We start from the raw sequence: 41,112 nt of genomic DNA on the forward strand, positions 1-41,112 counted from the left end.
GACCAGTTCGAGGTTGGGGTCGATCATGCGCATCGCGCGGGCCGTCTCGGCGGCGAGGCGGCCGTACTCGGCGGCGGTCTTGTGGCCGGTCTGCCAGGGGCCGTCCATCTCGTTGCCGAGGCACCACGAGTGCGTCGCCGTCGCGCAGGGACGGACCGAAGCCCAGGACGGTGTCGGGAGCGCAGCTGCCCTGGAGGCGGTCGGCCTCGAAGGAGCCGAGTACGGCCAGGTACACGCGCAGTCCCTGCCGGATGCCGGTGACCCGGACGGTCTCCCCGGCCCGCACGGACACCGGTTCCCACTGCGGGCCGGCCACTCCCCCGACGGTCAGGTCGGCGGGGGCGCCGGTGACGGCGACGAGGATGTCGGCGGAGGGGACACAGGCGAAATCGAGTGCGGTGATCTCCAGCAGCGGGGCGTGGTCGTCGTTGCCGCACAGGACGTTGGCGACGCGCGCCGAGTGCTGGTCGACGGCCCCGTTCGCGGGCAGACCGTAGCGGGCACGGCCGATCCGTCCGAGGTCCTGCACGGTGGTGATGCCCGCGGTGCGGATCGTGAGGGTGTCAGCCATGGCAGGCCGCCAGGGGGGTGCCGGCGTGGTCGTCCCACTCGTCGGGGGTGATGGGGACGTAGCGGAAGGTGTCTCCGGGCCGGTAGGCGGTGATCGGGTCGCGGTGGAGGTCCAGGACGCGGACCGGGGTGCGGCCGAGGAGGGGCCAGCCGCCGGGCGAGGGCATGGGGCAGATCACGGCCTGCCGGCCGGCGACGGCCACCGACCCCGGGTCGACCCGGGTGCGGGGCGAGGCGAGGCGCGGCACCGGCCGCGGGAAGGGCGGGCCGTCCGTCATCGGTGCTCCGGCGGGCGCTCCGAGGCAGCGTACGGTGAGGTCGCAACCGGAGTGCAGGGCGATGACCTCGCTCTCGCTGAGGTCCAACTGACGGGCCACGTCGGGCAGGTCGGGGCCGTACGCGCCGCCGTAGACGACAGGGACGACGAAGCGTCGCGGGGCGGCGGCCGGTGCGGGGCTCGGCCCGAGGCGGGCGGCCTCGCGCGACACCACGCGCCGGACGGTGGCGTGGTCGATGACGGTGCTGTCGAACTCCACGAGCAGGGCGTCGTAGGTGGGCACCACGTCGTGGACGCCGGTGAGCCGGACGGCGTCCAGGGCGTCGGCCAGGGCGTGGACGAGCCGCCAGGCGTCCTCGGTGGGCAGGTCCACGGTCCGGGCGAGCAGGGCGCTGTCGCCGCAGTCCGTGAGGGTGAGGTCGCCGTCCATGTCACGCTTCCTTGCCGCTGAGCACCTTGTCGAGCGAGGTGATCTCGACACCGGCACTCAGCAGTTGTTCGCGGATGCGGCCGGCCAGCGCGATCGCACCGGGGCTGTCTCCGTGCAGCAGGACGGTGTCGCAGGCGACCGGGAGGTCCGTGCCGGAGACGCTGCGCACGACGCCCTCCGTGACCATGCGCAGTGTCCGCCGGGCGACCTCGTCGGGGTCGTGGATCACCGCTCCGGGCTCGGAGCGGGGGACGAGGGTGCCGTCGTCGCGGTAGGCGCGGTCGGCGATGCCGACGATACCGACGCGCAGCCCGCGGGCCCGCGCCGCGTCGGCCAGCTCACCGTCCTGCGCGAGGACGATCAGCGACTCGTCCAGGGCGGCGACGGCGTCCACAACGGCACCGGCGTAGTCGGCGCGTACGGCAACCAGGTTGCCCAGGCGTCCGTGCGGGGCGACGTGCCGTACCCGGGTGCCGTGCGCGACGGCGAATGCCTGCAGGGCACCGACCTGGTACAGCACGTCTGTGCGGACCTCCTCCGGGGTGAGGTCCATGGCGCGGCGCCCGAAGCCGACCAGGTCGGGAAAGCTGGGGTGCGCGCCCACGGCCACCTGCCTTGCCACACAGCTTCGGACGGTGGCGTCCATGATGCGCGGATCACCGGCGTGGAATCCGCAGGCCACATTGGCGGAGGTCAGCAGGTCCAGGAGGGCTTCGTCGTCGCCCATCGTGTAGGCGCCGAATCCCTCGCCGAGATCGGCGACGAGATCAACCATGGGGGTCATGACGTCCTCCGGAGGGAATGCGGGACCGAAAAGGATGCGAAAGGGGGCGGGCAATTGACGGCCGAAATGACCGGCCATACGCGGCGGGAATTCCCGGGAACCGGTTCACGTCGTATTCGTCGGGCGGTTCCGGCCTCGATGTTCCGCTCAACTTAATCCCGGAGCCACATGACCGCCAATATGCGTTCAGTCTGGCGTTATCGCGAACGGCTATGACGCGGCTCACATCTGGGCGCGCACCCGGGGCTGCGCTCCCGTCGGCCCTCTCCCTACGATGAGGCTCCGCTCCCGTGGAAGGCGCCGCATGGACACCAGACGGCTGTACTCGTTCATAAAGATCGTCGACGCGGGGAGCATCACGCGGGCGGCCGACATCCTGCACATCGCACAGCCCGCACTCAGCCAGCAACTGTCCGCCCTTGAGGCGCAGTTCGGGCAGCAACTGCTGATCCGCAGCAAGCGCGGGGTCGCTCCGACCGAGGCCGGCCGGGCACTGTACCGGCACGCCCAGCTGATCCTCCGGCAGGTCGACCTCGCTCACGCCGCCGTCGAGGTCTCCGGCCGGGCTCCGGCCGGCAGCGTGTCGGTGGGCCTCGCGCCGTACAGCCTGGGCGCGGCGCTCGCGCTGCCGCTGCTGAAGTGTGTGCGTGAGCGCTACCCGGACATCCTGCTGCACATCAACGAGAACTTCGGCGGTGTCATCAGCGAGGCCATCATGACCGGCCGCATGGACATGGCGTTCATCTACGGTGCCGGCCCGCTGCGGGGCGTGCAGTTCGAGCCCGTGCGCACGGAGGACCTGTTCCTGATCGGCGCGTCCGGCGCCACGGTCCCGTCGGGGCAGGGCGAGGTGCGCATGCAGGAACTCACGAGCGTGCCCCTGCTGCTGCCCAGCCGTATCCACACGATCCGGCAGGTCGTGGACACCGCCTTCCAGCAGGCGTCACTGCGGCCGAACCTGGTGGGCGAGGTCGAGTCCGCGCTGACGCTCGTCAACGCCGTGGAGGCGGATCTCGGCGCCACGATCCTTCCCTGGTCGGCGGCGCGCGCCATCCTCGACGTCCGCTCCCTGTCCGTGCGCCGCATCGTGGATCCCGTCATCCAGGTCAAGCTGTCGCTGGTGACCGCCGACGGCCAGCCCCTTTCGGAACCCGCCCTGGCGGTGCACGACCTGTTCCTCGAACTGGTCACCACCTTTGACGGCTTCCCCGACGGGGATAAGGATCGCCGATAACGTCACACCTATCCGCTATTTGTTTCCGGTGACCTCCCCGACTAACTTTTCCGGGAACCACCTTCTTTTCGACACCTTCCAGCGGTCCGAAAAGGCACGGCTCGTCACCGGAGACAAGATGAAAAAGCGTGTCCTCAGCACCCGTGGAATCCTGCCCGGCCGGGGCCTGGACCGCCTGTCCGAGGCGGTTGAGGTGGTGGCCTGTCCCGGGACCGGGAAGCCCGCGGCCGCGGACCTCGCCGCGCTCGCGTCTGGGGTCAGCGGGGTGCTGGCGCTGGGCAACGATCTGGCGGACGCCGCGCTGATGGACGCCGCGGGCTCCTCGCTGCGGGTCGTCTCACTGGCGAGCATGGGCTACGACAACGTCGACCGGTCCGCCGCGGCCGAACGCGGCATCGTCGTCACCCACACGCCCGGCGTGCTCGCGGAGACCACCGCCGACCTCACCTTCGCCCTGATCCTCGCCGCACGCCGTCGCCTCGGCGCCGCCGCGGCGAGCCTCGCCTCCGGCTCCTGGGAGGTGTTCCGGATGCACGACCACCTCGGTCTGGACGTCCACGGAGCGACCCTCGGTCTGATCGGCTACGGCCAGATCGGCCGCGCGGTGGCCCGCCGGGCCCACGGCTTCGGCATGCGCGTGATCCACCACGACCCCTATGCACCCGACGACGACCTGTCGGCCCCGGTGGATCTGGCCACGCTCCTGGCCGAGTCCGACATCGTGTCGCTGCACGTGCCGCTCACCGAGGACACCCGGCATCTGATCTCGGCCGGCGAACTGGCCGCGATGAAGCCCACGGCCACGCTGGTCAGCACCTCCCGCGGCGGGGTCGTCGACGAGACGGCGCTGCTGCACGCCGTCCGCGAGGGCCGTTTGCACTCCGCCGGACTCGACGTCTTCGAACGCGAGCCGATGGGAGCGGAGTTGTCGCCCCTGGTGTCGGAGCCGCACGTGGTCACCCTGCCGCACATCGGGTCGGCCACCGAGGCCACCCGGGCCGCCATGGTGGACCTGGCGGTGGACAACATCCTCGACGTCCTCGCCGAGCGCCCCGCCCGGACCCCGCTCCCCGGCGGGCCGGCGGTGCCGCGGGCCCGTACCACCACCGAAGCACGGGCATGAGCCATCCGCTGTTCGACATCGCCGGCAGGACGGCCCTGGTCACCGGCTGCAGCCGTCGCATCGGCAGGGCACTGGCCAAAGGACTGTTGGAGGCCGGCTGCACGGTCGTCCTCAACGGACGTGACGCCGGCGCCCTGGAGTCCGCCGCAACGGAACTCGCCGCCTCCTTCGGGAACGGGGTCCGCAGCGGCGCCTTCGACGTGACGGATTCGGCGGCCGTCACCGCGGCCGTCGACACTGACCTGCGCGGTGCCCGAAGACAACCCACGCCAACTTGCGAGCGAGGCGCCGTTCTCAGATCGGGGCGGGCGGGTCAGCTGGGCTGCGGGTGGCCGAAGAGCAGGTCGTAGCCTGTCGGGAGCTGGAGCAGGACCTGGTCCATGAGGTCGTGGCCGGCGGCGTCGGCGACGGTGCTGAGGACGGCGCTGACGTCCCAGGCCGCGGTCTGCTCGGTGGCTCCCTCGATCCAGGCTGCCGTCGCCCGCACGAACCTCTCCGGCGTCAGCGGCTCGGCGCTCTGCAGGGGGTTGAGGAGGATCAGGGCGAATTCCTCTGGCAGGCGTGCCGCCAGCTGGGCGCGCACCTCGCCGACCAGGTGGGCACCCAGCAGGGCGAGGACCACGCGCGCGGCCCGCTCGGCTTCGTGTTCCGTTTCGTACTCGCCGCGTTCCTTCACCTGCTCGAGGAACGCTTCGCGTCTCAGGGTCACGTGGCAACCCACCCTTCTTCGGGCTCGTGCTGGCGGGTTCTGCGGGGCTTGGCGCGCCCGGCGATCGGAATACACGGACATCCTGGCCGAGCGGACCGGTGGTGGTCTGAACGCCGGCGGCGTGGCCGTACTCGGGGCGCCCCCTGGGGCTTCTGGTGTCAGCTGGCCAGATCGGCTTTGCCGAACAGGACGGCGTAGCCGGAGGGGAGCTGACTGATGATCTGGTTCAGCTCGCCGCCGGAGACGGCGCCGGCCAAGGTGGTCAGGACCGCGCTGGCGTCCCATTGTGCGGTGCGCGGCCGGGCGCCGGTGCGCTCCGCGACCCTGCGGTAGAACTCCTCGATGCCGAAGCTTTCGGCCTGCGCCTGTTTGGCCCGGGCCAGTGCCTGTCCGAGCGGTGCGGGCAGCTGGGATGCAAGATCGTCGACCTCGCCGGGGCTGATGCGCTGGGCGAGCACGCTCAGCACCGCGTCGGTGACCTTCGCGGCTTCGTCCTGGCTGGCGTATTCGCCGAGCTCGCGTACGCGAGCGAGGAACTCGTGGTGCTGCATGGTTTGTCACCTCCGCTTGCCAGTGATCTCAGGGCATCGAAGTCGATGCCCTCCTCCCCGGTACCCAGGTAGGGGCAAGCCTGTCAGCCCCGCACGACAGGCAACGGCGGCTTGTCCGGGCGAGCGGATGGTCCCCGTCCGCCGCACTGCGCTGCCGGTGCGCTGCTCGCGGGCGGGGCCGGTCCGGTGACCTCCACGGTCGCCGGACGCAGCAGGTTCTCGCCCAGCCGGTAGCCGGGACGCAGGACCGCCGAGCACACCAAGCCGTCCGCGGCGGCGCTGACATGGTGGGTGAGGGCCTCGTGGCAGGCGGGATCGAACGGATCGCCCACCTCACCGAACGACGTGACACCCAGCGAGCCGATCTGCTCCTTGAGGCTGCCGGCGATGTCTTTGAGCCCGGGCGTGAGCGGTTCGTTGGCGCACGCCCGGTCGACGGCGTCCAGCACGGGAAGCAGCGCCCGGACCACGTTGGCCGCGGCGATCTCGCGCACGGCCAGGCGGTCCCGCCGCACCCGCTTGCGGTAGTTGTCGTACTCGGCCTTGACCCGCTGCAGGTCGGCGGTCCGCTCCTGAACCAGGCGCCGCAGCTGCTGAAGTTCGGTGCTCTGCGGACCGCTCCTGGTCATCGTCAGCCAGCCTCCGGCTTGTCGTCATCAACGATCTCGGCATCCACCACGTCATCCTCGGCCGAACCACCACTCCTATCATCGCCCGCGGAGGCACTGGCCGGCTGCTCGGCCTGGGACTGCTGATACAGGGCGGTGCCGATCTTCTGCGCGGCCTGGGCGGTGCGGTCGATCGCCTGCCGGATCGCGGCGGTGTCCTCGCCCTTCAGCCTCTCCTTCAGCTCGGCCAGCGCCGACTCGGTCTCGCTCTTCGCATCAGCCGGGATGTTGTCGGGGTTGTCCTGCAGGAGCTTCTCGGTGGAGTAGACCAGCTGTTCACCCTGGTTGCGCGTCTCGGCAGCCTCACGGCGCTTGCGGTCCTCCTCGGCGTGCTGCTCCGCTTCGCGGACCATGCGGTCGATGTCGTCCTTGGGCAGCGCCGAGCCGCCGGTGACGGTCATCTTCTGCTCCTTGCCGGTGCCCAGGTCCTTGGCGGAGACATGCATGATGCCGTTGGCGTCGATGTCGAAGGACACCTCGATCTGCGGCACCCCGCGCGGCGCCGGGGGCAGGCCGGTCAGCTCGAACATGCCGAGCTTCTTGTTGTAGGCGGCGATCTCCCGTTCGCCCTGGTAGACCTGCACGGTCACCGACGGCTGGTTGTCATCGGCCGTGGTGAAGATCTCCGAGCGCTTCGTGGGGATGGTGGTGTTGCGCTCGATGAGCTTGGTCATGATGCCGCCCTTGGTCTCGATGCCGAGGGACAGCGGGGTGACGTCGAGCAGCAGAACGTCCTTGACCTCGCCCTTGAGGACACCGGCCTGCAGGCTCGCGCCGACGGCGACGACCTCGTCGGGGTTGACGCCCTTGTGCGGGTCCTTGCCGGTCAGCTCCTTGACCAGCTCGGTCACGGCCGGCATACGGGTCGAGCCGCCCACCAGGACCACGTGGTCGATGTCGGACACCTTGATCCCGGCGTCCTTGATCGCGTTGTGGAAGGGCGCCTTGCACCGCTCCAGCAGATCGGCCGTCAGCTGCTGGAACTGGGCGCGGGTGAGCTTCTCGTCCAGGTGCAGCGGGCCCTCGGCCGAGGCGGTGATGTAGGGCAGGTTGATGGTCGTCTCGGTGGACGACGACAGCTCGACCTTCGCCTTCTCCGCCGCCTCCCTCAGGCGCTGCACGGCCATCTTGTCCTTGGACAGATCCACGCCGTAGTGGTTCTTGAACTGCGTGACGAGGTGGTCGACGATCCGCTGGTCCCAGTCGTCACCGCCCAGGCGGGTGTCGCCGTTGGTGGCCTTGACCTCGATGACGCCCTCACCCATCTCCAGCAGCGACACGTCGAAGGTGCCGCCGCCCAGGTCGAAGACGAGGACCGTCTGGTCGTTCTCCTTGTCCAGCCCGTAGGCCAGCGCGGCCGCCGTCGGTTCGTTGATGATCCGCAGCACGTTCAGACCCGCGATCTCGCCGGCCTCCTTGGTCGCCTGCCGCTGGCTGTCGTCGAAGTACGCGGGCACCGTGATCACCGCGTCGGTGACGTCCTCACCCAGATAGGACTCCGCGTCCCGCTTCAGCTTCTGCAACACGCGCGCGGAGATCTCCTGCGCGGTGTACCGCTTGCCGTCGATGTCCCCGTGCTCGGGGAACCGCCAGCCATGGTCGCCCATGTGCCGCTTGACCGAGCGTGCGGTGCGCTCCACGTTCGTCACGGCCTGCCGCTTGGCCACCTCGCCGACGAGTACCTCGCCGCTCTTGGAGAACGCCACCACCGACGGGGTCGTCCGCGCGCCCTCGGTGTTGGTGATGACAGTGGGATCGCCGCCCTCCAGCACCGAGACCACCGAGTTCGTCGTACCCAGGTCGATACCAACCGCACGTGCCATCTGAGCTCTCCCTTCTCGTCCTCACCTCGTTCTTCGTCTCACCGCCCGGGGATCCACCGGACCGGCCCCACGCGCAGCGGCGGGTCCCGCCGGACGTCTCCGAGCACCACGGCGTACCGTCGTGCGGGCCGCACGGGCTCGGTGGGGGCAGCACCTCGGTCAGGCGCAGGCAGCATGCGTTCGAGGCGCTGGTCGTAGGCCGCCCGCAGGACGGGATCGCGCAGCGTCTCGTACGCCGCCCGCACTTCACCGAAACGTGCGGTGATGTCCGCGTCGAGGCGGGTGTCTGGGCGCAGTTCCCGCACTCGGGCGCGGAAGGCCGAGGTGATCTTCTCGGCCGTCGCCGAGGGCTGCACTCCCAGCACCGCGTACAGGTCAGATTCCGGCTCCGGCGCCTGCACGTCGGGCCACCTCCCTTGCCCATGCTGAGCTGCGACTTCCTCCTTCTTGCCTACCTTCTGGGATAAAACTTGAGTCTTGCCTTGTCAAGTCAGGGCGAGGTATAGGGGAGGTCGACACGGCTTTGTCGACACCCCGGGCCGTGCCCGCACACCGGATGGGAGGTGCAGTGCAGTGATCACCGAACTCGCTGTCGAACGTGTGGAGTTCACCTGCGGCTCGTGCTGGCACCGCTGGAGCGTCGACTACGACGTCCAGCGCTATCGCGACGCTCTCGACGCCGAGTGGGAGGTCTTCTACCGCGACAACACCGCCGTTTCCTCCCCCTACACCCCGCAGGGCGCCCCGCCGTGCGCGCACTGCAGCCGCCGCTGGGTCGGGCGCCTGGTGGCGCGCCGGCCCGTGCCGCTGCCCGGTGACGACGAGGCGCCCCGCAGCCGCGTCCTGGCCGGGGGCGGCCATCGTCCCGAGCGGCATACCGCACCGATGCTGCACGCAGCCGGCCACCCGCAGCCGCAACCCGACGCACGAGCAGGGCAGGCACCCACGGAGCCGTCCGGGTGATCCGGACAACGCGCGCCCGCCCCGTGACGGCGGGCGCGCACTGGTCTGTCAGGGACTTCGCACGCCTCCCAGGCCCTGCGGCTGCCCTTGAAGGGGCGGCACGAGGGGCACGCACGTGTGAGCTGCGGCATTGCCGGTGAACGCGGCCGGCCGCCACGATGACCGGATCAGACGAGCTAAAGGAGGGCAGCTCCTCATGGGTGATCATGTGCACGTGCGGCTCAGCCAGGGGCTGAGCGTGTCGGCCGATGGAGAACTGATCGAGCACTCCCGCTGCCGGTGCGGGGCCACCTTCACCAAGGTGTTCGATGCGGACAGCGGGAAGCCGGAGGGGCCGGCCCCATCCTGATGAGCTCCCAGAGCCTCACGCGAGAAGCCGGAAAGGGTTCTGTCGGCCTGCCGGTCCGCCGCTGACCGTCGCGTGTGTCGTCCGCCCTCCATGCGGGCCCGCAGGCAACCGTGCGGGAGACCGGCGCTTCGCTCGGGATGACGGTGGCACTGGCGCCGCGGCGGGCAGGGGTCCTGGCGGATCCCGGACTGCCGAGCACGGCGGCCGCCCTTACGCTCCCCCTTCCGCGCAATCCGCCGGGGCACCCGGCGGCCGGCTGTCCCTCGGGCTCATCGGCCCGTGCCACGGCCTTCTGCCCCTACGGGCCCTTCGGTACTGCCACTGATGGCCAAGGCGAAAGGGCAGCCCGCCCACCCGTCTCTGCGCAGCGTGCACCCACCTGTCGGACAGGCCTGGGACTGTGCGCCGCCCCTGTCCTGGGCAGCCGTGTCGGGTCTTGTCAGCAGCAGCCACGCCGCCGGCCCTGAACACCAGTTCACGGGCGCGCTCGGAGATCAGGCTCCCGCTGTTCGCCTCGGGCGCCGCAGTCACCTCATGGCGTTGCAGCCGCGTACCCCGCCCACAGCTCCCCTCCCCCCTCGGCGCCGGGCCACGGGGCCGCCGCTGGGCTTCGGCGCCGCCCCGGGTCTGTCACCTGCCGGCGCCCCCGGTCGCAGATGTGTGAAGGGGCAAAGACGGCGTCAGGGCCCCGGGCTGGCGCCCGAGGCCCTTGAAGAGAGGAGTTGCTGTGGCGTCAGCCACCCAGTTCCTTGCGGTCGCTGCCGCCGGTGATGGCGATCTTGCGGGGCTTGGCCTGCTCGGCGACCGGGATCCGCAGCCTCAGCACACCGGCCTCGTACGAGGCCTCGATCTTCTCGGTGTCGAGGGTTTCGCCGAGGAACAGCTGCCGGCTGAACGTCCCCGCGGGCCGCTCGGTGACCACCGTGTCGGTGTTCTCGCCGTACGCCGGCTTGCGTTCGGCCTTCACCGTCAGGACGTTGCGCTCGACATCGAGATCGATCGACTCCGCGTCCACACCCGGCAGGTCCAGCTCCACGAAGAACGTGTCACCCTCACGCCAGGCGTCCAGCGGCATCCCCGCCGGGTGCGCGGCCGTGCCCCAGACCCGCTCGACGAGCCGGTCAAGCTCGCGGAAGGGATCCGTACGCATCAGCATCCTGTCATCCCTCCTTCACGTCGTTCCTGCGTCCAATCAGCTCTACTTCTCATATACCACTACGCCGGAAAGTTGACAACCATCGGCTCAACTTTCTGCGGGGCTTGTGACGGCTGTCCCCGTAGCCAGGCTGCGTCGGACTCCGGATCGGCGGTGGACACTGCCAGGCGGGCGTAAGGGGCGTCGTGGCCGAAGGTCGTCACCACGAGCACCGGGCCCCGGGCGTGCAGGGCGGCGGAGTCCCGGCCTCGGGTGTGCTGCAGTTCGCCCACGCACCAGCGTCCCGGGCGGAAGCGGTAGCGGGGCCCGGGGTGCGGGCGCACCGCGCGCCACCAGTGCGGCTCCACGCGGACCTCGTCCACGCTCCTCAGCGGGAGGCGCACGCTGCGGCGCCGCGCCGCCAGCGCCCAACGCCACGGCAGACGCACCACTAGATCGCCGCCGTCGATGTGCAGCCGCGTCACGATGCTCACCTGCCTTCTAGGCATCCGAGGCGCCCCGCACGTTCCTGCGGACCCGCGATGCGCAGCGCCCTGCGGTCCTTTGATGACCAGGTCAGTGGGCCATACGGGCGCCGGAGGCGGGCCCGAGCCAAGACCGCGTACCGCGTCCGGTGCGGGTGCGGTACTCCCGCCAGGCGGCAGCGAGCCACAGGCTGCCCGCGATCAGTGCGTACGCGCCCAGGACCAGTGCGATGGCCACCGCACCGGCGTCCGGGCGCAGCCACAGCAGCGCACCCGCCGCCACCGACACGACAGCCGAGGCCCGCCACCACCAGGCGTGCCGCAGCCGATGCCGCAAACGGGTGGCGACCCACAGCTCCAGGCATCCCGTCACGATGGCCCAGGCGCCCGCCACGATCAGCAGCGCCAGGGCCGTCAGTCCCGGCCACAAAGCCGTGACCAGTCCGGCCACCACTCCCAGCGTGCCGGCCGCCGCACACGCCACAGCGGGCCGGCGCTCATGCCGGTACTGCCGCCACGCCGTGCTCAGCAGCATCACACCGTCCACCAGGGCGTACGCGCCGAACACCCGGGCCAGGGCCAACACCGTCAGCTGCGGCCAGAGCAACGTCAGCACGCCGAAAACCACTGCCGCCATCCCGCGGGCTCCCAGCAGCCAGACCGTCTTCATCCTTTCCGTCACCAGCGGCCTCCCTTCCGGCACTTTCATGCGCCGACCGCCCGGACCGCCGCGGTGGCGGCCACGGCGTCGGCGCGACCGAACACTCACAGGACGTGATAGGAGATTGAGTCGCCTGTCGTCAACTTCATGCAGTGGGCTCTTGTCAGAGAATCTCCTGCCGGGTTATAGGAATAGGCGTTACTCGATCGTCGGCCGCAGGCCCTGCGGCCCGCCTTCAGGAAGAGAGGTTGGACATGCTGGCGCGTACGGGTGTTCTGGGCGATCTCGACCGGCTCACGGATCAGCTCGAGAACGGCGCCTCCTCGGCCGGCACCGTCATTCCGGCGGATGCCTGGCGCGACGACGAAGCGCTCTACCTGCAGTTCGATCTGCCCGGCATGGACCAATCCACCATCGAGCTGACCACAGAACATCAGACGCTGACCTTGACCGCCGAGCGGCCCTCCCCGATACCGGCCGACGCCCGTCCCGTGCTCACCGAGCGGCCCACCGGCCGCTTCACCCGTCGCCTGGCCCTGTCCGACGCCCTGGACACCGCGGCCGCCTCGGCCGCCTACGACAACGGCGTCCTCACCCTACGCATCCCGCTGGCCGCACACGCCAAGCCGCGCAAGATCGCCATCTCCGGCGGCACACCCAAGCAGCTGACCGCCTGAGCTGCACAGCCCGTCCGTCCCAACACATCGAAGGAGGTTCACGCCATGGGCGCCCTGCTGTGGCTGCTCATCCCCCTCTTCGCCGGTCTCGCCGCCAGCGCCTGGGCCTGGGGCATCGGCCGCCCTAACCTCAGCCTGCCCGACCACGACACCTGGGAAGACCTCGACCGCTACCAACGACTGCGGAGCGTCCTGAGCACCGGCGAACACGCCACCATTTGATGAGTTGGGCGAGAGCGAGGCTGCCGGATACACCCTCAGCAGGGTGAGGTTGCCGGGTGCCACCTCGGTGAGGCCGCACCCGGCGGGATAACAAGTCATTTCATTCGGCGAGCCTGCGGTAGCAGAGGAGGGTGCAGGCGATGCTCGTGCGCGGGGCATCACCGTGGCTTCTCGTACGCACGCCCTCTGCTCCCCTCCCACGCGTGGGGCGCCCGGTCGCCGAGGTGTGTCAGGGAACGTTGCAGCCGGTGGCGCCGCCAGGGCAGGTGACGCTGTCGTTGGACACCGCGCAGCCGAAACAGCTCCCGCAACTCATCCGGCGGTCTGTTATCGGCCGTGCGTGATCGCCCGGTTCACTGGGCCGGTGAACTCCCGCCGCAAGCGGCGACAGGGGACCCCTGCCGGTCAGCCTTCAGCGGTGTCCTCTCCTCGCCCCTCGGCGAACTCCCACCAGGCGAGGGGGAGCCAGTCTCCATTGACGAAACCGTCGACTGCCGACCCTCGGCCGTTGATCGACACGGCGGTTCCGGCGGGGTACGTGGTGCCGGACAGTCCGGACACGGGGACGAGGAGGGTCCCGAAGCGTGGCGTCACTGTGGGCTATCTCTTTCCCGGGGCTTGGTATGCGGGCTCGCGTGATCCGCAAGTGCGTGATGACAGTAGCCAATTTGGCTTAAGGCGCACAACGGACGGAACATGAGATAGAGCACAAATGCCCGAGGTCTGATAGCAGCAGTGCCGAGCGGAGGTGCACAGGCATGAAGGCTGTCGTCTATAAGGGACCGTTCGAAGTAGCGGTCGAGCAAGTGGAGAAGCCCGGGCTCCAACACCCGAACGACGTGATCGTCCGCGTGACGTCCACGGCAATCTGCGGTTCCGACCTGCACATGTACGAGGGCCGTACCGCCGCCGAGCCCGGCATCGTCTTCGGCCACGAGAACCTGGGGATCATCGAGGAGACCGGGGACGGCGTCTCGTCGCTCAAGGCGGGCGACCGGGTGGTCATGCCCTTCAACGTCGCTTGCGGATTCTGCAAGAACTGTACGGCCGGCTTCACGGGCTTCTGCGTCACCGTGAACCCCGGGTTCGCCGGTGGTGCGTACGGCTACGTCGCGATGGGTCCGTTCAGCGGAGGCCAAGCCGAGTACGTACGGGTGCCGTACGCCGACTTCAACTGCTTGAAGCTGCCGGAGGGTGATGCCAACGAGAGCGACTTCGTCCTGCTCGCCGACATCTTCCCGACTGGTTACCACGGCAACGAACTGGCCGACGTCCGTCCGGGCGAGAGCGTCGCGGTGTACGGCGGCGGTCCGGTGGGCCTGATGGCTGCCTACTCGGCCATGTTGCGCGGAGCCAGGAAGGTGTTCGTCGTCGACCGGGTCGCCGAGCGGCTGCAGAAGGCCGAGGAGATCGGCGCGATCCCCATCAACTTCGGCGAGGGCAATCCAGTAGAACAGATCAAGGACCAGACGGAGGGAGAAGGCACCGACAAGGGCATCGACGCGGTCGGCTACCAGGCCCAGGCACGGGGCGAGGAACGCGAGGAGCCGGCGACCGTCCTGAACTCGCTCGTCGAGACGGTGCGCCCGACCGGAGCGCTCGGCATTCCGGGCCTCTACGTTCCCTCCGACCCCGGCGGCCCCGACGAGCAGGCCAAGCAGGGCTTGCTGCTGGTGGCGGTCGGCAGGCTTTTCGAGAAGGGGCTGCGGCTGGGTACGGGTCAGTGCAACGTCAAGCGGTACAACCGGCAACTGCGCGACATGATCATCGAGGGGCGCGCGCGGCCCAGCTTCGTCGTCTCGCACGAGCTGCCGCTCGACGAGGCGCCGTCGGCGTACGAAAAGTTCGACAAGCGCGTCGAGGGTTACACCAAGGTCGTCCTGCACCCGAACCGGTGACCTGACCCGGGGCACCGGCCGCAGGACGCGGGGCTGTGCGTCGCCCCAACTGCCGGCGGCCGGTGCCACCCGGGCGGCAGGGTTCTGAGACCCCCTTGCCACAGATAGCAGGACTTCCGGAGACCGTTTCTCCCATCGCTCGTCCATCTCCATGGCGATGAACTTGTGCTGAAAGGGGGCCTCCTCGGGGGTGGTGCCGATCGTGCGAACAGCGGCGCGGGACCGCTCAGCGGAAGGCCGCGTGGCCGGTGAGCGCCTGGCCGACGACCAGCGTGTGCATCTCGCTCGTGCCTTCGTAGGTCAGCACGGATTCCAGGTTGTTGGCGTGGCGCAGCGGTGAGTACTCCAGCGAGATGCCGTTGGCGCCGAGGATGGTGCGGCATTCGCGGGCGACGGCGATCGCCTCCCGGACATTGTTGAGCTTGCCGACGCTGATCTGTTCGGGGCGGATGCGACCCTGGTCCTTCAGGCGGCCCAGGTGCAGGGCGAGCAGGGCGGCGCCCCCCAGTGACACGCTCATGTCGGCGAGCTTCCTCTGCGTGAGCTGGAAGGCGCTGATCGGCTTGCCGAACTGCACGCGCGAGTCGGCGTACCCGATGGCCGCCTGGAGCGAGTCGCGGGCCGCACCGACCGCGCCGAACAGGATGCCGAAGCGGGCCTCGTTCAGGCAGGACAGCGGCCCGCGCAGCCCCTGCGCGTGCGGCAGCCGCGCCGAGTCGGGCAGCCGTACGTTGTCGAAGTACAGCTCGGAGGTGATCGAGGCGCGCAGGGACATCTTCTGCTTGATGTCCTGGGTGGTGAAGCCGGGGGTGCCGCGTGGTACGAGGAATCCGCGCACTCCTTCCTCCGTCTGCGCCCAGACGGTGGCCACGTCGGCGATGCCGCCGTTGGTGATCCACATCTTGGAGCCGTTGAGGATCCAGTCGCCCCCGTCCCGTACGGCCTTCGTTCGCATCCCCGACGGGTTGCTGCCGAAGTCGGGCTCGGTCAGCCCGAAGCAGCCGATCGCCTCGCCCGCGGCGAGCCTGGGCAGCCACTGAAGCTTCTGTTCCTCCGAGCCCCACTTCCAGATCGAGTACATCGACAGCGAGCCCTGCACCGAGACGAAGCTGCGGAAGCCCGAGTCGGCGGCCTCCAGTTCCAGACAGGCCAGGCCGTAGGAGACGGCGTTGGTGCCGGCACACCCGTAGCCCTCCAGATGCATGCCGAGCACGCCCAGCTTGCCCAGCTCCGGTGCGAGTTCGCGGGCGAAGTGGGCGTTCTCGAACCATTCCCCGATGTACGGGCGGACCCGGTCGGCGAGGAATTTGGCGACGGTGGCCTGGATCTCGCGCTCCTCCTCGGTGAGGACAGAGGCGAGGTCGATCAGGTCGAGGGGGTCCTTCATCGGCTTGGCGCCGCTCATCGTGTGCTCCATGGGTGAGTCGGGGATCAGGAGTCCAGCCACTCCGCGAGCTCGCCGGTGTGCTCGCCCAACCGGGGCGGGCGACGGGCGTAGCGGGGCGGAGTGCGGGACAGGGAGATCGGATTGGCGACGAGGTCCATGGGGGATCCGTCGTCGGCGTGGACCACGGCACGCGGCGCTAGGCCGAGGCGTTCGGCGAGGTCGAACGCCTGGCCGAGGTCGCTGACCGGGCCGCAGGGCACGCCCAGCGGGGTGAGGTGCTCAAACCATTCAGCCGCTGTGCGGGTGGCCAGCAACTCCCCCAGTTTCCGGGTGAGTTCGTCGACATGGGCGACCCTGTCGGGGTTCGTGGCGAAGCGCGGGTCGGCGGCGAGGTCCGGCGCGTCGAGCCCCTGGCACAGAGCGGCGAACTGGCGGTCGTTGCCGACGGCGATGACCAGCGCCCGGTCCTTGGCCCGGTAGACCTCGTAGGGCGCGATGGAGGGGTGGCGGTTGCCGAGGATGCCCGGTACCTGGCCCGCGAGGGTGTACCCGGCGGCCTGGTTGACCAGGCTCGACAGCAGGGTGGAGAGCAGGTTGACCTCGATGTGCTGTCCCTCGCCCGTGGCGTCGCGATGGCGCAGTGCCGCGAGCACGCCGATGCCGGCGTGCAGGCCGGTAAGGACGTCGACGAGAGCCACGCCGGTCTTCACCGGCCGCCCGGGGGCGGGGCCGGTGACGCTCATCAGACCGCCGACGGCCTGGATCAGCAGGTCGTAGCCGGGAAGACCCGCCCCGGGTCCCGCCCCGAAGCCGGTGATCGAGCAGTAGACGAGGCCCGGATTGCCGGGGCGGACCTGGTCGTAGCCGAGCCCGTGTCTGTGCATGGTGCCGGGCCGGAAGTTCTCGAAGAGCACGTCGGCGCGGCGCGCCAGTTCGCTCGCGCGGCGGCGGTCCCGCTCGTCCCGCAGGTCGAGGGCGAGGGAGCGTTTGTTGCGGTTGACGGAGAGGTAGTAGGTAGCCTCGCCGTGGGCGTGGGGCGGACCCCAGGCGCGTGTGTCGTCACCGGTGGTGGGGTGCTCGACCTTGATGACGTCGGCGCCGAGGTCGGCGAGGAGCATGGTGGCGTAGGGCGCGGCGAGGACGCGGCCGAAGTCGGCGACGAGTACGCCGCTCAACGGCAGCGCCGAGGGGGTGGTCACAGCGTGGGCCCTCCGGAACTGCGCAGGTACACCGTCTTGGTGCGGGTGAAGAACTCGCGCGCCGCGCGGCCCTGCTCCTTGGGCCCGTACGCGCTGTGCTTGACGCCTCCGAAGGGCACGTGGGGATCGGCGCCCGCCGTCTCCGAGTTGATGTGCAGGACGCCGACGTCCATCTGGTCCATGGCAGCGGTGACGGCCCGCAGGTCGTCGGTGAAGAGGGCGGCGGACAGGCCGAAGTCGCTGTCGTCGGCCAGGGCGAGTGCTTCTGCGATGTCAACGGCGCGGCGTACGGCGAGGACGGGGCCGAAGAGTTCCTCACGCCAGAGCGGGTCCTCGCCGGTCAGCTCGACGACGGTGGGCTGGACGAAGGCTCCGCCCATGCGGTCGTCGTCGTAGTGTCGGCCGCCGGTGAGGATGCCGACACCGGGGCGGGCGGCCGCCGCGTCCACGGCGCGCTGGATGGCGTCCCGGGCCTGGACCGAGACGACGGGCCCCATGTCCGTGGTCTCGTCCAGAGGGTCGCCCACGTTCAGAGCGGCAGCACGCTTGGTGAGCCGGTCGAGAAACTCGTCGGCGACGTGCTCCTGCACGATGAGCCGGGAGGTCGCGGTGCACTTCTGCCCCGTGGACCGGAAGGCACCGGCCAGCACCTCGCCCACGGCCAGGTCGAGGTCGGCGTCCGCGAGCACCACGGCCGCGTTCTTGCCGCCCATCTCGGTCTGGACGGGGCGGGCCAGCCGCCCACAGGCCGCGATCAGACCGCGTCCCACCGAGGTCGAGCCGGTGAAGGTGACCGCGTCCACACCGGGGTGCTCGACCAGCCGCCCGCCGAGGTCCCCGTCTCCGATCAGCATGGACAGGACACCGTCCGGCAGACCGGCCTCCACCAAGGCCTCCGCCAGGCGCATGGCGAGCAGCGGCACCAGCCCGGCGGGCTTCCACACGACGGTGTTGCCGTAGGCGAGCGCAGGGGCGATCTTCCAGGCGGGAATGGCGATGGGGAAGTTGAACGGTGTCACGACCGCCACGACACCGACGGGGCGGTGGATCACGTGGATCTGCTCGCCGGGGCGGGGCGAGGCGAAGACCTCGCCGACCGGGCGGGAGCCCTCACCGGCGTAATAGTGAAAGATCTCCGCGGCCCGGCGTACCTCACCGATCCCCTCGGCTCGGGTCTTGCCCTCCTCCCAGGCCAGTTCCTCGCCCCATTGCTCGGCGTGCGCGTCGATGACCTCGGCGGCGCGGTCGAGGACGCGGCCGCGGGCATGGGGCGGGGTGGCGGCCCAGCGGGGGGAGGCGTCCCGGGCGGCAGCTACGGCCTCGTCGAGGTCGGGGTCCGTGGCCAGCCGTCCCGTGGCCACGGTTTCCCGGGGCCGTGCCGGGTTGAGGTCGACGACGTCGTCGCCGCCGCCGTTCCGCCACTTCCCCGCGACGAGGTGGCGCAGGGTCCGGGCCTGCCGAACCGTTCCGGCCCGCCCTGTGCTGTTGCCTGCGGTGGATCGCATCGGCACTCCTTCCGGGGGTCCCGGCACGCCTCTGGGTCTCCTGGGCGCGGCGGCTTGGTGAGGCCGTCATTCTGTGGGCGGCGGCGGCGTCGGCGCACTGGACGAAATGGCGCGTCCAGGGCTGTCCCGCCATGCCGATCCGTCCATGGTGCCGCTTCCGTCGCGGTGACCGGCTCGCCGTCCCGGGGCGCCGCACGCTAGCCGTGTCGATCCGGAGGATCCGGTCGCGCTGATGCTCGCCGGCGCGGCGGGCGCTGCAAGACCGCCCGCCGTTGTCCCTTGCTCCTCATGGGGCCGGGGTGCCCACGGTGGTACGCGGATCCCGCTGTCCATGGCGGCGGGGCAGGCCGGGCCCGAGCTCCGGGCGCCGTCACCGGCACCCCGCTGGCCGGGTCGATCGGTGTCACCCTGCCGAACCGCGCCTTCGGTGTCCGTCGGCTGCATGGCACTGGCCGAGATGTCCCGTCCCGCGGGCCCGGCACGCGCCCTTCCGTCGATGGCCTCGGCCGCGCCGCCCGTGTTTGGCTCGGCGCTCCCAGCCCCCGCACATCCGGAGGACGTCTCATGCCCGTTGTCTCGCAGCCGGTCGGCGGCCCCGACCTCGCCCAGGTCCGGCGGATCGTGAGCGAGATTCCCGGCCCGCGTTCACGTGAACTGCTGGCCCGTCAGCGCACCTCGGTACCGGCGGGCGTCGGCGCCGTCCTGCCCGTGTTCGTGGAGGCCGCGGGAGGCGGCGTGATCGTGGACGTGGACGGCAACTCCTTCATCGACTTCGGCAGCGGCATCGCCGTGACCACGGTCGGCAACTCCGCACCCGCGGTGGCCGGTCGTGCGGCCGCGCAGCTGCGCCGGTTCACCCACACCTGCTTCCTGGTCAACCCGTACGAGTCCTATCTGGACGTGTGCGAGAAACTCAACGAACTGGCCCCCGTCCCGGGCGAGAAGCGCACGATCCTGGTGAACTCCGGCGCCGAGGCCGTGGAGAACGCCGTCAAGATCGCGCGTGCCGCGACCGGCCGCCCCGGCATCGTCGTCTTCGACCATGCCTTTCACGGCCGCACGCTGCTCACGATGAGCCTCACTGCCAAGAACAAGCCCTACAAGCAGGGCTTCGGTCCCTTCGCGCCGGAGGTCCACCGGGCTCCCATGGCGTACCCCTACCGCTGGCCGACGGGTCCCGTCCGGTGCGCCGAGGAGGCGGCGTACGCGCTCGCGGATCTGCTCGACCGTCAGGTGGGTGCGGAGAACGTGGCCGCAGTCCTGGTCGAGCCGATCCAGGGTGAGGGGGGCTTCGTCGTCCCGGCTCCCGGATTCCTGAGCAGCGTCGCCAATATCTGCCGGGCCCGGGGCATCCTGCTGATCGTCGACGAGATCCAGGCCGGGATCGCCCGCACCGGGCGCATGTTCGCCTGCGAACACGAGGGCATCCAGCCCGATCTGATCACGACTGCCAAGGGACTCGCCGGCGGACTGCCGCTGGGTGCGGTGACCGGCCGGGCCGAGCTGATGGACGCCGTTGCGGCGGGAGGTCTCGGCGGTACGTTCAGCGGCAACCCGGTGGCCTGCGAGGCGGCGCTCGGTGTCTTCGAGGAGATCGAGGCCCACGGCCTGATGGAACGGGCCCGGGAGATCGGCGAGACCATGCTGGAACACCTGGGCGAACTCGCCGACGCGTATTCGGTGATCGGTGACGTCAGGGGCCGGGGCGCCATGATCGCCGTCGAGCTGGTGGAGCCCGAGGGCGACAGGGTGCCCGCCCCCGACCTCGCCGCCCGGGTGGCCAGGCGATGCCACGCGGAGGGGCTGCTGGTCCTGACGGCGGGCAGCTACGGCAACGTGCTGCGGTTCCTGCCTGCCCTGTCCATCTCCGACGCCCTGCTGAAGGAGGGGTTGACCGTCCTGGGAGAGGCCATCGCCCAGGAGCTGGACTGATCGCGTGATCTCCGGTCAGCCTGCTCGGTCGCTGCATCCGGGCTCCTGCCAGGCGGACAACGCCAGCAGGAGCTCGGCGCGCACGTGCGCCGAGTCGAGGTCCGCCGCGCCGAGCAGGCCGCGCACCCGCTCCATGCGGCTGCGCAGGGTGTGCCGGTGCACGCCGAGAGCCGCCGAGGCCGCCTCCCACTGACCGTTGTGTTCCAGGAAGGCGCGCAGCGAGACGAGCAGGTCGGTGCCGTGGGCGGTGTCGTGCGCGGCGAGCGGAGCCAGCTGCGTCTCAGCCAGAGTCACGAGGATCTTCCTCGTCTCCGGCGTCGCGGCGAGGAGGTGGCCGGCCAGGGACTCGAAGGGCACCACTGCCAGGCTGCCGCGGGCCTCGGCGACCGATGCGGCGTTCAGGGCTTCGCTCAGCGCGGCCGCTCCGTCATCCAGGTCGTGGACGGCGCTCAGGCCGGCCCAGGCGCGCGACCTCAGTCGAGCCCGCGCGCCGTCGGTGACCGTCTGTGCCGTGACCGCGTGAGCGGCCGGCAGCAGCACCACCGCGCATCCGCCGTGTCCGCGGCCGAACAGGGGCAGGCCACGCTCGGCCAGCTCCGTTCCCACCGCATCCAGGGCCAGGCGGGGGCTGCCGCCGCGCAGGGCGAGGACGCGGATGCCATCACGGACGGGAAAGCCCGCGTCGGTCAGGTGGTCGAGCGCGGTGGACGCGGTGATGGAGCCGTCCAGCAGCATCCGCAGGAACAGCGCGTTGACGCGGTTCTGTTCGTCGCGCAGCCGCAGCGGCTTCTCGGCCTCGAGAGCGACCAGCGAGGCGGCGTGCCCGAGCAGGAGGTGGTCGACCGGCGTGAGGGTCCGGCCGGCGGCCAGGACCAGGCGACCGTGGACGCGCGGTCCCACCCTGACCTGCTGGACCGCCATCACGCCGTCCTGACCGGCGCTCACGGCGGCCGCCGCATGTTCCGGGGAGGGCAGACCGGTGATCAGCGCCGCCTCGGGTGCCGCGGCGTCGGGCGGATGAGCCGCGCGCACCCTGCCGTCCCGGTCCAGGAGGACGACGGAGGTGCCGGTGGAGACGGCCAGCTCCCGCACCACGGCCTGGGCCCCGCCGTGCAGCGCGGCCCGGGTCATCCGCGGCTGGATGCGGGAGGCGCGTACGACACCCTCGTACTGCTGTTCCGCCAGACGTTCCATGACCGCCTTGACGACGGCCGCGAACGGTGTGGGAAGCGGGACCTCCAGCAGCGGCAGCCCGGCCGCCTCGGCCGCGGCGACCAGTGCCTCCGGCACGCGCTCGTGCGACAGACCGACCCCGAAGCCGACGGCGGCCACTTCGGCTTTCACCAGAGCGCGGACGTACTCCTCGCAGGCACCCAGGTCCGTGGACAGGCGGAGACCGGTGGTGAGCAGCAGCTCACCACCGGTCAGCCAGGGTGCGGGGTCGGCCAGTTCGATGCTGTGCGCCCAGGCCACGTCCCGGTCCAGGCCACCGCTGCCCGTCAGCACCCGCAGACGCAGATCCTGACGCCGTACCAGCCAGGCAAGCGGCACACCCACCGCACTCACCGCCCATGACATACAGAAATAGAGGTAAAGCGTCGCCTGAGCCGGGAGGTCAACGCTCCACCGCGAACGTGAAGTCGTAGGCGCTTCCCTTGGCGTCGCGGGCGTGCAGGTGCATCTGCCCGCGGGCCGTGCGCCACTTGCCCGTTCCGCCGGTGATCGCGAGCGTGGAGTCCGCCGCGTCGTAGAAGGGGCCCTGGACGACGATCGAGCCACCATGGAGGGTGGTGGTCCAGCTGCACTCCCATGCTGTGCCGACCTTGGTGCGGATACAGGAGCCCTGGTCGCTGCCGACCTTGTGTCCGGCCGTGTCGAACACGGGGTTTCCGAAGGCCAGTTGGTCGCCGAGGCTGTCTCCGTGCGGGCCGAGGTCGACGACCGTGTCGGTGTCGGCGTGCTCGATCAGGGTGAAGACGGCGGGACCGGCGCGGTGCCCCGCCGGCCTGTTGTCCGCCTGCGCCACGGAGACACCCGCGACGAGGGCCCCGCAGGCGGCAGCCGCGAGAACAGCCGTGAGACGGGACTTCCGCATGGTCACCAGCCTCCTTCGGCACGGCGGTCGTTGCGCACTTCGCTGTCTCCGAGGTCGAAGACGAGCAGCTTGGACTCGGTGAAGGTGTCGAGGAACCAGCCGGAGAGTTCCCGGCCGACGCCGCTCTTGCCGGTGCCGCCGAAGGGGGCCAGCTGGTCCCAGTAGTTGCTGGTCTCGTTGATGTTGACCGTGCCGTGCTGCAGGGCCTCCCCCACGCGCCACGCGGTGGCGAGGTCCCGGGTCCACAGGGACGCGATCAGGCCCAGATCGCTGGAGTTGGCGATCTGTACGGCTTCCTGCACGGAGGAGACCTTGATGACGGGGGCGACGGGGCCGAAGGTCTCCTCCTGGGCGATGCGCATGTCGGGCGTGACGCCGGTGAGGATCGTCGCGGGGAAGAAGAGGCCCTCCTCCTTGCCGAACTGCGCGACGTCGGCGCCCCGGTCACGGGCGTCCCGCACATGCTCGGCGATGCGCCGAAGGCTGGCCTCGTTGCGCACCGGTCCCATGTCGGTGTCTTCCAACGCCGGGTCGCCGATGCGGAGTTGGGCGGCGCGTTCGGTCAGCTTGGTGACGAACTCGTCGTGCACGGCCTCGTGGACCAGAAGCCGTTCCGCCGAGGTGCAGACCTGTCCGGCGAAGTAGAAGCAGCCGTTGACCGCGGCCTCGACGGCGGCGTCGATGTCCGCGTCGGGAAGGATGATGAAGGGGCCGTCGCCGCCGAGTTCGAGCAGGTGCGGGCGCAGAGCCGCGGCGCGGGCGATGCGTTCTCCGGTGGCGGTGGATCCGGTGAAGAACAGGCCGTCGACACCGGGATGGTCGACCAGGGCGGCTCCGACGTCGCCGAACCCGTGCACGACGTTGATCACGCCGTCGGGCAGGCCGGCCTCGGTGAAGATCTCGGCCACGAGGTTGCAACTGATCGGCGCGTACTCCGAGGGCTTCCAGACAGCCGTGTTGCCGGCGGCGACGATGTGCGCCAGCGCGATGGAGGAGATGTCGGTGGGGAAGTTGTACGGGGTCACGACACCGACGACGCCCAGCGGGCGGTAGTTCATGACCAGCCGCTTGTTGTTGGTCTGCTCCTGCGTGGAGGGGAACGACAGACCCCGGTGGCGCAGGACCTCCTCGCCGGCCTTCTGCCAGGCAGGGGCCGCGTACTCGATGACCTCCTCGCGGGCCTCCGCGACGGTCTTGCCGATCTCCAGCGTCAGCACCCGGGCGACGTCCTCGGCCCGCTCGGCGAAGAGCGCGTGGACCCGGCGAAGGATCTTGACCCGCTCGATGAGAGGCGTGGCGGCCCACTGCGGCTGGGCCCGACGGGCGGCGGCGACGGCGCGCTGGACGTCCTGAATGTCGCAGCGGCTCACCTCCGCGATCAGCTCGCCGGACTGCGGGGAGTGCACGGGGAAACTGCCCGCGCCGCCGTCCAGCCATGAGCCGTCGACGAGCGCCCTGGTGGGCAGGTGTGTGGACATGGTGGTCTCACCTTCGATTGTCAGCGTCACGTCGACCGCGACGGACGTAAGGGAAGGGTGGTGGGAAAAACCGCGCCGCGAAGGCGCCTCAGACGGACGTGCGTGACGAGGACGGCGTCGACGTGTCGGGTGCCGCCAGCGCGTCGCCCGCCGGGGCGTCGCCCCGCTCGTGCGGCTTGGCGACCGCCATGTACAGGGCGCCCACGCCCACCACGACGACACCGCTGACCAGCACGATGTAGTTGTCGTACCAGGGCGTGCCGGGCGTGCGCGGCCAGCTGATGTTGACGAGCGCGACGATCCCGTAGACCAGGGCGCCGATCGTGACCGGAAGGCCCCACCGCTCCAGCCGGTACTCGCCGGACGGCCGCCAGCCGCGCAGCCGCGCCCGTAGGGAGGCGAAAACGACCATCTGGAAGGCGAGGTAGATGCCGAGGGTGGAGAAGGAGATGATCTTCACCAGGGCGTCGGCGGAGTAGGCGGAGCCGACAATGATCAGGCCGGGAAGGACCGCCGAGAGCAGCAGGGCGTACGGCGGCACCCGGAGGCGTTCGGAGAACGTCGCCAGCACACGGCTGCCGGCGATCATCCGGTCGCGGGCGAAGGAGTAGGTGAGTCGGCTGGCCGCGGCCTGCAGACTCATGGCACAGGAGATGAAGGAGAGCAGCACGACGACCAGGACGGCTCGGGCGCCACCGCTGCCGAAGGCGTCGGTGAGCACGGTGGTCACCGGGTCGGCGTCCTTGCCCGAGATCACGGCACCGAAGTCGCTGACGGAGAGGATGAGGGCGAGACACACCGCCATCGCGGCGGCACCGCCGATGTAGATGGTGCGCCGCATCGAGGTCGGGATGCGCCGGCCGGGGTTGGGCACCTCCTCGGCCACGTCACCGCACGCCTCGAAGCCGTAGTACTGGAAGACGCCGATGAGCGAGGCGGCCGCGAAGGCGTAGAGGTACGAGTGGCTGCCCTGGGATCCAAAGCTGTGGAACAGCACGCCCAGGCCGTGGTGCCGGTCGGCGATCAGCAGCCAGGCGCCCACCACGACCGCTCCGACGATCTCGGCCACGAAGCCGAACACGGCGACGGCCGACAGCACCTTCGTACCGCCGAAGTTGATGACCGTGGCCAGCAGGAGGAGCGCCAGCGCGCACATGATCGTCGTCGTGGTGCTGGAGGCGAAGCCGAACACCGCGGCGACGTACGGTCCTGCGCCGTAGGCGACCGCCGAGATGGTCGACAGCAGCGCGAGGAGATAGATCCACCCCGTCATCCAGCCCCACTTCCGCCCCCACAGCCGCCGGGCCCACGGGTACACCCCGCCGGCCACCGGGAACTCGGCGACGACCTCGCTGAAGACCAGGGCGACCAGCAGCTGACCGACGCCCGCGATCACGAAGGCCCAGATCATCGGCGGACCGCCGGCCATCAAGGAGGCCGCGAACAGGGTGTACACGCCGACGACCGGCGAGAGGTAGGTGAAGCCCAGGGAGAAGTTCGCCCACAGGCTCATGTCGCGCTTGAACTCGGACTTGTAACCGAGAGCGGCGAGTCGCTGGGCGTCGACGTCTGCTTCGGCGGGGGATGGCGGGGACTGCGTGGCGTCGTTCATCGACGGGCTCCTTGAGGGAAACACGCTGTGGGCCGCAGGGCGGCGGGGCAGAGGCCGTGGGGGAAGGCGACGACGACCGGCGTGTCCGGCCGGTCGAGTGCGGAAAACCTACTACATTGAAGTTCAAAGGACAATGGTTTCACTGATAGCCTGGAAGCGATCTCTCGTACACGGATCTGCGACGTCTGAGGAGGGGCTGTGGCCGCACCCGACGGCCGCTCGCCGGTGATGAGCGCCGCCTTCGCGCCGCTGAGCGACTCCGGCCGCGCGGACATGGTGGTCCGCCGGGTCGCCGAAGCGGTCACCATCGGGTTGATGGCGGACGGAGAGCAGCTCCCGAGTGAGAGCGACCTCGCCTGCCAGCTCGGGGTTGCCAATGGCACCGTCCGCGAGGCTCTGGCCATCCTGCGCGAGCAGGGACTCGTGGAGACCCGGCGCGGACGCAACGGCGGCAGCTTCATCCGCAGCCCGGAGGAGGGCCTGACCAGGATCCATCAGGCCCGTCTGAGGGAACTGGGCATCTCGGAACTGCGCGATCTCGGCGACGAGCAGTTCGCCGTCTCGGGCGCCGCGGCCCGCTTCGCCGCCGAACGCGCCCCCTCGGATCTGGCGAAGAGCCTGGACCGCCTGGTCACGGCCCTGCGCAAGGCCGAGTCCCCCGCCGAACGACGCAAGGCCGACGCCCGCTTCCACATCGAAGTGGCCGTCGCCGCGCAGTCCGTCCGGCTGACGCGGCTGGAGGTCCGGCTGCAGGCGGAACTGGGCCCGCTCCTGTGGCTTCCGGGGGGCGACGGGCCCGACGCGTCGGCATTCGCCGACCAGCACCACGAGATCCTGGTGGCCATCATCGCCGGTGACTCGGCCGAGGCCCGCCGTCTCGCCGAGGAACACACCGTCGCCGGCGCCCGCCATCTGGTACGTACCCACCTACGGTTGACCGACGCCTGACCCGGTGGCGCACCCACGCGCCACCCTCCTTGACGGAGCACAGTGATGACCAGCACCCCAGCCACCGGCATCGTCCAGTGCAGCGATTCCATCCGGGACGCGGTGGAATCCGTCTTCGCGGCGCTGGCCGTCCTGGAGACCGAAGCGCGCGAGCGTCTGAGTGCGGTCGGCCGCAGGCGCACGCATCCCGGGACCAGCGACCTCGCCGCCCTGCGGCCCACGATCCAGGCCCTGCTGCGCGAGCAGGGCGACAGGTTCAACGGCACGGGTGTCGTCATGGCGCCGGATGCGCTCACCGACGCCGTCTTCCATCTCGAGTGGTGGCAGCGCACCGCGGACCAGAGCTCCCGGCCCCTGCGACTGAACCTGGATCCGCACAGCGAGAGCTTCTACGACTACACCCTCAAGCCGTGGTTCGTGATCCCCCGCGAGGAGGGTCACGGCACGGTCATGGGCCCCTATGTCGACCTGCACTGCGCCGGCCTCTACATCCTGACCTTCACCCGGCCGCTGACCGTGCGCGGGGAGTTCGTCGGCGTCGTCGGGGCCGACATCCCGGTAGCCGCCTTCGAACAACTCGTCATCCCCTCGCTCAAACATCTGGGCGGCGAAGCCGTGGTGATCACCAACGAGGGACAGGTCCTGGCCGCGAACACACCCACGTGGGCCGTCGGGGAAATGGCCCGCGAACTGCTGGCCCCGGGCTCCCGCGTGTCACGGGCAGCGGTACCGGCAGCGGAGGTCGACTGGAGCGTGATCCGTGTGGAGTCCGCGGCTGCCGACTGAGCGGTGACTGACATCGCCACGAAGCCAGGCTGATCGAACCGGCCCGAACACGGCGGCCGGCGACGCGACCACCCTGCGGCGAGGTTGACCAGGGCGGCGTGCGCCGTGTCACGGTCCACAGCCGGTTTTCCGGCTGACGATGTGCACACCGTAGCCGTCTTCCAGCATCACCAGGTCGCGGGCGATGTCCGCAACCGGCGTGGACGGCGTGGACGCGCCTTCGGCACGCCCGACGAGGACCGTCGTGTACAGGGCGACCTCGCGGGCGAACGGCGAGGACATCAGCGCGGAGTGGTGCCGACTGCGGTCGGCGAGCCCATGGCGGCTACATGGATGCCGCCCGCCTCTTCTACACAGGCGTGTACGGGAGTTGGAGCGGGCCTCTCCTGACGGCGATCGCCGTGATGTTCGTCTTCGCACTTCTCACCCAGGGCAGTGCCTGGATGATCGCCGACGACCGCGACGCGGCAGCCGTCTTCGGCGTCGTTCTCACCGTCGCCATCACCACCCTCATGCTCTCGTACCTCACGTTGCGGGCGCTGCTCGTCCGGCGCCTGCGCCACCCCCGAGCCGACCGTCCCTACCGAGCTCGCGCCGGCCTGGACCGGCGTGGACCGCGGCGCTCCGGCCGCCGCGCGATGACGGCCGGCCCACTCGGCGGAGCCTGAACGGGCAGGGAGGTGCGGGGTGTGGCGCTGACCAGGCCGCGGCGGCCAACAGGATTCGTGTTGACTCCCTCCGCGATGCGATCCGAAACGGCGACGCCCACGACGAGGACGCCTCACGCATCCGCCCTGGCACCGCACACAGCGCCCTGGCCGGTCACGCCCCCAGCACGCGACGCCCGTCCGTCCACAACCCGGCCTCCGGCGCCGTCGCCCTGCCACAACAGAGGGCGCTCGCCCGGCGGCGGAGGTCGACGTCCGACCTGTCTGCCAGTCCGACTGTGCGGCACCGATTGGGCAGGCGCTGCATGACCGGCCCCGTTCCCCTGACCAGTCCTGAGAGAACGCACCAGCGCATGGGCGCACGTTCCGCGCGTCAACGCACGCCCGGCACAGGGGCTTTCACGCATTGCGGTCATCGGCCGACCCTTGTCAGATCTCCTGCGGACTTCCGGTCAGCACGACCCGTCCGGTGATGTGCTGCGGGTTGATCAGCAGGTTGTAGATCGGGCACTTGCGCTCGACCGCCTCGTGGAGTTCGCGGATACGTTCCTTTCCCGCGGGTGAGGTGATGTGCACGGTGTAGGAGATGTTGTGCGGGTAGATCGGCACCTCCTCGAAGCCGGGTTCCCCGGCGCGTGGGTCCTGGTCCGCTTGGACCTCGACCTCCAGGGAGTCGAGCGGTATGCGCAGGTCGGCTGCCTGGATGAGGAAGACGTGGGTGAGGCAACTGGACAACACGCCGAGCTGGATCTCCGGGGAGGCGGGCCCGAGGTCGTAGCCGGCGAAGTCCAGCGGGGAGTCGCTGAGGATCTGGTGGTGGCGGATGCGGATACGCCGTACGCCGCTGCGTTCCTCGGCCTTGGTGCGGGCCCGCAGCCGGTTCGGCTCGGTGACGGGAGCGGTCCGCTGGGCCTGCCGTCTGGCGAGCAGGGCGGCCCGCTTGACCTCCAGGTAGGCGCGCAGCCCGGGCCGGGGGTCGGGTGCCGTGTCGAGCACATGCTCCGGTTCTTCCGGGCTCCTACCGTTCTTGCGGGCTGCGGTCGTCGTAGTGCCGGTCATCTCGGGGACTCCTCCGGGTAGGGAATTCCGGTTTCGGTGAACGGGGAGCGGGGGTGGCTCCGCGCAGTCGCGACAGCACCAGCGCGGCGGCGAGCAGCCCGGCGCAGACGCAGGAGGCGAACGCGTACGCGGCTCGTGGGCCACTGCCCGCGGACGAGCCGGAGGCGGAGTGCAGATAGACCGCCGATACGGCGCTGAGGCAGACGGCGGCCGCGATGCGCTGGGCCATCTGCAGGATGCCGCCGCCCACGCCGGCGGCCTCGGCCGGCGCGTGCTGAAGGACCTGGGTCTGGTTGGGTGAGACGGAGAGCCCGCCGGCGGCACCCGACAGCAGTTGTGTCACGGCGAGGAGGACCGGCAGGGCGGCGGACGGCGCGAGGAACGCGGCCACCGCCCCGCCCAGGGCGGCGCAGATGCCGATCGCCAGGCCGACGTTCACCGTGCGCGGTCCGATCCGTCGCACCAGCCGCCAGGCGAGTGCCGAGGAGACACCCATCGCGATGGCCGAGGGGAGCGAGACCGCCGCCGTGAGGAGGGCGGACAGACCGAGCCCGTCCTGGAGGAAGACGGTGAGCACGAGGGACGCGGCGATCGAGGAGCCGAACTGGGCCATGGCGACGGCCGTGCCCAGCAGGTACGGCTTCGACGCCGCGAGCGCCGGATGGACCAGCGGCACCCGGCCCCTGCGGACCCGCAGCCGCTGGTGCACGGTGAAGGCACAGGCCAGCACGGCCACTCCGGCCGCCCACAGAAGTGCCTGTCCCCCGCCGTCCGGTGTGCGGATGAACGGCACCATCAGCGTCAGTGTGCATCCGCAGGCCAGGGTGAGGCCAAGAACGTCCAGCCGGGAGTCGCGGGCGGTACGCCGGGGCGGTGGCAGCCAGCGGGCCGCGAGGAACAGGGTGAGCACCGCGCACGGTGCGCTCAGCAGGAGACAGTACCGCCAGCCGGCCTCGAGCCCGAGCCCGGCGACCAGAACACCGCCGAGCGGTGGGCCGAGTGCCGCGGCGACACCGCCCGTCACCGCGTACAGGCCGAGCGCTCGGCCTCGGTCGAGCCCGTGGAACACGTCCTGGACGGTGCCGATCACCTGGGAGTTGACGAGCCCCGCCGCGGCGCCCTGCACCAACCGCGCGCCGATCACGATTCCCGGCCCACCGCCGGTCGCGGCCGCCACCCCCGCCAGGAGGAACACGGCTACGCCTGCGATGAAGAGCCACTTGCGGCCGTGCAGGTCTCCGAGGCTGCCCCCGGGTACGAGGGCCACTCCGAAGGCCAGTGAGTAGCCGGCCACGATCCACTGGATGTCCGCCGCACCGGCCCCGAGCGAGTGCCGCATGCTCGGGATCGCGATGTTCAGAACTGCCTGGTCCAGCAGGGTCGTTGCCCCGGCGGCCATGCACACCAGCAGTACGCGGCGGGAAGCGCGGTCTTCTCCCGGGAGCATTCAGGCGTGCCGCTCCGTGATGCCCGCGTCCGGCTCCACACCGAGGACCTTGCGGTAGACGCGTTCGCCGTCGCCGTAGTCGTCGACGGCGTAGTGCCAGGTGGCCCGGTTGTCCCAGAGGACGAAGTCGCCGGGCTTCCAGCCGAACCGGATCGTGTAGTTCGGCGAGGAGGCGTGCCGGAGCAGATGGTCGAGCAGCACCCTGCTCTCGGCCGGGGTCACTCCGGTGAGTTGCTTCGCCGAGCTGCTGATGAAGAGGCCCTTGCGGCCGGTGACCGGGTGGGTGAGGACGACCGGGTGCTCGACGGGTTCGCCGGGAGCGTTCTTCTTGCTGCCCTGCGCGTAGTTCTCCGCGCTGCCGTCGTAGAGGGCGCCGACCGATTCCAGCAGCACCTTGAACGGTTCTGACAGGTCGTCGTACGCGGCCTGGAGGTCCGCCCACAGGGTGTGGCCGCCCAGCTCGGGCACCACCTCGTACGTCAGGGACTCGATCGCGAAAACGGGGTCGCGCCACAGGCCGCCGATGTGCCAGGTGCTGGCCTTGCCGGTCTGCTTCACGTTGTACGGGTAGACCAGCGGGTTGGCCGGGTGCTTCACGGCGGTCGGGTGGTCGAAGGGCCGAGCGAAGACTCTGACGGCGGCCACCTGCTGATCGGGCGTCAGGTGCTGGCCCCGGAACACGAGGACCTTGTGCTCGCGGAAGGCACGGCGCAGTTCCTCGGCGGTGATGTCGTCGACGGGTGCGGTCAGGTCGACGCCGACGACTTCGGCGCCGAAGCGGGGGCCTGCCCGGAGGGTCTCGAAACGGGCGACGGTGGTCATGGCGTTCTCCTTTGTGTGGTCAGGAGGTCCTGGGCAGCGGGGGCGGCCCGAGGTGGTCGGGGAGCGGCGGGCTTCTCGGGGGCGTGCGGTGGGTGTCATACGGCGGCTGCTCGCAGACTCGCGTCGAGGTCGGCGATCAGGTCGTCGACGCCTTCGAGGCCGACCGACAGCCGCACCAGACCGGGCGTGACCCCGGCCGTCGCCTGCTGAGCGGGATCCAGCTGGGCGTGGGTGGTGGAGGCGGGGTGGATGACGAGGCTGCGGACGTCGCCGATGTTGGCGAGGTGGCTGAACAGCCGGACCCCTTCGACGAAGCGCCGGCCCGCCTCCAGACCGCCCACGAGTTCGAAGGAGAGCACCGCTCCGGCGCCACGCGGCAGATACCGCTTGGCCTGGGTCTGCCACGGACTGGAGGGCAGTGCCGCGTAGTGCACCCGCGTCACCTGGGGCTGGTCCTCCAGCCAGGAGGCGAGCGCGTGGGCGTTGGCGACGTGCCGTTCGACGCGCAGGCTCAGTGTCTCCAGGCCCTGCAGGAGCAGGAAGCTGTTGAAGGGGGAGACGGCCGGGCCCAGATCGCGCACCAACCGGGTGCGCAGGCGCAGGGCGTAGGCGAGTCCGAGGCCGGCGAAGGAGTCCCAGAAGGAGAGCCCGTGGTACGTGGGGTCCGGGCCGGTCAGTCCGGGCCAGCGGCCGGGGTCCGCACCGAAGTCGAAGCGTCCGCTGTCCACGACGACCCCGCCGATGCCGGTGCCGTGGCCGGAGAGGAACTTGGTGGTGGAGTGCACGACGATATCGGCGCCGTGTTCGAGGGGCCGCAGCAGGTAGGGGGTGAGCACGGTGTTGTCGACGACGAGCGGGACACCGGCCTCGTGGGCGATGCGGGCGACCGCCTCGGTGTCGAGTACGTTGCCGCGCGGATTGCCGAGCGTCTCGCCGAAGAACGCCTTGGTGGCGGGCCGTGCGGCCGCGGACCAGGCGTCCAGGTCGTCCGTGTCGTCGACGAAGGTGACCTCGATGCCGAAGTCGGCGAACGTGTGCTCAAGGAGGGTGCGGGTGCCGCCGTACAGGGACGCCGAGGCGACGATGTGGTCGCCCGCGCGGGCCAGGTTGAGCAGGGCGAGGCTGGTCGCGGCCTGCCCGCTGGCCACGGCGACCGCCGCCGAACCGCCCTCCAGGGCGGCGATCCGCTCCTCCGCCACCGCGGTGGTCGGATTCGACAGGCGCGTGTAGGCGTGGGTGGCGAGGTCGGCCAGTTCGAAGGCCGCGGCGGCATGCCCGGTGTCCCGGAAGACATAGCCGGCGGTGGCGTGGATCGGCACCGCCCGCGCGCCGGTGGCCGGGTCGGGGACCGTGCCGGCGTGCACCTGCCGGGTCTCGAACGCCCAGTCGGCGGTGCTCATCGGCCGTTCTCCCTCCCCCGCTCTCGGCTTCGCTCGAGCGGGGGGACCCCCACCGCCAGCACATCGGACCACCAGCGCTCGGCGACCCGCGGATGCGAGCGCAGCCAGCCGACGACCGCGTTCTCGCCGAAGGCGGCGAGCAACGGGTTGTCCGGGTCGTCGGTGACGCCCCGGCTCAACGCGGCCAGTTCGGCGGGGAGTTCCAGCGGCTTGACGACCGCGTCCAGGCGCGGACCGAGGAAGAAGGGGATCGAGTAGCGGTCGACGCCCGGCTGCGGGCTGACGACTCGGTGCCGTGTGGCTTTCAGATACCCCTGGGTGGCGATCTCCAGCATCTCCCCGATGTTGAACACGAAGGCGTCGGGCACGGGCACCGCGTCGATCCAGCCGCCGTCCTCGCGCTGCACCTGGAGTCCGCCGACGTCGTCCTGCTGGAGGAGGGCGAGGTAGCCGTAGTCCTTGTGCGCGCCCACTCCCTGGTCGGCGTCCTGCGCGACCCGCGGCGGGTAGTGCACGATCTTCACGTGGACGGCGGCCTCGTCGTCGAACCACTGGTCGAAGTAGCCCTCGTCCTGTCCGAGTGCCGCGGCGAGGGCGCGCAGCACCTCCCGGCTGACGCGCAGCGCCTCCGCCTGCCAGCGCAGCACGATGTCCTTGAGGTCCGGGAGCGCCGAGGGCCACTGGTTCGGGCCGATCAGGCGCAGGTAGTCGGGGTCGTCCGGGCCGGTCGCCAACGCCGCCCGCTCCGGGCCGATGTCGATCTGCTCCCGCCAGTCGGCGCTGCCCGCCGTGTACTCGGTCCCGGTGCGTGTGTAGCCGCGGAACTGGGGCGAGTTGAGGTTCTCGATCTCCAGCCGCCGCTCCTCGGGCAGGGCGAAGAAAGCGCGAGCCGCGGTCAGTGCCTCGTCCCGCAGGGCCGCGGGGACACCGTGTCCGGTGACGTAGAAGAAGCCCACCTCGTGTGCCGCGGACCGGAGTTCGGCGAGAAAGGCGGCCCGGTCCGTGTCCGTGCGAAAGCGGGAGATGTCGATGACGGGCAGGGTTGTGAGGTGAACCATGGGAGTTCCTTCGCGGCAACGGCGGCCGACCGGCCCTCGCAACCCGCCCTGGACAGGGGCTAGTCGGAGGCAGCCGGAACGAGCAGACAGAAAGAAGGGAACGAGGTCGCGGGCCGTGGGACGGCGGTCAGCAACAGACCTGGTCGAACTGGTCGGCGCGGCGGCTCACCCAGAACGGGTCGAGCAGCACCGTGTGTGCCGTGCCAGAGGTCTCCATGCCCGGATGAAAGCACACCCGGGATGGGTGCGTCCACCACGCGTTCCAACCCTCGACGCGTGGGGTGCCCCAGGTGAAGCCTCGGCGGATCCGCCGGCCGCGCGCACCCTGCCCCGGCGAGGATGCGGCGTGGGTGGCCGCGGAGCACGCGAAGGTCTTCGGCGCGCCGCCCGCCGACCGGCTGAAGAGGTGGCTCGAAGCCCACCCCCCTCCGAAGGTGGCGGTCGCGCAGGTCGCCGACCGTGTCGAACACGCCCGTGAGGTGGCCGGCGTGGACCACATCGGTTTCGGTGACCACGACGGCGTGCACCATCGTCCGACCCGTCTCGCCGACGTCTCCGGCTACCGGTCCTGTTGCATGAACCACGCTCGCCGGGCCGAGCGAGGTGCAGTGAGCGGATCGGTATCAAACGGGCGCGGGCCCTTGCCGCACGTATCCGGTACCCCGCCGCAGGGTGGGTGAGCGCTCCGGCGTGCGACGGCTCAACCGCCGGCATGTCGACGACTGCCCCACACAGGTCACGGCAGCGGGCTGCAGTGATCACGCGTCGTCCGGCCGCAACCAAGCAAAACGAGAGCACCCAAGCCCCGCCACAGTGTGCGAGTGCGTGTCAGGGGCGGGAGGCCGGTGCGAGGGCGGACGTACGGCGTGCGGCACTGCGGTAGGTGGAGATGCCCACGGCGAGCAGCCAGTAGCTCAGCAACGCCCCCATCAGGGCCGTGCTGCCCCACCCGTTCGCCGCATAGAAGTGCGCGGGGGTGTTGCCGAAGAACAGGGACGGCACGAAGGCCAGGTTCACCGCGGCGAGGACGTAGGCCGAACGGCCAGTCCAGCCGGGAAGCAGGTGCGCGCGGGTGACTGCGTAGCCGACCGCGGTCAGGAAGAGCGCGAGCAGCAGGCGGCCGATCGAACCGTAGAGGATGTACGTGCCGCTGACCGTGATGGTCGGGTCGATCGGATGGTCGGCGGCGATGACCGCGCCGGCCTCCAGCCCGCCGGAGACCAGGGTGACGGTCGCGTAGACCAGTCCGGTGGCGAAGGCCATCGTGCCCACCCATTCGTGGGCGGGGCTCACCTGCTTGATCAGTTCACGCAAGCCCGTGACGAACAGGATCAGAACTGCCAGAGCGACGATGCCGATCAGCAGCCGCGACAGCACGCCGCCGCCGCGATACCGGCCAGTCCCGTCAGGCGCCTGGCGATGATGTCGTTCACGTGGTTCCCCCCGAAGTGAGTGTGGTCAGTGCCCAGTTGCATGTCGGTGTGGTGCCGACGAGGAAACTCTCCCGCGCACGGCGCGCCACGTCGCTGGCCCTGAACACCGAACGGGGGGTGGGGCTGTGGACACCTACCGGGCGGGACGTAGACCGCCCGGCCGGAACAGGGATGTCCACAGCAACGCGTCACGGAGGCTCGCCGGCGACGGGCGGTGGCGTCGTACCACCGCCCGGCCCACACCAAAGCGACGCAGCCGGATTCACTCAACGAGCGATGAGTACGCCGGTCGGCGGCGGTCTTTACGTCTGGACAGCACGCGCCGCACCGGAAGGAGCTTGATCATGACCGTGAGTGCCAGCTTCTGCATGTCCCTCGACGGGTTCGTTGCCCGTCCGGACAACAGCGTCGGCCCCCTGTTCGACTGGTACTCCAACGGCGACGTCGAGGTGCCGATGGTCGGCTATCCGATCACGTTCAGGGTCGCCGAGGCCAGCTCGGACTATCTGCGGGAGCAGATGGACTTCGCCCGGCGCAGCGCGTTCGTCTGCGGCCGTCGGGTATTCGACTACACCGGCGGCTGGGGCGGCAATCCACCCGGCGGCGGACACGCGTTCGTGGTCACCCACCGTGAACCGCCCACGGACTGGCCCGCGGAACGACTGGCACCCTTCACGTTCGTCCACGACGGCGTCGCCAGCGCAGTCAGTCAGGCCAAGGCCGCCGGCGACGGCAACGTCGGCGTCTCCGGCCCGAACATCGCACAGCAGTGCCTGAACCTCGGCCTGCTCGACGAGATCCGGATCGATCTGGTACCCGTGTTCCTCGGCGGGGGTGTCCGCTACTTCGAAGACATCCACAACGACAAGGCCGAGCTCGAGCGGGTCGAGGTGGTCGAGGGCGAAGGTGTGACACATCTGCGTTACCGCGTGCACTACCGCTGACCGCCATCAATCACGTTCATCGCTGTGGTGGATCGCGAAGATCCACCGGATCGTCAGGTGGCAGGTTGGGGAAGTTCGCCAACGTGTACCTTCACGACCTTCACGTGCGTGCATCCGGCGGCTTTCAGGGCTCGCCTGCGCCAGATGGCGGCCTGCTTGTCAAAGACGCCGGCGGACGCCTGTGCAGCGCCGTCGGGATCGGTCCACGTCAAGCCGTAGCGTCGCACTGCGGTCGTCATGAACTCGGTCCTCTCCACTCACAGCAGCTCTCGAACACCATACGCACGGTTTCGCCGGTCCATGCGCGTCAGCAGCTTTCTACAATGCGCTCTTCCAGTCGTTGTTTCAGCGTTGACGGCCGCGTCCGGACGGGTTCAGGGCAAGGGTGGCCAGGTAGATTCGCTTGAGGACGGCGGTCTCAGTGGGGAAATGCCCGCCCCGAGGGACGCCCCGCATCATCATCGAACTGCTCGGGTCGTAGGCACCGCAGCGTCACGTGTTCTGACAAGCCGTGGCCTTGAAGTCCTCTATGGAGAGGGTGATGGCGGATTCGTCGCCGTTGTCCGAGATGCTTTCGCAGCGGACCTTTCCCGGGGTGAGCCTGTCCCGATCGGCCAGGGTGAAGGAAATGCTGCTCGCTGACGACGAGTTGTCTTTCGTCCAGCCGTAGAGCGCGTAGGTGGTCTTGGCGGTGAGCGGGGCGAGGGATCTGGTTGTGGTCCAGCCAGCGGCGGGAGAGTCGAGGGTCCAGGTGGCGAGGCCAGACGTGAGGGGCTGGTCGGCGGTCCATGAGCCGACCGTCACCTGCTTATCGACGTCGTCGCTGTCCACGTAGAGGGTCGCGCCATCAATCTGATGTCCGCAGACCATCATGACCCCGAGCAGATGGCCGTCGGCGGTCACGGAGATGCCGGCGACGGCGTCGTCGGGAACGGTGCATCCTGAGGTGGTGGCCAGGGCCACGCTGACCGAGACGGCGCCGACGAAGCGCCGGAACACCGGACGTAAAGTGGTCGACCGCAACCTAGCCCCCTGCCCGGGGTGCGCTTGAGGCCCCCTGCCCGGGATGGTAGGGGGTGAGCTGGTCTGGCCGTAGCGTCGCCATCCACTCGTTGTGGGCTCGTTGTTGCCTTGTAGTCGGACGACTGGGTCAGCCCGGTCACGGGACCGACGACCAAGATCCAGCCCGCTGGCAGGACATCCGAGGCTCTGATGGGCCGCATCGCGGGACGGTCTGCCCGAGTGAACCACTTCGGCGGGCGCGGGAGTTCGTGCTCGGGCTCTTGTCGGACCTGCCGCGCAAGATTTGCTGGACGCTGGCTGAGCACGCCGGCCATGCCACCCGTACGGCTTGCAGCATCTGCTGTCGAGGGCGAACTGGGATGCTGATGCGGTCCGGGACGATCTGCGCAGCTTCGCCTTCGAGCAACTGCGTGATGAGGATGCGGGGTTGGTGGTCGATGAGACCGGCGAACTGAAAAGGGCACTGCCACCGTCGGCGTGCAGCGCCAATTCACGGGCTCTGCCGGGCGCGATCCCCCCTGGGCCGGGATCGGGGCTCGTTCACCGCCGAGGGTGAGCCCTGGTCCGCTCAAGCGGTGAAGAGGGTCAGCAGGGTGGCGATCTTGCCGTCTCGGACGGTCGTACAGGGCCGGCCACTCGTCCGTCGCGAATCCGTGCTCGGTCATGTCGGGGTAGACGCCGGTGGCGATGTCATGGTCGACGGCGCGAATCTCGGCCGTGGTGACCCCGCGCGCCATCATGATCGCCGCGCTCTTGTCGATAAGCCCCTGAGTGTGACTCTGCTGCGGTGACGGTTTGAGGGTGCAGTTGATGAACAGGGCGGTGAGGTCGTCGAAGCGGTAGCTGTCGTCGGTGGCGTTCACGGCGGCTCCTTGGGCACGAGATGGTGTTTCGTCCCGGGACGGGGACGGATCCCAGCTGCAGCCTCTCGCGTGTATCTCCGTTTGTCGCGCTTTGTCCGCCATCCGTCATACTTCCGACCGATCCCGCGCGGAATCGAACGTCGGCTGGGATCCTGGCCCTGTGGCAATCGACGTGACGGTGCGGCGCGTGATCCCGCTGCCGCCCGAGCGGGTGGCGGCGTACGCCATGGACTGGCGCAACGACAGCGACTGGACCCAGGGCATCCGCCGGGCCGAGCTCACCAGACCAGCGGACGGCGGCGGCTTCGGAGTGGGCGCCGAGGTGAGCCGTACGGCGTTTTTCCTCCGCCGGCGCATCGACTACGTCCTGCGAGTGATCGCGTACGAGCCGCCATGGCTGATGGACATGATCGCCACGGCCTCCCCCATGCCCATGCGGGTCACCTACACCTTCGAGGCCCACCCCGGCGGCACCCTGGCCGGCATCCGGGTGCGCGGCGGTCCAGGCGGCCTCCTTCGCATGGCGGCACCTCTGATGTCCCGCCAGGTCCGCTCCAGTCTGACCAAGGACCTGCGTGACCTCGAACACCGGCTCACCCGCCCGGAAGATGGCCGGTGACGGCCCTGCGAGGTGTGGCTGGTCCAGCGCGTCTGTGAGCGGCTGGGCAAGGGTGCCGGCATGGACTCATCGCCGGCTGCCCGCCACCGCTGACCAGCCCTATGGCCGTGATCAACCGGGGGCAGCACATCGCGCCGCTGTCGCTGCCGATGCTCGACCTGCGGCGCGTCGCCTGCGGGCCCCCGGAGCGACCGGGTTCAGTGGGTGTGCCATGGACCGGCCGCGCTGGTAGCCGCGGCACAGGCCGGGGGTGGCGGTGAGGGCGTCGGTGTCGCCGTCGCGGAGTGCGGCGAGTGTGAGGCGGCGCGCGGTGTCTTGTCGGCGGCGAGACGGATGCGACGGATCAGTCCGCTCCACCGCCCAACCGAGTTCTGTTCCTCGCGCCTCCGGTGCTGCCTTGAGATGAAGGTCTCTCAGTTGATTGACTTGGCGGCTGCCGACTCCCGGAAGTCGACGACGGCTTCGCCGTTGGTTCGAGCCCACTCGGTCAGGGTCACGATCGGCTCCTGGAGTGTCTGGCCGAGCGTGGTCAGGCTGTACTCGACCCGCGGCGGCGCTTCGGCGTACACCTGCCGGTCGACCAGGCCGTTGCTCTGCAGGCGGCGAAGGGTCTGCGTCAGTACTTTGCGCGAGATCCCGCCGGACAGCGTGACGAGTTCGCTGTGTCTCTTGGGTCCACCGGTGAGAGCGAACAGGACAAGGACGGACCACTTGTTGGCGATGATCTCGATCGCCAGCCGTGCGGGGCAGTCGGCGAGGAACATCGTGCCCGCTTCGAGGTCCTTTGCCGCGCTCGTCAGGTCGGCTGTCGTCATGTTCACGAGCCGAAGGTTACCTTTTGGTACCTATCGGCTTCCTAACGTCGACGTCATGGAACTTCACTCCGGCCAGAGCCGCCCCACGGCCCCGCTCGACCGTCAGGTCATCGCCGTCAAGCCCATCGCCGTTGCCACCACCGACCGCGGAATCGACCTGCAGGTCAAGGTCACCGCACCGGTCGACGGGAGAGACCTGCCCGTCATCGTCTTCTCCCACGGCAACGCCTGGTCGATGGACGGCTACGAGCCCCTCGTCGACCGCTGGGCCGCTGCCGGGTTCGTCGTGGTGCAGCCCACCCATCTGGACTCCCGCCGCCACGGCATCGGCTTCGACGATCCCCGTTTCGCCAGCATCTGGCGCGTGCGGATAGCCGATCTGCACAGTGTTCTGGACGGCCTCGGTGACATCCTCGACGAGGTCGGCGGTCTGGCCGAGCGCGTCGACCGCGATCGCGTCGCTGTCGTCGGGCACTCCTGGGGAGCACAGACCGTCGGAGCCCTCCTGGGCGCCCGCGTCCTCGACTCCGAGGGCAACCCGGGCGAGGACTTCTCCCACTCCGCCGTCAAGGCGGGCGCGCTCATCGCGGCGGCCGGAGCCGGGGACGCCCTGACGCCCTTCGCGCTCACGTATCTCCCGTTCGCGCGCCCGGACTTCTCCGGCATGACCTCCCCCGCCCTGGTCATCGCCGGCGGAAAGGACCAGTCGGTGATGACGACCCGCGGACCGGAATGGTTCACCGATGCCTACCACCTCAGCCCGGGCCCGAAGCGGCTGCTCACCATCGCCGAGGCCGAGCACCTCTTCGGCGGAATCTCCGGCGAGGCCGCCAAGGACACCACCGACGAGGACCCCGCCCGCGTCGTCCTCGTCGCCGACGCCGTCTCCGCCTACCTGCACGATGTCCTCAGCGCCGACGCACGAAGCTGGCAGGCCCTGGAGGACCGAATCAGCCACAGCACCGGCGCCTTCAGCACCGAGAGCAAGTAGGTGCTTCGCGGCCCGGCTCGCCATCTGACGGGTCGTTCCCGAGCCCCAGGTCAGGAGAGGGCGAGACCGGGAGTGTCCGCGCTGCGGGCGGGCACGGTGGGGTTGTTGGCCGGGCTCGCCGTGCCGCTGCTGGAACGCCTGGCTGTCGCGACGGCCAGCTCTGACTCTTGTCTGCGCTTCCACGGCCCGTGGTGACCGGCGAGGTTCACAAGCTCGCATGCTTCATCGCGGGGGCCGTCAGCCGGCGGATCCGGTAGGGGCTGGCAACCTGGGTGCGGCGAGCACCGGCGGGGGCATCCGCGATCGAGCTCCGGCCTGCTTGGCCCTGGCGCCGGTTCCGTCCGGGCCGGTTGGCGGTCGTCGCCGGTCGTCCTCGCGGGTGAGCGGGGGTGGTCGGCGACGTCTTCGGTTCAGGCGGCGATGGTGGAGTCCGTCCGTTGCTTCGTGCGGGTCGGGGCGGGTGTGTGGG

The 41,112-nt window shown here is 70.2% G+C and carries 42 protein-coding genes and 5 pseudogenes; 17 read left to right on the forward strand and 30 right to left on the reverse strand.

The window, feature by feature from the left end; translation table 11 throughout:
• Positions 1-139 precede the first annotated feature (139 nt).
• The 3 genes and pseudogenes from GRC12_RS11575 to GRC12_RS11585 all read right to left on the reverse strand — a co-directional run.
• A pseudogene (locus tag GRC12_RS11575) lies at positions 140-571 on the reverse strand (biotin-dependent carboxyltransferase family protein); the annotation flags it as partial.
• A complete protein-coding gene (locus GRC12_RS11580; protein ID WP_208779118.1) occupies positions 564-1,277 on the reverse strand; it encodes a 5-oxoprolinase subunit B family protein in 714 nt (237 codons plus the stop codon). The gene GRC12_RS11580 and the pseudogene GRC12_RS11575, both read right to left, overlap by 8 nt.
• Before the next feature lies 1 nt (position 1,278).
• Positions 1,279-2,061: a LamB/YcsF family protein gene (locus tag GRC12_RS11585; protein ID WP_208779119.1), complete on the reverse strand. Its 783-nt coding sequence runs from the start codon at positions 2,059-2,061 to the stop codon at positions 1,279-1,281.
• 304 nt (positions 2,062-2,365) lie between these two features.
• Here GRC12_RS11585 and nac point away from each other — a divergent pair, with 304 nt between their 5' ends.
• The 3 genes and pseudogenes from nac to GRC12_RS11600 form a co-directional block, all read left to right on the forward strand.
• Positions 2,366-3,295: a nitrogen assimilation transcriptional regulator NAC gene (nac, locus tag GRC12_RS11590; protein WP_208779120.1), complete on the forward strand. Its 930-nt coding sequence runs from the start codon at positions 2,366-2,368 to the stop codon at positions 3,293-3,295.
• A 118-nt stretch (positions 3,296-3,413) separates the two neighbouring features.
• Positions 3,414-4,418 (forward strand): NAD(P)-dependent oxidoreductase, encoded by a 1,005-nt coding sequence (locus GRC12_RS11595; RefSeq protein ID WP_208779121.1) that lies wholly within the window; start codon positions 3,414-3,416, stop codon positions 4,416-4,418.
• Positions 4,415-4,651: pseudogene (locus tag GRC12_RS11600) on the forward strand (SDR family NAD(P)-dependent oxidoreductase); the annotation flags it as partial. The gene GRC12_RS11595 and the pseudogene GRC12_RS11600, both read left to right, overlap by 4 nt.
• A gap of 80 nt (positions 4,652-4,731) precedes the next feature.
• Here the strand turns inward: GRC12_RS11600 and GRC12_RS11605 are convergent.
• The 5 genes from GRC12_RS11605 to GRC12_RS11625 all read right to left on the reverse strand — a co-directional run bounded on the left by GRC12_RS11605 (position 4,732) and on the right by GRC12_RS11625 (position 8,570).
• Entirely contained in the window at positions 4,732-5,127 is a 396-nt protein-coding gene (locus GRC12_RS11605) for a DUF2267 domain-containing protein (RefSeq protein ID WP_208779122.1), read from the reverse strand.
• Positions 5,128-5,285: 158 nt separating this feature from the next.
• Positions 5,286-5,678 carry a DUF2267 domain-containing protein gene (locus GRC12_RS11610; RefSeq protein WP_208779123.1) on the reverse strand — a complete coding sequence of 131 codons (393 nt, stop codon included), beginning with the start codon at positions 5,676-5,678 and terminating at the stop codon, positions 5,286-5,288.
• A gap of 83 nt (positions 5,679-5,761) precedes the next feature.
• Complete coding sequence (grpE, locus tag GRC12_RS11615; RefSeq protein ID WP_208779124.1) at positions 5,762-6,307, reverse strand: nucleotide exchange factor GrpE; 546 nt, start codon at positions 6,305-6,307, stop codon at positions 5,762-5,764.
• 2 nt (positions 6,308-6,309) lie between these two features.
• The gene (gene dnaK, locus GRC12_RS11620) at positions 6,310-8,169 is read right to left on the reverse strand and encodes a molecular chaperone DnaK (protein WP_208779125.1); all 1,860 of its coding nucleotides are present in this window, start codon (positions 8,167-8,169) and stop codon (positions 6,310-6,312) included.
• Positions 8,170-8,207: 38 nt separating this feature from the next.
• Positions 8,208-8,570, reverse strand: coding sequence for a J domain-containing protein (locus GRC12_RS11625; RefSeq protein WP_208779126.1), 363 nt, complete (start codon positions 8,568-8,570; stop codon positions 8,208-8,210).
• 172 nt (positions 8,571-8,742) lie between these two features.
• Between GRC12_RS11625 and GRC12_RS11630 the strand changes: the two genes are divergently transcribed.
• A complete protein-coding gene (locus GRC12_RS11630; RefSeq protein ID WP_208779127.1) occupies positions 8,743-9,132 on the forward strand; it encodes a hypothetical protein in 390 nt (129 codons plus the stop codon).
• Between the two features lie 196 nt (positions 9,133-9,328).
• On the forward strand, positions 9,329-9,481 hold the full coding sequence (locus GRC12_RS11635; protein ID WP_165955065.1) for a hypothetical protein: 153 nt from the start codon (positions 9,329-9,331) through the stop codon (positions 9,479-9,481).
• Between the two features lie 733 nt (positions 9,482-10,214).
• Here GRC12_RS11635 and GRC12_RS11640 read toward each other — a convergent pair.
• The 3 genes from GRC12_RS11640 to GRC12_RS11650 all read right to left on the reverse strand — a co-directional run bounded on the left by GRC12_RS11640 (position 10,215) and on the right by GRC12_RS11650 (position 11,783).
• Positions 10,215-10,637 (reverse strand): Hsp20/alpha crystallin family protein, encoded by a 423-nt coding sequence (locus GRC12_RS11640; RefSeq protein WP_133047870.1) that lies wholly within the window; start codon positions 10,635-10,637, stop codon positions 10,215-10,217.
• Between the two features lie 59 nt (positions 10,638-10,696).
• A complete protein-coding gene (locus GRC12_RS11645) occupies positions 10,697-11,110 on the reverse strand; it encodes a hypothetical protein (protein ID WP_208779128.1) in 414 nt (137 codons plus the stop codon).
• 82 nt (positions 11,111-11,192) lie between these two features.
• On the reverse strand, positions 11,193-11,783 hold the full coding sequence (locus GRC12_RS11650; RefSeq protein ID WP_208779129.1) for an HdeD family acid-resistance protein: 591 nt from the start codon (positions 11,781-11,783) through the stop codon (positions 11,193-11,195).
• 233 nt (positions 11,784-12,016) lie between these two features.
• Between GRC12_RS11650 and GRC12_RS11655 the strand changes: the two genes are divergently transcribed.
• Positions 12,017-12,439, forward strand: coding sequence for an Hsp20/alpha crystallin family protein (locus tag GRC12_RS11655; protein ID WP_208779130.1), 423 nt, complete (start codon positions 12,017-12,019; stop codon positions 12,437-12,439).
• A gap of 45 nt (positions 12,440-12,484) precedes the next feature.
• A complete protein-coding gene (locus tag GRC12_RS11660) occupies positions 12,485-12,661 on the forward strand; it encodes a hypothetical protein (RefSeq protein WP_208779131.1) in 177 nt (58 codons plus the stop codon).
• Positions 12,662-13,066: 405 nt separating this feature from the next.
• Here GRC12_RS11660 and GRC12_RS46695 read toward each other — a convergent pair whose 3' ends face one another.
• Entirely contained in the window at positions 13,067-13,255 is a 189-nt protein-coding gene (locus GRC12_RS46695) for a hypothetical protein (RefSeq protein WP_133047866.1), read from the reverse strand.
• Between the two features lie 164 nt (positions 13,256-13,419).
• On the opposite strand from GRC12_RS46695, the gene GRC12_RS11665 reads away from it, so the two are divergent.
• A complete protein-coding gene (locus tag GRC12_RS11665; protein ID WP_208779132.1) occupies positions 13,420-14,559 on the forward strand; it encodes a glutathione-independent formaldehyde dehydrogenase in 1,140 nt (379 codons plus the stop codon).
• 226 nt (positions 14,560-14,785) lie between these two features.
• Here the strand turns inward: GRC12_RS11665 and GRC12_RS11670 are convergent, their stop codons facing one another.
• The 3 genes from GRC12_RS11670 to GRC12_RS11680 are packed head-to-tail and all read right to left on the reverse strand — an operon-like array spanning position 14,786 to position 18,650.
• Positions 14,786-15,964 carry an acyl-CoA dehydrogenase family protein gene (locus GRC12_RS11670; protein WP_208779133.1) on the reverse strand — a complete coding sequence of 393 codons (1,179 nt, stop codon included), beginning with the start codon at positions 15,962-15,964 and terminating at the stop codon, positions 14,786-14,788.
• 26 nt (positions 15,965-15,990) lie between these two features.
• Positions 15,991-17,145 carry a CaiB/BaiF CoA transferase family protein gene (locus tag GRC12_RS11675; protein ID WP_208779134.1) on the reverse strand — a complete coding sequence of 385 codons (1,155 nt, stop codon included), beginning with the start codon at positions 17,143-17,145 and terminating at the stop codon, positions 15,991-15,993.
• On the reverse strand, positions 17,142-18,650 hold the full coding sequence (locus tag GRC12_RS11680; RefSeq protein ID WP_208779135.1) for an aldehyde dehydrogenase family protein: 1,509 nt from the start codon (positions 18,648-18,650) through the stop codon (positions 17,142-17,144). The genes GRC12_RS11675 and GRC12_RS11680 overlap by 4 nt, the downstream gene beginning before the upstream one ends.
• A 564-nt stretch (positions 18,651-19,214) precedes the next feature.
• On the opposite strand from GRC12_RS11680, the gene gabT reads away from it, so the two are divergent.
• On the forward strand, positions 19,215-20,582 hold the full coding sequence (gabT, locus tag GRC12_RS11685; protein ID WP_208779136.1) for a 4-aminobutyrate--2-oxoglutarate transaminase: 1,368 nt from the start codon (positions 19,215-19,217) through the stop codon (positions 20,580-20,582).
• Positions 20,583-20,597: 15 nt separating this feature from the next.
• On the opposite strand, the gene GRC12_RS11690 is transcribed toward gabT, so the two are convergent.
• The 4 genes from GRC12_RS11690 to GRC12_RS11705 all read right to left on the reverse strand — a co-directional run bounded on the left by GRC12_RS11690 (position 20,598) and on the right by GRC12_RS11705 (position 25,767).
• On the reverse strand, positions 20,598-22,139 hold the full coding sequence (locus tag GRC12_RS11690) for a PucR family transcriptional regulator (RefSeq protein ID WP_308286529.1): 1,542 nt from the start codon (positions 22,137-22,139) through the stop codon (positions 20,598-20,600).
• Between the two features lie 58 nt (positions 22,140-22,197).
• Positions 22,198-22,677, reverse strand: a complete 480-nt coding sequence (locus GRC12_RS11695; RefSeq protein ID WP_244372642.1) for a dirigent protein — start codon at positions 22,675-22,677, stop codon at positions 22,198-22,200.
• Positions 22,678-22,679: 2 nt separating this feature from the next.
• Positions 22,680-24,155, reverse strand: a complete 1,476-nt coding sequence (locus tag GRC12_RS11700; RefSeq protein WP_208779139.1) for an aldehyde dehydrogenase family protein — start codon at positions 24,153-24,155, stop codon at positions 22,680-22,682.
• A gap of 88 nt (positions 24,156-24,243) precedes the next feature.
• Positions 24,244-25,767, reverse strand: a complete 1,524-nt coding sequence (locus tag GRC12_RS11705) for an APC family permease (protein WP_208779140.1) — start codon at positions 25,765-25,767, stop codon at positions 24,244-24,246.
• A 198-nt stretch (positions 25,768-25,965) separates the two neighbouring features.
• Here GRC12_RS11705 and GRC12_RS11710 point away from each other — a divergent pair, with 198 nt between their 5' ends.
• The gene (locus GRC12_RS11710) at positions 25,966-26,715 is read left to right on the forward strand and encodes a FadR/GntR family transcriptional regulator (protein ID WP_308286530.1); all 750 of its coding nucleotides are present in this window, start codon (positions 25,966-25,968) and stop codon (positions 26,713-26,715) included.
• A gap of 45 nt (positions 26,716-26,760) precedes the next feature.
• Complete coding sequence (locus GRC12_RS11715; RefSeq protein WP_208779141.1) at positions 26,761-27,501, forward strand: cache domain-containing protein; 741 nt, start codon at positions 26,761-26,763, stop codon at positions 27,499-27,501.
• 108 nt (positions 27,502-27,609) lie between these two features.
• Here the strand turns inward: GRC12_RS11715 and GRC12_RS11720 are convergent, their stop codons facing one another.
• Entirely contained in the window at positions 27,610-27,783 is a 174-nt protein-coding gene (locus GRC12_RS11720; RefSeq protein ID WP_208779142.1) for a hypothetical protein, read from the reverse strand.
• 47 nt (positions 27,784-27,830) lie between these two features.
• Here GRC12_RS11720 and GRC12_RS11725 point away from each other — a divergent pair, with 47 nt between their 5' ends.
• On the forward strand, positions 27,831-28,169 hold the full coding sequence (locus tag GRC12_RS11725; protein ID WP_244372643.1) for a hypothetical protein: 339 nt from the start codon (positions 27,831-27,833) through the stop codon (positions 28,167-28,169).
• Positions 28,170-28,598: 429 nt separating this feature from the next.
• Here the strand turns inward: GRC12_RS11725 and GRC12_RS11730 are convergent, their stop codons facing one another.
• The 5 genes from GRC12_RS11730 to GRC12_RS11750 all read right to left on the reverse strand — a co-directional run bounded on the left by GRC12_RS11730 (position 28,599) and on the right by GRC12_RS11750 (position 33,955).
• Positions 28,599-29,228, reverse strand: a complete 630-nt coding sequence (locus GRC12_RS11730) for an OsmC family protein (protein ID WP_208779143.1) — start codon at positions 29,226-29,228, stop codon at positions 28,599-28,601.
• Positions 29,188-30,675 carry an MFS transporter gene (locus GRC12_RS11735; RefSeq protein WP_208779144.1) on the reverse strand — a complete coding sequence of 496 codons (1,488 nt, stop codon included), beginning with the start codon at positions 30,673-30,675 and terminating at the stop codon, positions 29,188-29,190. The genes GRC12_RS11730 and GRC12_RS11735 overlap by 41 nt, the downstream gene beginning before the upstream one ends.
• Positions 30,676-31,497 (reverse strand): TauD/TfdA dioxygenase family protein, encoded by an 822-nt coding sequence (locus GRC12_RS11740; RefSeq protein ID WP_208779145.1) that lies wholly within the window; start codon positions 31,495-31,497, stop codon positions 30,676-30,678.
• Between the two features lie 95 nt (positions 31,498-31,592).
• Positions 31,593-32,897, reverse strand: coding sequence for an O-acetylhomoserine aminocarboxypropyltransferase/cysteine synthase family protein (locus GRC12_RS11745; RefSeq protein ID WP_208779146.1), 1,305 nt, complete (start codon positions 32,895-32,897; stop codon positions 31,593-31,595).
• Entirely contained in the window at positions 32,894-33,955 is a 1,062-nt protein-coding gene (locus tag GRC12_RS11750) for an isopenicillin N synthase family dioxygenase (RefSeq protein WP_208779147.1), read from the reverse strand. The genes GRC12_RS11745 and GRC12_RS11750 overlap by 4 nt, the downstream gene beginning before the upstream one ends.
• Before the next feature lie 434 nt (positions 33,956-34,389).
• Between GRC12_RS11750 and GRC12_RS47110 the strand changes: the two genes are divergently transcribed.
• Positions 34,390-34,635: a membrane dipeptidase gene (locus GRC12_RS47110; protein ID WP_439959880.1), complete on the forward strand. Its 246-nt coding sequence runs from the start codon at positions 34,390-34,392 to the stop codon at positions 34,633-34,635.
• Between the two features lie 148 nt (positions 34,636-34,783).
• On the opposite strand, the pseudogene GRC12_RS11760 reads toward GRC12_RS47110, so the two are convergent.
• Positions 34,784-35,388 (reverse strand): annotated as a pseudogene (locus tag GRC12_RS11760) (hypothetical protein).
• Between the two features lie 344 nt (positions 35,389-35,732).
• On the opposite strand from GRC12_RS11760, the gene GRC12_RS11765 reads away from it, so the two are divergent.
• Positions 35,733-36,332: a dihydrofolate reductase family protein gene (locus tag GRC12_RS11765; RefSeq protein ID WP_208779149.1), complete on the forward strand. Its 600-nt coding sequence runs from the start codon at positions 35,733-35,735 to the stop codon at positions 36,330-36,332.
• Positions 36,333-36,385: 53 nt separating this feature from the next.
• Here GRC12_RS11765 and GRC12_RS11770 read toward each other — a convergent pair whose 3' ends face one another.
• Both GRC12_RS11770 and GRC12_RS11775 read right to left on the reverse strand, forming a co-directional pair.
• Positions 36,386-36,571 carry a hypothetical protein gene (locus GRC12_RS11770; RefSeq protein ID WP_208779150.1) on the reverse strand — a complete coding sequence of 62 codons (186 nt, stop codon included), beginning with the start codon at positions 36,569-36,571 and terminating at the stop codon, positions 36,386-36,388.
• 253 nt (positions 36,572-36,824) lie between these two features.
• Complete coding sequence (locus GRC12_RS11775) at positions 36,825-37,331, reverse strand: hypothetical protein (RefSeq protein WP_308286531.1); 507 nt, start codon at positions 37,329-37,331, stop codon at positions 36,825-36,827.
• Positions 37,332-37,544: 213 nt separating this feature from the next.
• Here GRC12_RS11775 and GRC12_RS11780 point away from each other — a divergent pair.
• Positions 37,545-37,865: pseudogene (locus GRC12_RS11780) on the forward strand (transposase); the annotation flags it as partial.
• Between the two features lie 89 nt (positions 37,866-37,954).
• Here the strand turns inward: GRC12_RS11780 and GRC12_RS45490 are convergent.
• Positions 37,955-38,218: pseudogene (locus tag GRC12_RS45490) on the reverse strand (flavodoxin family protein); the annotation flags it as partial.
• 160 nt (positions 38,219-38,378) lie between these two features.
• Between GRC12_RS45490 and GRC12_RS11785 the strand changes: the two are divergent.
• Complete coding sequence (locus tag GRC12_RS11785) at positions 38,379-38,837, forward strand: SRPBCC family protein (RefSeq protein ID WP_208779151.1); 459 nt, start codon at positions 38,379-38,381, stop codon at positions 38,835-38,837.
• Between the two features lie 413 nt (positions 38,838-39,250).
• On the opposite strand, the gene GRC12_RS11790 is transcribed toward GRC12_RS11785, so the two are convergent.
• Positions 39,251-39,652 carry a winged helix-turn-helix transcriptional regulator gene (locus GRC12_RS11790; RefSeq protein ID WP_208779155.1) on the reverse strand — a complete coding sequence of 134 codons (402 nt, stop codon included), beginning with the start codon at positions 39,650-39,652 and terminating at the stop codon, positions 39,251-39,253.
• Positions 39,653-39,707: 55 nt separating this feature from the next.
• Here GRC12_RS11790 and GRC12_RS11795 point away from each other — a divergent pair, with 55 nt between their 5' ends.
• A complete protein-coding gene (locus GRC12_RS11795; protein ID WP_208779152.1) occupies positions 39,708-40,643 on the forward strand; it encodes an alpha/beta hydrolase family protein in 936 nt (311 codons plus the stop codon).
• Positions 40,644-41,112: the final 469 nt, after the last annotated feature.

It is taken from the genome of Streptomyces griseorubiginosus (genome assembly GCF_017614965.1).
GTDB classification, from domain to species: domain Bacteria; phylum Actinomycetota; class Actinomycetes; order Streptomycetales; family Streptomycetaceae; genus Streptomyces; species Streptomyces griseorubiginosus_B.

What these genes read in the sequence shown, in the direction of transcription:
- GRC12_RS11715 (WP_208779141.1), top strand. Translation starts at nt 26,761, where the DNA reads ATGACCAGCACCCCAGCCACCGGCATCGTCCAGTGCAGCGATTCCATC.
- GRC12_RS11660 (WP_208779131.1), top strand. Translation starts at nt 12,485, where the DNA reads ATGGGCGCCCTGCTGTGGCTGCTCATCCCCCTCTTCGCCGGTCTCGCC.
- GRC12_RS11740 (WP_208779145.1), bottom strand. Translation starts at nt 31,497, where the DNA reads ATGACCACCGTCGCCCGTTTCGAGACCCTCCGGGCAGGCCCCCGCTTC.
- GRC12_RS11680 (WP_208779135.1), bottom strand. Translation starts at nt 18,650, where the DNA reads ATGCGATCCACCGCAGGCAACAGCACAGGGCGGGCCGGAACGGTTCGG.
- GRC12_RS11670 (WP_208779133.1), bottom strand. Translation starts at nt 15,964, where the DNA reads ATGAGCGGCGCCAAGCCGATGAAGGACCCCCTCGACCTGATCGACCTC.
- nac (WP_208779120.1), top strand. Translation starts at nt 2,366, where the DNA reads ATGGACACCAGACGGCTGTACTCGTTCATAAAGATCGTCGACGCGGGG.
- dnaK (WP_208779125.1), bottom strand. Translation starts at nt 8,169, where the DNA reads ATGGCACGTGCGGTTGGTATCGACCTGGGTACGACGAACTCGGTGGTC.
- GRC12_RS11770 (WP_208779150.1), bottom strand. Translation starts at nt 36,571, where the DNA reads ATGACGACCGCAGTGCGACGCTACGGCTTGACGTGGACCGATCCCGAC.
- GRC12_RS11700 (WP_208779139.1), bottom strand. Translation starts at nt 24,155, where the DNA reads ATGTCCACACACCTGCCCACCAGGGCGCTCGTCGACGGCTCATGGCTG.
- GRC12_RS11655 (WP_208779130.1), top strand. Translation starts at nt 12,017, where the DNA reads ATGCTGGCGCGTACGGGTGTTCTGGGCGATCTCGACCGGCTCACGGAT.
- GRC12_RS11635 (WP_165955065.1), top strand. Translation starts at nt 9,329, where the DNA reads ATGGGTGATCATGTGCACGTGCGGCTCAGCCAGGGGCTGAGCGTGTCG.
- GRC12_RS11580 (WP_208779118.1), bottom strand. Translation starts at nt 1,277, where the DNA reads ATGGACGGCGACCTCACCCTCACGGACTGCGGCGACAGCGCCCTGCTC.
- GRC12_RS11665 (WP_208779132.1), top strand. Translation starts at nt 13,420, where the DNA reads ATGAAGGCTGTCGTCTATAAGGGACCGTTCGAAGTAGCGGTCGAGCAA.
- GRC12_RS11585 (WP_208779119.1), bottom strand. Translation starts at nt 2,061, where the DNA reads ATGACCCCCATGGTTGATCTCGTCGCCGATCTCGGCGAGGGATTCGGC.
- grpE (WP_208779124.1), bottom strand. Translation starts at nt 6,307, where the DNA reads ATGACCAGGAGCGGTCCGCAGAGCACCGAACTTCAGCAGCTGCGGCGC.
- GRC12_RS11725 (WP_244372643.1), top strand. Translation starts at nt 27,831, where the DNA reads ATGGATGCCGCCCGCCTCTTCTACACAGGCGTGTACGGGAGTTGGAGC.
- GRC12_RS11765 (WP_208779149.1), top strand. Translation starts at nt 35,733, where the DNA reads ATGACCGTGAGTGCCAGCTTCTGCATGTCCCTCGACGGGTTCGTTGCC.
- GRC12_RS11705 (WP_208779140.1), bottom strand. Translation starts at nt 25,767, where the DNA reads ATGAACGACGCCACGCAGTCCCCGCCATCCCCCGCCGAAGCAGACGTC.
- GRC12_RS11745 (WP_208779146.1), bottom strand. Translation starts at nt 32,897, where the DNA reads ATGAGCACCGCCGACTGGGCGTTCGAGACCCGGCAGGTGCACGCCGGC.
- GRC12_RS11730 (WP_208779143.1), bottom strand. Translation starts at nt 29,228, where the DNA reads ATGACCGGCACTACGACGACCGCAGCCCGCAAGAACGGTAGGAGCCCG.
- GRC12_RS11750 (WP_208779147.1), bottom strand. Translation starts at nt 33,955, where the DNA reads ATGGTTCACCTCACAACCCTGCCCGTCATCGACATCTCCCGCTTTCGC.
- GRC12_RS11595 (WP_208779121.1), top strand. Translation starts at nt 3,414, where the DNA reads ATGAAAAAGCGTGTCCTCAGCACCCGTGGAATCCTGCCCGGCCGGGGC.
- GRC12_RS11720 (WP_208779142.1), bottom strand. Translation starts at nt 27,783, where the DNA reads ATGTCCTCGCCGTTCGCCCGCGAGGTCGCCCTGTACACGACGGTCCTC.
- GRC12_RS11735 (WP_208779144.1), bottom strand. Translation starts at nt 30,675, where the DNA reads ATGCTCCCGGGAGAAGACCGCGCTTCCCGCCGCGTACTGCTGGTGTGC.
- GRC12_RS11790 (WP_208779155.1), bottom strand. Translation starts at nt 39,652, where the DNA reads ATGACGACAGCCGACCTGACGAGCGCGGCAAAGGACCTCGAAGCGGGC.
- gabT (WP_208779136.1), top strand. Translation starts at nt 19,215, where the DNA reads ATGCCCGTTGTCTCGCAGCCGGTCGGCGGCCCCGACCTCGCCCAGGTC.
- GRC12_RS11640 (WP_133047870.1), bottom strand. Translation starts at nt 10,637, where the DNA reads ATGCTGATGCGTACGGATCCCTTCCGCGAGCTTGACCGGCTCGTCGAG.
- GRC12_RS11695 (WP_244372642.1), bottom strand. Translation starts at nt 22,677, where the DNA reads ATGCGGAAGTCCCGTCTCACGGCTGTTCTCGCGGCTGCCGCCTGCGGG.
- GRC12_RS11610 (WP_208779123.1), bottom strand. Translation starts at nt 5,678, where the DNA reads ATGCAGCACCACGAGTTCCTCGCTCGCGTACGCGAGCTCGGCGAATAC.
- GRC12_RS11795 (WP_208779152.1), top strand. Translation starts at nt 39,708, where the DNA reads ATGGAACTTCACTCCGGCCAGAGCCGCCCCACGGCCCCGCTCGACCGT.